The sequence below is a fragment of the Streptomyces sp. NPDC056296 genome (assembly GCF_042268605.1).
Taxonomy (GTDB): Bacteria; Actinomycetota; Actinomycetes; order Streptomycetales; family Streptomycetaceae; genus Streptomyces.
The window spans coordinates 53,690-104,501 of sequence record NZ_JBHJRX010000025.1 but is presented as its reverse complement, the minus strand read 5'-3'; the positions used below and the strand labels follow the sequence as shown (position 1 = coordinate 104,501).

43 protein-coding genes, 2 pseudogenes and 1 riboswitch (1 of these 46 only partly in view) are annotated in these 50,812 nt (G+C 73.3%); of the genes and pseudogenes, 26 read left to right on the top strand and 19 right to left on the bottom strand.

Features of this window, described 5'->3' with window-relative positions; genetic code table 11:
- Positions 1–178 precede the first annotated feature (178 nt).
- Positions 179–320, top strand: a riboswitch (cobalamin riboswitch).
- 158 nt (positions 321–478) lie between these two features.
- Genes ACFCZF_RS20005 through cobI form a run of 7 tightly spaced genes read left to right on the top strand, consistent with a single transcriptional unit; the run spans position 479 to position 11,353 of the window.
- On the top strand, positions 479–1,462 hold the full coding sequence (locus tag ACFCZF_RS20005) for a cobalamin biosynthesis protein (RefSeq protein ID WP_376672775.1): 984 nt from the start codon (positions 479–481) through the stop codon (positions 1,460–1,462).
- Complete coding sequence (locus ACFCZF_RS20000) at positions 1,459–2,967, top strand: cobyric acid synthase (protein ID WP_376672774.1); 1,509 nt, start codon at positions 1,459–1,461, stop codon at positions 2,965–2,967. The genes ACFCZF_RS20005 and ACFCZF_RS20000 overlap by 4 nt, the downstream gene beginning before the upstream one ends.
- Positions 2,964–6,620 carry a cobaltochelatase subunit CobN gene (gene cobN / locus ACFCZF_RS19995; protein ID WP_376672773.1) on the top strand — a complete coding sequence of 1,219 codons (3,657 nt, stop codon included), beginning with the start codon at positions 2,964–2,966 and terminating at the stop codon, positions 6,618–6,620. The genes ACFCZF_RS20000 and cobN overlap by 4 nt, the downstream gene beginning before the upstream one ends.
- Complete coding sequence (locus ACFCZF_RS19990; RefSeq protein ID WP_376672772.1) at positions 6,617–8,638, top strand: putative cobaltochelatase; 2,022 nt, start codon at positions 6,617–6,619, stop codon at positions 8,636–8,638. Before cobN ends, ACFCZF_RS19990 begins: the two co-directional genes overlap by 4 nt.
- On the top strand, positions 8,638–9,237 hold the full coding sequence (cobO, locus tag ACFCZF_RS19985; protein ID WP_375920343.1) for a cob(I)yrinic acid a,c-diamide adenosyltransferase: 600 nt from the start codon (positions 8,638–8,640) through the stop codon (positions 9,235–9,237). Before ACFCZF_RS19990 ends, cobO begins: the two co-directional genes overlap by 1 nt.
- Positions 9,234–10,625 (top strand): cobyrinate a,c-diamide synthase, encoded by a 1,392-nt coding sequence (locus ACFCZF_RS19980; protein ID WP_376672771.1) that lies wholly within the window; start codon positions 9,234–9,236, stop codon positions 10,623–10,625. The genes cobO and ACFCZF_RS19980 overlap by 4 nt, the downstream gene beginning before the upstream one ends.
- A complete protein-coding gene (gene cobI / locus ACFCZF_RS19975; protein WP_375920349.1) occupies positions 10,622–11,353 on the top strand; it encodes a precorrin-2 C(20)-methyltransferase in 732 nt (243 codons plus the stop codon). Before ACFCZF_RS19980 ends, cobI begins: the two co-directional genes overlap by 4 nt.
- Before the next feature lie 11 nt (positions 11,354–11,364).
- On the opposite strand, the gene ACFCZF_RS19970 is transcribed toward cobI, so the two are convergent.
- On the bottom strand, positions 11,365–12,093 hold the full coding sequence (locus tag ACFCZF_RS19970; protein WP_375920352.1) for a ZIP family metal transporter: 729 nt from the start codon (positions 12,091–12,093) through the stop codon (positions 11,365–11,367).
- A gap of 95 nt (positions 12,094–12,188) precedes the next feature.
- Here ACFCZF_RS19970 and cobM point away from each other — a divergent pair, with 95 nt between their 5' ends.
- From cobM to cobC, 6 genes are read left to right on the top strand one after another with little or no spacing between them, the layout of a single operon-like run.
- On the top strand, positions 12,189–13,049 hold the full coding sequence (cobM, locus tag ACFCZF_RS19965; RefSeq protein WP_361737835.1) for a precorrin-4 C(11)-methyltransferase: 861 nt from the start codon (positions 12,189–12,191) through the stop codon (positions 13,047–13,049).
- The gene (gene cbiE, locus ACFCZF_RS19960) at positions 13,046–14,281 is read left to right on the top strand and encodes a precorrin-6y C5,15-methyltransferase (decarboxylating) subunit CbiE (protein WP_376672770.1); all 1,236 of its coding nucleotides are present in this window, start codon (positions 13,046–13,048) and stop codon (positions 14,279–14,281) included. Before cobM ends, cbiE begins: the two co-directional genes overlap by 4 nt.
- Positions 14,278–15,975, top strand: a complete 1,698-nt coding sequence (gene cobJ, locus ACFCZF_RS19955; RefSeq protein WP_376672769.1) for a precorrin-3B C(17)-methyltransferase — start codon at positions 14,278–14,280, stop codon at positions 15,973–15,975. Before cbiE ends, cobJ begins: the two co-directional genes overlap by 4 nt.
- Positions 15,972–16,568, top strand: a complete 597-nt coding sequence (locus ACFCZF_RS19950; protein WP_376672768.1) for a precorrin-8X methylmutase — start codon at positions 15,972–15,974, stop codon at positions 16,566–16,568. Before cobJ ends, ACFCZF_RS19950 begins: the two co-directional genes overlap by 4 nt.
- Positions 16,565–17,482 (top strand): sirohydrochlorin chelatase, encoded by a 918-nt coding sequence (locus ACFCZF_RS19945; protein ID WP_376672767.1) that lies wholly within the window; start codon positions 16,565–16,567, stop codon positions 17,480–17,482. The genes ACFCZF_RS19950 and ACFCZF_RS19945 overlap by 4 nt, the downstream gene beginning before the upstream one ends.
- Positions 17,454–18,536, top strand: a complete 1,083-nt coding sequence (cobC, locus tag ACFCZF_RS19940; protein WP_376672766.1) for an Rv2231c family pyridoxal phosphate-dependent protein CobC — start codon at positions 17,454–17,456, stop codon at positions 18,534–18,536. The genes ACFCZF_RS19945 and cobC overlap by 29 nt, the downstream gene beginning before the upstream one ends.
- Positions 18,537–19,268: 732 nt before the next feature.
- Here cobC and ACFCZF_RS19935 read toward each other — a convergent pair.
- The 3 genes from ACFCZF_RS19935 to ACFCZF_RS19925 all read right to left on the bottom strand — a co-directional run bounded on the left by ACFCZF_RS19935 (position 19,269) and on the right by ACFCZF_RS19925 (position 22,054).
- Positions 19,269–20,225: an SCO1860 family LAETG-anchored protein gene (locus ACFCZF_RS19935; protein WP_376672765.1), complete on the bottom strand. Its 957-nt coding sequence runs from the start codon at positions 20,223–20,225 to the stop codon at positions 19,269–19,271.
- 186 nt (positions 20,226–20,411) lie between these two features.
- Entirely contained in the window at positions 20,412–21,509 is a 1,098-nt protein-coding gene (locus ACFCZF_RS19930) for an amidohydrolase family protein (RefSeq protein ID WP_376672764.1), read from the bottom strand.
- 44 nt (positions 21,510–21,553) lie between these two features.
- Entirely contained in the window at positions 21,554–22,054 is a 501-nt protein-coding gene (locus ACFCZF_RS19925) for a hypothetical protein (protein ID WP_376672763.1), read from the bottom strand.
- A 169-nt stretch (positions 22,055–22,223) separates the two neighbouring features.
- Here ACFCZF_RS19925 and ACFCZF_RS19920 point away from each other — a divergent pair, with 169 nt between their 5' ends.
- The 5 genes from ACFCZF_RS19920 to thpD all read left to right on the top strand — a co-directional run bounded on the left by ACFCZF_RS19920 (position 22,224) and on the right by thpD (position 26,999).
- Positions 22,224–23,354 carry a pyridoxal-phosphate-dependent aminotransferase family protein gene (locus ACFCZF_RS19920; protein WP_376672762.1) on the top strand — a complete coding sequence of 377 codons (1,131 nt, stop codon included), beginning with the start codon at positions 22,224–22,226 and terminating at the stop codon, positions 23,352–23,354.
- A gap of 329 nt (positions 23,355–23,683) precedes the next feature.
- On the top strand, positions 23,684–24,199 hold the full coding sequence (gene ectA / locus ACFCZF_RS19915; protein WP_375920381.1) for a diaminobutyrate acetyltransferase: 516 nt from the start codon (positions 23,684–23,686) through the stop codon (positions 24,197–24,199).
- A gap of 133 nt (positions 24,200–24,332) precedes the next feature.
- Positions 24,333–25,604 (top strand): diaminobutyrate--2-oxoglutarate transaminase, encoded by a 1,272-nt coding sequence (ectB, locus tag ACFCZF_RS19910; RefSeq protein WP_375920384.1) that lies wholly within the window; start codon positions 24,333–24,335, stop codon positions 25,602–25,604.
- A gap of 90 nt (positions 25,605–25,694) precedes the next feature.
- The gene (locus tag ACFCZF_RS19905) at positions 25,695–26,093 is read left to right on the top strand and encodes an ectoine synthase (protein ID WP_375920387.1); all 399 of its coding nucleotides are present in this window, start codon (positions 25,695–25,697) and stop codon (positions 26,091–26,093) included.
- A 6-nt stretch (positions 26,094–26,099) separates the two neighbouring features.
- Complete coding sequence (thpD, locus tag ACFCZF_RS19900) at positions 26,100–26,999, top strand: ectoine hydroxylase (RefSeq protein WP_376672761.1); 900 nt, start codon at positions 26,100–26,102, stop codon at positions 26,997–26,999.
- Between the two features lie 74 nt (positions 27,000–27,073).
- Here thpD and ACFCZF_RS19895 read toward each other — a convergent pair whose 3' ends face one another.
- The 5 genes and pseudogenes from ACFCZF_RS19895 to ACFCZF_RS19875 form a co-directional block, all read right to left on the bottom strand.
- On the bottom strand, positions 27,074–28,168 hold the full coding sequence (locus ACFCZF_RS19895; protein ID WP_376672760.1) for an aminotransferase class V-fold PLP-dependent enzyme: 1,095 nt from the start codon (positions 28,166–28,168) through the stop codon (positions 27,074–27,076).
- 59 nt (positions 28,169–28,227) lie between these two features.
- On the bottom strand, positions 28,228–28,941 hold the full coding sequence (locus tag ACFCZF_RS19890; RefSeq protein ID WP_376672792.1) for a DsbA family oxidoreductase: 714 nt from the start codon (positions 28,939–28,941) through the stop codon (positions 28,228–28,230).
- 76 nt (positions 28,942–29,017) lie between these two features.
- The gene (locus tag ACFCZF_RS19885; RefSeq protein WP_376672759.1) at positions 29,018–29,521 is read right to left on the bottom strand and encodes a GNAT family N-acetyltransferase; all 504 of its coding nucleotides are present in this window, start codon (positions 29,519–29,521) and stop codon (positions 29,018–29,020) included.
- A 458-nt stretch (positions 29,522–29,979) separates the two neighbouring features.
- Positions 29,980–30,091: pseudogene (locus ACFCZF_RS19880) on the bottom strand (DUF1349 domain-containing protein); the annotation flags it as partial.
- 27 nt (positions 30,092–30,118) lie between these two features.
- The gene (locus tag ACFCZF_RS19875) at positions 30,119–31,648 is read right to left on the bottom strand and encodes an aldehyde dehydrogenase (NADP(+)) (RefSeq protein WP_376672758.1); all 1,530 of its coding nucleotides are present in this window, start codon (positions 31,646–31,648) and stop codon (positions 30,119–30,121) included.
- A 122-nt stretch (positions 31,649–31,770) separates the two neighbouring features.
- Here ACFCZF_RS19875 and ACFCZF_RS19870 point away from each other — a divergent pair, with 122 nt between their 5' ends.
- From ACFCZF_RS19870 to ACFCZF_RS19835, 8 genes are all read left to right on the top strand, one after another.
- A complete protein-coding gene (locus tag ACFCZF_RS19870) occupies positions 31,771–32,544 on the top strand; it encodes an IclR family transcriptional regulator (RefSeq protein WP_375920407.1) in 774 nt (257 codons plus the stop codon).
- A gap of 3 nt (positions 32,545–32,547) precedes the next feature.
- The gene (locus ACFCZF_RS19865) at positions 32,548–33,018 is read left to right on the top strand and encodes a GNAT family N-acetyltransferase (RefSeq protein ID WP_376672757.1); all 471 of its coding nucleotides are present in this window, start codon (positions 32,548–32,550) and stop codon (positions 33,016–33,018) included.
- A 77-nt stretch (positions 33,019–33,095) separates the two neighbouring features.
- The gene (locus ACFCZF_RS19860) at positions 33,096–34,103 is read left to right on the top strand and encodes a hypothetical protein (protein WP_376672756.1); all 1,008 of its coding nucleotides are present in this window, start codon (positions 33,096–33,098) and stop codon (positions 34,101–34,103) included.
- Positions 34,100–35,365, top strand: coding sequence for a sensor histidine kinase (locus ACFCZF_RS19855; protein WP_376672755.1), 1,266 nt, complete (start codon positions 34,100–34,102; stop codon positions 35,363–35,365). The genes ACFCZF_RS19860 and ACFCZF_RS19855 overlap by 4 nt, the downstream gene beginning before the upstream one ends.
- Before the next feature lie 113 nt (positions 35,366–35,478).
- Positions 35,479–36,138: a response regulator gene (locus tag ACFCZF_RS19850; protein WP_376672754.1), complete on the top strand. Its 660-nt coding sequence runs from the start codon at positions 35,479–35,481 to the stop codon at positions 36,136–36,138.
- Positions 36,139–36,191: 53 nt separating this feature from the next.
- The gene (locus ACFCZF_RS19845; RefSeq protein WP_376672753.1) at positions 36,192–37,646 is read left to right on the top strand and encodes a peptidoglycan D,D-transpeptidase FtsI family protein; all 1,455 of its coding nucleotides are present in this window, start codon (positions 36,192–36,194) and stop codon (positions 37,644–37,646) included.
- Positions 37,647–37,784: 138 nt separating this feature from the next.
- Entirely contained in the window at positions 37,785–38,354 is a 570-nt protein-coding gene (locus ACFCZF_RS19840) for a SigE family RNA polymerase sigma factor (RefSeq protein ID WP_376672752.1), read from the top strand.
- Positions 38,351–39,190 carry a hypothetical protein gene (locus ACFCZF_RS19835; RefSeq protein ID WP_376672751.1) on the top strand — a complete coding sequence of 280 codons (840 nt, stop codon included), beginning with the start codon at positions 38,351–38,353 and terminating at the stop codon, positions 39,188–39,190. The genes ACFCZF_RS19840 and ACFCZF_RS19835 overlap by 4 nt, the downstream gene beginning before the upstream one ends.
- Before the next feature lie 40 nt (positions 39,191–39,230).
- On the opposite strand, the gene ACFCZF_RS19830 is transcribed toward ACFCZF_RS19835, so the two are convergent.
- The 10 genes and pseudogenes from ACFCZF_RS19830 to ACFCZF_RS19785 all read right to left on the bottom strand — a co-directional run.
- Positions 39,231–40,331, bottom strand: a complete 1,101-nt coding sequence (locus ACFCZF_RS19830; protein ID WP_376672750.1) for a dienelactone hydrolase family protein — start codon at positions 40,329–40,331, stop codon at positions 39,231–39,233.
- Entirely contained in the window at positions 40,315–41,442 is a 1,128-nt protein-coding gene (locus ACFCZF_RS19825) for a pectinesterase family protein (RefSeq protein WP_376672749.1), read from the bottom strand. The genes ACFCZF_RS19830 and ACFCZF_RS19825 overlap by 17 nt, the downstream gene beginning before the upstream one ends.
- 84 nt (positions 41,443–41,526) lie before the next feature.
- A complete protein-coding gene (locus ACFCZF_RS19820; RefSeq protein ID WP_376672748.1) occupies positions 41,527–42,861 on the bottom strand; it encodes a polysaccharide lyase family 1 protein in 1,335 nt (444 codons plus the stop codon).
- Positions 42,862–42,922: 61 nt separating this feature from the next.
- Positions 42,923–43,723, bottom strand: coding sequence for a rhamnogalacturonan acetylesterase (locus ACFCZF_RS19815; RefSeq protein ID WP_376672747.1), 801 nt, complete (start codon positions 43,721–43,723; stop codon positions 42,923–42,925).
- A 150-nt stretch (positions 43,724–43,873) separates the two neighbouring features.
- On the bottom strand, positions 43,874–45,238 hold the full coding sequence (locus ACFCZF_RS19810; protein ID WP_376672746.1) for an ABC transporter substrate-binding protein: 1,365 nt from the start codon (positions 45,236–45,238) through the stop codon (positions 43,874–43,876).
- A gap of 90 nt (positions 45,239–45,328) precedes the next feature.
- Positions 45,329–46,372, bottom strand: a pseudogene (locus tag ACFCZF_RS19805) (polysaccharide lyase family 1 protein); the annotation flags it as partial.
- A gap of 33 nt (positions 46,373–46,405) precedes the next feature.
- Entirely contained in the window at positions 46,406–47,992 is a 1,587-nt protein-coding gene (locus ACFCZF_RS19800) for a family 43 glycosylhydrolase (RefSeq protein ID WP_376672791.1), read from the bottom strand.
- Positions 47,993–48,009: 17 nt separating this feature from the next.
- Positions 48,010–48,870 (bottom strand): PmoA family protein, encoded by an 861-nt coding sequence (locus ACFCZF_RS19795; RefSeq protein ID WP_376672745.1) that lies wholly within the window; start codon positions 48,868–48,870, stop codon positions 48,010–48,012.
- Positions 48,867–50,024 (bottom strand): Gfo/Idh/MocA family protein, encoded by a 1,158-nt coding sequence (locus ACFCZF_RS19790; RefSeq protein WP_376672744.1) that lies wholly within the window; start codon positions 50,022–50,024, stop codon positions 48,867–48,869. The genes ACFCZF_RS19795 and ACFCZF_RS19790 overlap by 4 nt, the downstream gene beginning before the upstream one ends.
- Positions 50,021–50,812 carry the 3' portion of a carbohydrate ABC transporter permease gene (locus ACFCZF_RS19785; RefSeq protein ID WP_376672743.1) on the bottom strand. The gene runs 108 nt beyond the window's last position, so the window shows 792 of its 900 coding nt (coding positions 109–900); its start codon lies beyond the right edge, outside the window; its stop codon occupies positions 50,021–50,023. Before ACFCZF_RS19785 ends, ACFCZF_RS19790 begins: the two co-directional genes overlap by 4 nt.

Genomic DNA, 50,812 nt, shown 5'->3' with positions numbered 1-50,812 from the left:
CCTGCCAATTCGCAAGCGCGCGCGCGGTGTCGATGTCGTACGCGAGCCGGTTGGCCATCTCCGGACGTACCTCCTCCCCTTCACCGTCCCGCGCCCCGCCGCTTTTTCGTGCCGGCGCACACCGCCCGTGTGTGGGGCTTCGCACACTCCCCCGCCGCAGGTCAACGCCAGGTTGACGGGTGTTCGCGGGCCGTGGTGGACTGCCGGAGCCAATACGGCGGCAGGAGAGGAAGCCCGGTGCGAATCCGGCGCGGTCCCGCCACTGTGACCGGGGTACAGCCCCCGGGAGCCAGGAACTCTCACCGCCGGTCTCTTCCAGCCAGGGCGCGGACACCCTGAGTGAGGACATAACGCCATGCGCGGCTGCCGTTCCAGGTACAGCGGTTCCGGACACACCGCTTCTGGACACTCTGCTTCCGGACACACCGGTTCCGGGTACACCAGCGACACGCTCTCCCGCCCCGCGGCCGGTTGAGCCGTGCGCGCCGAACGCGTCTTCGCGTACGGCGCCGCCGCCGGCCTTCTCGGTGACCTCCTCCTCGGCGACCCGCGCCGCGGACACCCGGTCGCCGCGTTCGGCCGTGCCGCCGGCGCCGTGGAACGGGTGCTGTGGCGGGACCACCGGGGCTGGGGCACGGTGCACACCCTGGTGTGCGCCGGTGGCGCCGCCGCCCTCGGCACCGCCGCCGCGCACGCCGTACGCCGCTCCCCCGCCGCCTCCGTCGCGCTGACCGGCGCGGCCACCTGGGCCGTCGTGGGCGGCACCTCGCTCGCCCGCGAGGCCGGCGCCATCGGCCGTGCCCTGGAGGCCGGCGACGTCGAGGCGGCTCGCGCCCGGCTGCCGCACCTGTGCGGACGGGACCCGCAGGCGCTGGACGCCGACGGGATCGCCCGGGCCGTCGTGGAGTCCGTCGCCGAGAACACCTCGGACGCGGTGGTGGGCGCCCTGGTGTGGGGCGCCGTGGGCGGGGTGCCCGGACTGCTCGGCTTCCGGGCCGTGAACACCCTGGACGCCATGGTCGGCCACAAGTCCGCCAGGTACCGGCGGTACGGCTGGGCCTCGGCCCGCCTCGACGACCTCGCGGGCTGGCCGGGCGCCCGTCTGACCGCCGTACTGACCACCGTGGCCGGCGGCGATCCGCGCGGCGCCGTACGGGCCTGGCGCGCCGACGCCGCTCGGCACCCGAGCCCCAACGCCGGGCCCGTGGAGGCCTCGTTCGCGGGCGCCCTGGGCGTGCGGCTGGGCGGAACGCTCTCCTACGGCGGGCGGGTGGAGCACCGGCCCGTCCTCAACGGGGCCACCGGGCGCGCCGTCCGGGCCGGCTCCGGCGACATCGACCGGGCCGTCCGGCTCTCCCGGCGCGTGGGCTGGCTGGCGCTCGGCGTGTGCGCGGGCGCGCGGCTGCTCGCGCGCGGGGTCACCAGGACCCGCGGGGTCACCAGGAAGGGACGTACGTCATGAACGGTGGCCTGCTCGTCGCCGGCACCACCTCCGACGCCGGCAAGAGCGTCGTCACCGCCGGGATCTGTCGCTGGCTGGTGCGGCAGGGCGTCAAGGTCGCGCCCTTCAAGGCGCAGAACATGTCCCTCAATTCGTTCGTGACGCGCGAGGGCGCCGAGATCGGGCGGGCGCAGGCCATGCAGGCCCAGGCGTGCCGCGTGGAGCCGACCGCACTGATGAACCCGGTGCTGCTCAAGCCGGGCGGCGAGCGCAGCAGCCAGGTCGTACTGCTCGGCAAGCCGGTCGGCGAGATGAGCGCCCGCGGCTACCACGGCGGGCGGCAGCAGCAGTTGCTCGGCACGGTACTCGACTGTCTGGCCGAGCTGCGGGGCACGTATGACGCGGTGATCTGTGAGGGGGCGGGCAGTCCGGCCGAGATCAACCTGCGCCGGACGGACATCGTGAACATGGGGATCGCCCGGGGCGCCGGGCTGCCCGTGGTGGTGGTGGGCGACATCGACCGGGGCGGCGTCTTCGCCTCGTTCTTCGGGACGGTGGCGCTGCTCGCGCCCGAGGACCAGGCGCTGGTCGCCGGGTTCCTCGTCAACAAGTTCCGGGGTGACGTGTCGCTGCTGGAACCGGGTCTTGAGATGCTGCACGGCCTCACCGGACGGCACACGTACGGCGTGCTGCCCTTCCGGCACGGGCTCGGCATCGACGAGGAGGACGGGCTGCGCGTCTCCCTGCGCGGGACGGTGCGCGAGTCGGTCGTCGCGCCGCCGGTCGGCGAGGACGTGCTGCGGGTCGCCGTCTGCGCGATTCCGCTGATGTCCAACTTCACGGACGTGGACGCGCTCGCCGCCGAACCCGGTGTCGTGGTGCGGTTCGTGGACCGTCCGGAGGAGCTGGCCGACGCCGACCTCGTCATCGTGCCGGGGACGCGGGGGACGGTCCGGGCGCTTCAGTGGCTGCGGGAGCGGGGGCTCGCGGACGCCATCGCGCGCAGAGTGGCCGAACAGCGGCCCGTGCTGGGCATCTGCGGCGGTTTCCAGCTGCTCGGCGAGCACATCGAGGACCAGGTCGAGTCCCGCGCCGGGCACGTGGACGGGCTCGGACTGCTGCCCGTGCGGGTGCGGTTCGCCCACGAGAAGACCCTCACCCGGCCGGTCGGCGAGGCCCTCGGGGAGCACGTCGAGGGGTACGAGATCCACCACGGGGTCGCCGAAGTCGTAGGAGGCACCCCCTTCCTGGACGGCTGCCGGGTCGGACAGACCTGGGGCACGCACTGGCACGGCTCGCTGGAGTCGGACGGCTTCCGGCGGGCGTTCCTGCGCGAGGTGGCCGCCGCAGCGGGCCGCCGCTTCGTGCCGGCCCCCGACACCTCGTTCGCCGCGCTGCGCGAGGAGCAGCTCGACCGGCTCGGCGACCTGATCGAACAGCACGCGGACACGGACGCGCTGTGGCGGCTCATCGAGTCCGGCGCGCCACGAGGTCTGCCCTTCATTCCACCGGGAGCGCCCGCATGAGCACAGTGTTGTTGTTGTCGACCGCCGACACGGACCTCCTGGCGGCCCGAGCGTCGGAGGCCGCCTACCGGATCGGCAACCCGACCCGGGTCGACGTGACGGAGGAGCTGCCGGGGCTCGTCGAGGGCGCGGACATCGCCGTCGTACGCCTGCTGGGCGGCAAGCGCGCCTGGGAGGACGGGCTCGCCGCGCTGAAGGCCGCCGGTGTCCCGACCGTCCTGCTGGGCGGCGAGAGCGTGCCGGACGCCGAACTGATGGCCGAGTCCTCGGTGCCGGCCGGGGTGGTGGCGGAGGCGCTGCGCTACCTCGTCGAGGGCGGGCCCGCCAACCTCACCCAGCTCGCCCGGTTCCTCTCCGACACCGTGCTGCTGACCGGCGAGGGCTTCGACGAGCCGGAGAAGATGCCGGAGTTCGGCGTCCACGGCTCCCGGGCCACCGCGCAGGGCCGCCCGACGGTCGGCGTGCTCTTCTACCGCGCCCACCAGCTGAGCGGCAACACCGCCTTCGTCGACACGCTGTGCGACGCGATCGAGGCGCACGGCGCCAACGCCCTGCCCGTGTACTGCGGTTCGCTGCGCGGCGCGGACCCCGGGCTGTTCGAGCTGCTGGGCCGGGCCGACGCCCTGGTCGCCACGGTCCTCGCGGCCGGCGGCACGTACGCCTCGCAGGCCTCGGCCGGCGGCGACGAGGAGGCCTGGGACATCGGCGCGCTGGCCGACCTGAACGTCCCGGTGCTGCAAGGCCTCTGCCTCACCTCCTCTCGCGCCGCCTGGGAGGCGTCCGACGCCGCCCTCTCCCCCATGGACGCGGCGATGCAGGTTGCGATCCCGGAGTTCGACGGGCGCCTGGTCACGGTGCCGTTCTCCTTCAAGGAGCAGGGGCCGGACGACGTACCGGTGTACGTCGCCGACCCCGAGCGGGCCGGGCGGGTCGCCGGGATCGCCGTACGGCACGCGGTGCTGAAGCACAAGGCGAACGCCGACAAGAAGCTGGCGCTGGTCTTCACCGCGTACCCGACCAAGCACTCCCGCGTCGGCAACGCGGTGGGGCTGGACACCCCGGCCTCGGCGGTGCGGGTGCTGGACGCGCTGCGGGACGCCGGGTACTCGCTGACCGAGTACCCGTCCGGCGGCGACGAGTTGATCCACCGGCTCATCGAGGCCGGCGGTCACGACGTCGAGTGGCTGACGGAGGACCAGTTGGCGGCGGCGCCCGCGCGGGTGCCGCTGGCCGACTACCGGGCGTGGTTCGAGAAGCTGGACCCGGAGCTGCGGGAGGCCATGCGGGAGGCGTGGGGGGAGCCGCCGGGTTCGCTGTACGTCGACGGGGACGACATCGTGCTCGCGTCGCTCCAGTTCGGAAACGTCGTCGTGATGATCCAGCCGCCGCGCGGCTTCGGCGAGAACCCGATCGCGATCTACCACGACCCGGACATGCCGCCGTCGCACCACTACATGGCGGCGTACCGCTGGCTGGACAACAGTTTCGGCGCCGACGCGATCGTGCACATGGGCAAGCACGGCACGATGGAGTGGCTGCCGGGCAAGGGCCTCGGGCTGAGCGGGGGCTGCGCGCCGGACGCGGTGCTGGGCGACCTGCCGCTGATCTACCCGTTCATCGTCAACGACCCCGGCGAGGGCACGCAGGCCAAGCGGCGCGGGCACGCGACGGTGGTCGACCACCTCGTCCCGCCGATGGCGCGCGCCGACACGTACGGCGACCTGGCCAAGCTGGAGCAGCTGCTCGACGAGTACGCGCTCGTCTCCGACCTGGACCCGGTGAAGGCGCCGGCGGTCCGCGCGCAGATCTGGACCCTGGTCAAGGCGGCCGAGCTCCATCACGACCTGCACGTGGACGATCAGCCGGACGACGACGCGTTCGACGAGTTCGTCATGCACATCGACGGCTATCTGTGCGAGATCAAGGACGTGCAGATCCGCGACGGCCTGCACATCCTGGGCGGCGGCCCGGTCGGCGAGCCGCGCGTGAACCTCGTGCTGGCGGTGCTGCGCGCCTCGCAGGTGTGGGGCGGGCAGGCGAACGCGCTGCCGGGTCTGCGGGCCGCGCTGGCCGGGCATTTCGGGCTGGTGGAGAAGGAGCTGCTGGCCGAGCCGGGCGCACCGGTGAAGGTGCCGGTGGAGCTGACGGACCTGGTGGAGGGGCCTTCCCGCAGCGCCGCCGACGCGGTCGACCTGCTGGAGCAGCTGTGCCGGCGGTTCGCGGAGGGGATGGAGTCCCGGGCGTGGGACACCGCGGCCGTACCGGCCCTGGTGCGCGAGGTGCTGGGCGGCGCCGAACTCCCCGACGCGGTGGCCGTGCTGGAGTTCGCCTGCACCGAGGTCGTGCCGCGGCTGGCCCGGACGACGGACGAGATCGGGCACATCCTGCGGGCCCTGGACGGCGGTTACGTCCCGGCGGGCCCGTCGGGCTCCCCGACCCGCGGGCTGGTCAACGTGCTGCCGACCGGCCGGAACTTCTACTCCGTCGACCCGAAGGCGATCCCGTCCCGGCTGAGCTGGGAGGTCGGCCAGTCCCTCGCGGACTCGCTGATCCAGCGCTATCTGAGCGACACCGGCGAGTACCCGAAGTCCGTCGGCCTCACGGTGTGGGGCACGTCCGCGATGCGCACCCAGGGCGACGACATCGCCGAGATCCTGGCGCTGCTGGGCTGCCGTCCGGTGTGGGACGACGCGTCGAGGCGGGTGACGGGCTTCGAGGTGGTGCCGGTGGCGGAACTGGGCCGACCGCGCGTCGACGTCACGGTGCGCATCTCGGGCTTCTTCCGCGACGCGTTCCCGCACGTCGTGGGGCTGATCGACGACGCGGTGCGGGCGGTGGCGGAGCTGGACGAGCCCGCCGACCAGAACTACGTGCGCGCCCACGCCGACGCGGACACCGCCGAGCACGGCGACCGGCGCCGGGCGACCGCACGCATCTTCGGCTCCAAGCCGGGCGCGTACGGCGCCGGTCTGCTGCCGTTGATCGACGCCCGCAACTGGCGCTCCGACGCGGACCTCGCCGAGGTGTACGCGGTGTGGGGCGGCTACGCCTACGGGCGCGGGCTCGACGGGCGGGCGGCGCGCGGGGACATGGAGACGGCGTTCCGGCGGATCGCGGTGGCGGCGAAGAACGTCGACACCCGCGAGCACGACCTCGTCGACGCGGACGACTACTTCCAGTACCACGGCGGCATGGTCGCCATGGTGCGGCACCTGACGGGGACCTCCCCGGAGGCGTACGTCGGTGACTCGGCCACCCCCGACCAGGTGAGGACCCGGACGCTGGGCGAGGAGACGCACCGGGTCTTCCGCGCCCGCGTGGTCAACCCGCGCTGGATGGCGGCGATGCGGCGGCACGGCTACAAGGGCGCCTTCGAGATGGCGGCCACCGTGGACTACCTCTTCGGGTACGACGCCACGGCCGGGGTCGTGGACGACTGGATGTACGAGAAGCTCAGCGCCGAGTACGTCTTCGACCCGGAGAACCGGGACTTCATGAAGAAGTCCAACCCGTGGGCGCTGCGCGGCATCACCGAGCGGCTGCTGGAGGCCGCCGACCGCGGCCTGTGGGCCGAACCGGACGCGGAGACGCTGGAGCGGCTGCGCGCCACCTACCTGGAGCTCGAGGGCGACTTGGAGGGCGACGAGAAGTGAGTACCCCGTTCCCGTTCACGGCCGTGGTCGGCCAGGACGACCTGCGGCTCGCGCTGCTGCTGAACGCCGTCTCCCCGGCCGTCGGCGGCGTGCTGGTGCGCGGCGAGAAGGGCACCGCCAAGTCCACGGCCGTGCGCGCGCTGTCGGCGCTGATGCCGGAGGTGGACGTCGTCTCCGGGTGCCGGTTCTCCTGCGACCCGGACGCGCCCGACCCCGGCTGCCCGGACGGCCCGCACGAGCCGGGGGCGTTCGCGTCCCGCCCGGCGCGCATGGTGGAGCTCCCCGTCGGCGCCTCCGAGGACCGGCTGGTCGGCGCACTCGACATCGAGCGGGCGCTCGCGGAGGGCGTGAAGGCCTTCGAGCCGGGCCTGCTGGCCGACGCGCACCGCGGGATCCTGTACGTCGACGAGGTCAACCTGCTCCACGACCACCTGGTCGACCTGCTGCTGGACGCTGCCGCGATGGGCGCCTCGTACGTCGAGCGCGAGGGCGTGTCGGTGCGGCACGCCTCGAAGTTCCTGCTGGTGGGGACCATGAACCCCGAGGAGGGCGAGCTGCGGCCGCAGCTGCTCGACCGGTTCGGGCTGACCGTCGAGGTCGCGGCCTCGCGCGAGCCCGACCAGCGGGTGGAGGTCGTGCGGCGCCGGCTCGCCCACGACGACGACCCGGCCGGCTTCGCCGTGCGCTGGGCCGACGAGGAGGCCGCCGTACGGGCGCGGATCGTGGCGGCGCGGGAGTTGCTGCCGTCGGTGCGGCTCGGCGACGGGGCGCTGCGTCAGATCGCGGCGACCTGTGCCGCCTTCGAGGTGGACGGCATGCGGGCCGACATCGTGATGGCCCGGACGGCGACCGCGCTGGCGGCCTGGGCCGGGCGGACCGACGTACTGGCGGAGGACGTGCGGCAGGCCGCTCTGCTGGCCCTCCCCCACCGGCGGCGGCGCAATCCGTTCGACGCGCCGGGTCTTGACGAGGACAAGCTCGACGAGACGCTGGAGGAGTTCGGCGGGCAGGACGGTGGCGGGGGCGACGGGGGCGGTGACGGGGACGACGACCCCGATCCGGGGCCTGGCGGTCCCGGTGGGCAGCCGGAGCCCGAGGACGCCCCGCAGGGTGACGGTGACGCCGCCGCGCGCCCCGAGGCCGGGGAGGGCGGGGAGCCGCAGCCTTCCGGTGGTGCCGGTGAGCAGTCGCCCGCACGGGCCGCCGAGCCGTTCCGTACGAAGGTGCTGAGCGTGCCAGGACTCGGCGAGGGGGCCGCCGGGCGGCGTTCACGGGCGCGGACCGAGCACGGGCGGACCACCGGGGCCCGCCGGCCCGAGGGGGCGCTGACCAAGCTGCACCTGGCGGCGACGGTGCGGGCGGCGGCGCCGCACCAGCGGGCGCGGGGCCGTTCGGGGCGCGGCCTGGTGGTACGCCGGGACGACCTGCGGCAGGCGACGCGCGAGGGGCGTGAGGGCAACCTCGTGCTGTTCGTCGTGGACGCCTCCGGGTCGATGGCGGCCCGGCAGCGGATGAGCGCCGTGAAGGGCGCCGTGCTGTCGCTGCTGCTCGACGCCTACCAGCGACGGGACAAGGTCGGGCTGGTGACCTTCCGGGGCTCGGCCGCCGATGTCGCGCTGCCGCCGACCTCGTCGGTGGACGCGGCGGCGGTCCGGCTGGAGTCGCTGCCGACGGGCGGGCGTACGCCGCTGGCCGCCGGGCTGCTGCGCGCCCACGAGGTGCTGCGGGTGGAACGGCTGCGGGACCCCGCGCGGCGCGCGCTGGTCGTGGTGGTGACGGACGGACGGGCCACCGGTGGGCCGGAGCCGGTGGCGTTGGGAGCGCGTGCGGCGCGGCTGTTCGCGGCCGACGGGGTCGCCTCCGTGGTCGTGGACTGCGAGTCGGGGCCGGTGCGGCTCGGGCTGGCCGGGCAGCTCGCCGGTGAGCTGGGCGGCACGGCGGTGACGCTGGACGAGCTGCGGGCCGACTCGATCGCCGGTCTGGTGAAGGACGTTCAGGGCAACAGGAGGGCCGCGTAGTGCCGCAGGGGAAGCCGTCGGTAGTACCCGACGACGGGCTGACGACTCGCCAGCGAAGGAACCGTCCGCTGGTCGTCGTGCACACGGGCGTGGGGAAGGGCAAGTCGACCGCCGCCTTCGGGCTGGCGCTGCGGGCCTGGAACCAGGGGTGGCCGATCGGGGTGTTCCAGTTCGTCAAGTCGGCGAAGTGGAAGGTCGGCGAGGAGAACGCGCTGCGGGTGCTGGGCGCCAGCGGTGAGGGCGGGTCCGTCGACTGGCACAAGATGGGCGAGGGCTGGTCCTGGGTCCAGCGCGACGCGCAGATGGACAACGAGGAGAAGGCCCGCGAGGGCTGGGAGCAGGTCAAGCGGGACCTCGCCGCCGAGACGTACAAGCTGTATGTCCTGGACGAGTTCGCCTACCCGATGCACTGGGGATGGGTCGACACCGACGAGGTCGTGTCCGTGCTGCGGGAGCGGCCCGGTACCCAGCATGTCGTGATCACCGGGCGGAACGCGCCCGAGAAGCTGGTGGAGTGCGCCGACCTCGTCACCGACATGTCCAAGGTCAAGCACCCGATGGACGCGGGGCAGAAGGGGCAGAGGGGCATCGAGTGGTGACCTCGCTCCCGGCCGGCTCCGTGCCCCGGCTGGTCGTTGCCGCGCCCTCTTCGGGCAGCGGCAAGACCACCGTCGCCACGGGGCTGATGGCCGCGCTCGCCGCGCGCGGGCTCGCCGTGTCGCCGCACAAGGTCGGGCCCGACTACATCGACCCCGGGTACCACGCGCTCGCCACCGGGCGGGTGGGGCGGAACCTGGACGCGTACCTGTGCGGGGCGGAGCTGGTGGCTCCGCTGTTCCTGCACGGGGCGCGCGGCTGCGATCTCGCGGTCGTCGAGGGTGTGATGGGGCTGTACGACGGTGCCGCCGGGGAGGGTGAGCTGGCGTCCACCGCGCACGTCGCCAAGTTGCTGCGGGCGCCCGTCGTGCTGGTCGTGGACGCGTCCTCGCAGTCGCGGTCGGTGGCGGCGCTGGTGCACGGGTTCGTGTCCTGGGACCCCCAGGTGCGGGTCGGGGGCGTGATCCTCAACAAGGTCGGGTCGGATCGGCACGAGGCGCTGCTGCGGGAGGCGTTGGACTCCGTCGGGGTGCCGGTGCTCGGGGTGTTGCGGCGGGCCGCGCGGGTGGAGACGCCGTCGCGGCATCTGGGGCTGGTGCCGGTTGCCGAGCGGGGCGCGCAGGCGGTGGAGGCGGTTGCGGCGATGGCCGCGCAGGTCTCCGACGGGTGTGATCTGGAGGCGTTGGTCGGGTTGGCGCGGGCTGCCGGGCCGTTGCCAGGGGGCTCCGCCCCCTGGACCCCCGGGCCTTTGCCCACCCACCGCCCGACTCGGTCGGACAGGAAGTCGCCGCCGCGCGTCGCCGTCGCCGGTGGGGCCGCGTTCACGTTCTCCTACGCCGAGCACTCCGAGCTGCTCGCCGCCGCCGGGGCGGAGGTCGTCACCTTCGATCCCCTGCGGGACGAGGGACTCCCCGACGGAACCGCCGGCTTGGTCGTGGGGGGCGGGTTCCCCGAGGTGTACGCCTCCGAGTTGTCCGCCAACGAGCCGCTGCGCAAGGCCGTCGCCGAGCTGGCGCTGAGCGGTGCTCCCGTCGCCGCCGAGTGTGCGGGGCTGCTCTACCTCTGCCGGGAGCTGGACGGGATGCCGATGTGCGGGGTGCTGGACGCGTCCGCGCGGATGTCGGAGCGGCTGACGCTGGGTTACCGGGACGCCGTGGCCGTCGCCGACAGTGCGCTGGCCGTCGCGGGGACGCGGATGCGGGGGCACGAGTTCCACCGGACCGTGGTGGAGCCGGGGGCCGGGGCCGCGCCGGCGTGGGGGATGCGGGCGCCCGAGCGGCGCGTCGAGGGATTTGTGGAGCGCGGTGTGCACGCGAGCTATCTGCACACGCACTGGGCGTCCGAGCCCGGTGTCGCCCGTCGGTTCGTGGAGAGGTGCCGGACGTCATGAGCAGCAGGCTGGTCGGGGTCGGAGTCGGGCCCGGGGACCCGGAGCTGGTGACCGTCAAGGGGGTCAACGCGCTGCGGGCCGCCGAGGTCGTCGTCGTGCCCGTGATGGACACTGGGGAGCGGGGACGGGCGGAAGCCACCGTGCTGCACTACGTGGGCGCCGAGAAGGTCGTACGGGTCGTGTTCGCGCTGAACGAGCGCACCGACCGGGCTCGGCGCGAGGCCGCCTGGGACGCGGCCGGGGAGCGGGTCGCCGCGCTGCTCAGGGAGCACGGCAGCGTCGCCTTCGCCACCATCGGCGACCCCAACGTGTACTCGACCTTCACCTATCTCGCGCAGACCGTCGGCGAGCTGGTGCCGGGCACCGTCGTGGAGACCGTGCCGGGGATCACCGCCATGCAGGACCTCGCGGCCCGGTCGGGTGCCGTGCTGACGGAGGGCACCGAGCCGTTGACGCTGGTGCCGGTGACCGCGGGCGCGGGCGTGCTCAAGGACGCGTTGAACGGGCCCGGCACGGTCGTCGCCTACAAGTTCGGTCGGCAGGCCGCCGAGGTCGCCGAGGCGCTGCGGGAGACCGGGCGGCTGGACGACGCCGTGTGGGGGTCGGCGCTGGGGCTGCCTGAGGAGTCCGTACGGGCGGCTGCCGAGCTGGACGGCGCCCCGCTGCCCTATCTCTCGACGCTCATCGCGCCCGCGCGGCGCGAAGGCGGGCGGGGCGGCAAATTGTGAACCGGGGTTCGTCACTCCGCCACACCCACCACCAGCCAGATGAACGCCGCGCCGGCCACCGTGCACAGCAGGGTCGAGCGGGCGGGGTGCTCATGATGGGCCTCGGGGAGGATCTCGGCGGCGGCGAGGTAGAGCAGTACGCCGCCGAACAGGCCGAGATACGCGCCGAGTACGCCCTCCGGGATCGAGAAGAGGAGGGTGGAGGCGGCACCGGCCACGGGCGCCACGGCGTCGGCGAACAGCATCGCGATCGCGCGGCGGCGGGCGTTCCCGTACAGGCTGGTGAGCGTGTAGGTGTTGAAGCCGTCCGCGAAGTCGTGGGCGATCACGGCCATCGCGACCGCCGCGCCCATGCCGCCGCCGACCTGGAAGGCCGCGCCGATCGCCACGCCGTCCATCGCGCTGTGCCCGACCATGGCGGCGGCGGCCGTCAGGCCCACCTGGGGCGAACGCTGTCCGTGCTCGTCGGCGCCGTGCGCGGCGCGGCGGGCGGCCAGCAGGCGTTCCACCAGGTGCGCGAGCAGGAATCCGGCGACGAAGAGCAGCAGTGCCTCGGGCACGCCGAACACCTCGTCGCCCGCCGCCTGAAGCGCCTCCGGCAGCAGGTCGAGGCCGACCACGCCCAGCATCAGGCCGCCGGCCAGGCCCAGGACCAGGTGGCGCCGGTCGGTCACGCGCTGTGCCGTCCAGCCGCCGGCCAGCGTCATCAGGAACGCGCCGAGCGCGACGAAGACCGCCATGGGCCCTTGCTATCCGATCAGAGCGCGTATCCGTGCGCACGACAGCGACAACCGCAGTAAATATGCGAAATATGCGCAGGAAAGGACTCCATCCCATGGCTTCCGTTGCTCCCGAGGCTTCCGTCGCCGATGTTTCCGTGGCCGACGTATCCCCCGGCAAGGTGACCTTCGTCGGTGCCGGTCCCGGCGCCGCCGACCTGCTGACGTTCCGCGCCGCGCGTGCCATCGCCGAGGCCGATGTCGTGATCTGGGCGGCGAGCCTGGTCCAGGCGGAGGTCCTCCAGCACGCGCGCGAGGACGCGGAGGTCCTGGACTCGGCGACGATGTCGCTGGAGGACGTCGTCGCCGTCTACCGGCGGGCACGGGAGGAGGGGCTGCGGGTGGCCCGCATCCACTCCGGCGACCCGGCCCTGTGGGGCGGTACGCAGGAGCAGGTCGACCGGTGCGCGGAGATCGGCATCGCGACGGAGATCGTGCCCGGTGTCTCCGCCTTCTCCGCGGTCGCCGCGCTCGCGCGGCGGGAGCTGACCATCCCGGAGGTCGCGCAGTCCGTCGTCCTCACCCGACTCGGCGGCGGCAAGACGCCGATGCCGCCCGGGGAGGAGGTCCGCGAGTTCGCCAAGCACGGCACCACCATGGCGATCTTCCTGTCCGCGGCCCGCAGCGGCCAGCTGGTGCGGGAGCTGCTGGAGGGCGGCTACCCGACCGAGACCCCGGTGGTCGTCGCCTACCAGGCCACCTGGCCGGAGGAGCTGGTCGTGCGGTGCACGATCGGCACGCTGGAGGAGACGGTCAAGGAGCACAAGCTCTGGAAGCACACCCTCTTCCTGGTCGGCCCGGCCCTCGACGCGCACGGCACCCGCTCGCACCTGTACCACCCGGGGCACTTCCACGGTTACCGGAAGGCGGACCCCGAGGCTCGCAGGGAGCTGCGCACGCGGGGTGCGAGCACGTGATCACGGTGGTGGGCATGGGGGCCGGGACGCCGCCTCCCGAGGACGTCGCCGCCGACGCCGAGCTGGTCGTCGGCGGACGGCGCCACCTGGACGCCGTACGGCTGCCGGAGGGGGCCGAGCGGGTCGTCCTCGGGGCGTTGGCACCCGCTCTCGACACGGTCGCGGAGTACGTCGCGAAGGGGCGGCGGGTGGTCGTGCTGGCCTCCGGGGACCCGGGGTTCTTCGGGATCGTGCGGGCGCTGGCCGAGCGGTTCGGGCCGGAGCGGCTCGACGTCCGGCCCGGTGTCTCCTCCGTCGCCGCCGCCTTCGCGCGGGTCGGGCTGCCGTGGGACGACGCCGTGGTGGCCAGTGCGCACGGGCGGGAACTGCGGACTGCGGTGAACGTGTGCCGGGCGCACCCCAAGGTCGCCGTGCTGACCGGCCCCGGGGCCGGCCCGGCGGAGCTGGGTGCCGCGCTGCGGGCCGACCCTCGGGTCCTCGTCGTCGCCTCCGCGCTGGGTTCCGCCGAGGAGCGCGTGGAGCGGGTGATGCCCGCCGAGGCCGCCGCCCGTGACTGGGGGGCGGCGGTGAGCGTCGTGCTGTGCCTGGACGAGACGCGGGCGCTGGGGCCGGTGCGCTCCGTGGCCGGGCCGCGGTGGCCGGGGTCCGGCGGATGGGCCCTGGACGAGACGGAGTTCGCCCACCGCGACTCGATGATCACCAAGTTCGAGGTGCGGGCGCTGGCGCTGGCCCGGCTCGGGCCCCGGCCCGGGGACCTGGTCTGGGACGTCGGCGCGGGCTCCGGGTCCGTGGCCGTGGAGTGCGCGCGGCTGGGCGCCGCCGTCACCGCCGTCGAGAAGACGCCGGACGGGGTGGAGCGGGTGCGCGCCAACGCCGCCGCGCACGGCGTGGACGTACGCGTGGTGCACGGGGCGGCGCCCACGGTGCTGTCCGATCTGGACGATCCGGACGCCGTGTTCGTCGGGGGCGGCGGGCGCGAGCTGCCGTCGATCGTCGCGGCGTGCGCGCGGCGGGCGCGGCGGGCCGTGGTCGTCGCCATGGCCGCGCTGGACCGGGTGCCGGCGGCCCGCCGGGCGATGCTCGACGCCGGGCTGGAGTGCGACGGGGTGCTGCTGCAGTCGTCCCGGCTCGCGCCGCTGCCGGGGGACGTGACCCGGCTCGCGGCCACCAATCCCGTCTTCCTGCTGTGGGGCGCGAGGCCGCACAGCCGTACCGAAGGAGTTGCCCCTTGATCGGCCTCATTTCCGCCACCGCGGCGGGAGCGGCCGCGCGCGACCGGCTGGCCGCGGCGTGGCCGGACCGCACGCGCGTGTACGAGGGTCCCGTCGCGGACGCCGTACGGGCCGCGTTCGCCGAGTGCGAGCAGCTCGTGTGCTTCCTGGCCACGGGGGCCGTGGTCCGGCTCGTGGCGCCGTTGCTGGACGACAAGCGGACCGACCCCGGTGTGGTGTGCGTCGACGAGGGCGGGCGGTTCGCCGTGTCCCTGGTCGGCGGCCACGGGGGCGGCGCCAACGAACTCGCCCGCGCGGTCGGCGAGGTGCTGGATGCCGAGCCGGTGGTGACGACCGCGACGGACGCCGTCGGGCTGGCCGGCCTGGACACGCTCGGGCTGCCCGTGGAGGGCGATGTCGCCGGGGTCTCGCGGGCTCTTCTGGACGGCGAGCGGGTGGCGCTGCGGGCGGAGGTGGCCTGGCCGCTGCCGCCGCTGCCGGTCGCCGAGGACGGGGCGTACACGGTCCGGCTGACGGACCGTCTGGTGGAGCCGGCCGAGCGCGAGGTCGTGCTGCGCCCGCCGTCCCTGGTCGTCGGCGTCGGCGCCTCCAAGGGGGCGCCGGTCGAGGAGGTGCTCGGGCTGGTCGAGGTGGCGCTGCGGGACGCCGGACTGTCCGCCGCGTCGGTCGCCGAACTGGCCACCGTGGATGCCAAGGCGCAGGAGCCCGGGATCGTCGGGGCGGCCGAGCGGCTCGGTGTGCCCCTGGTGACGTACTCCGCCGGGCAGCTGGCGGGCGTCGAGGTGCCCAACCCCTCCGACGCCCCGCTCGCGGCCGTGGGCACGCCGTCCGTCGCGGAGGCGGCGGCGCTCGTGCGCGGCGGCGAACTCCTCGTGCCCAAGCGCAAGTCGGCGGCGCGTCCGGCGATGGCGACCTGTGCGGTCGTACGGCGGCCGGGGCGCGGGCGGCTCGCGGTGGTCGGGCTCGGGCCGGGCGCCCGGGACCTGGTGACACCGCGCGCGCAGGCGGAGCTGCGGCGGGCCTCGGTGCTGGTCGGGCTCGACCAGTACGTCGACCAGATCCGCGACCTGCTGCGGCCCGGCACCCGGGTCCTGGAGTCGGGGCTCGGCGCCGAGGAGGAGCGGGCCCGGACCGCGGTCGAACAGGCCCGGCGCGGGCACGCCGTCGCGCTGATCGGCAGCGGGGACGCCGGGGTGTACGCCATGGCCTCGCCCGCGCTGGCGGAGGCGTCCGACGACATCGACGTGGTCGGGGTGCCGGGCGTGACGGCGGCACTGGCGGCCGGTGCGATCCTGGGCGCGCCGCTCGGCCACGACCACGTGTCGATCAGCCTGTCCGACCTGCACACGCCGTGGGAGGTCATCGAACGGCGGGTGCGGGCTGCGGCCGAGGCGGACATCGTCGTGACGTTCTACAACCCACGCAGCCGGGGCCGGGACTGGCAGCTGCCCAAGGCGCTGGCGATCCTCGCGGAGCACCGGGAGCCGGCGACTCCGGTCGGGGTCGTGCGCAACGCGTCGCGCGCCGACGAGTCCAGCCGCCTGACCACGCTCGCCGCCCTCGACCCGGCGACGGTCGACATGATGACCGTCGTGACGGTGGGCAACACCGCGACCCGTCGGATCGCCGGGCGCATGGTGACGCCGCGCGGCTACCGCTGGCAGGGGACGTCGTCCCAGGAGGAGCCGAAGTGAGCCGTGTCGTGCACCCCATCGAGCAGGAGTCCTTCCGGCGGCTGCGCGCCCGGCTGGACACCTCGCACTTCCCGCCGCTGACCCGGGCGGTCGTGGAGCGGGTCATCCACTCCGCCGCCGACCTGGAGTACGCGTCCGACCTCGTCATGGACGAGGGCGAGCTGGCGAAGGCGCATGCCGCGCTGCACGCCGGGGCGCCGGTCGTCGTGGACGTGGAGATGGTCGCGGCGGGGATCACCCGGCGGGAGACCGTGTGCCGGCTGAGGGACGCCGTCGCGGGTCCCGGGCTGACGCGTTCCGCGCACGCGATGCGGCTGGCGTACGAGCGGGTCGGGCCCGGTGCGCTCTGGGTGATCGGCTGTGCGCCGACCGCGCTGGAGGAGCTGCTCACCCTCGACGCCTCGCCCGCGCTCGTCGTCGGGCTGCCCGTCGGCTTCGTCGGGGCGGCCGAGTCCAAGGCCGCGCTGCGGGAGAGCGGACTGCCCGCCGTGAGCAACGTGTCCGAGAAGGGCGGGTCTGCGGTCGCCGCGGCCGCGCTGAACGCCCTGCTGTACCACCCCCTTTCGTCCGAGGAACCCGAGGAGAAACTGTGACGACCCCGCCCGCCCTGCTCATCGCCGGACACGGCACCCGGGACGAGGCCGGAGCCGAGGCGTTCCGCGACTTCGTGCGCGAGCTGGGCCGCCGCCACCCCGAACTGCCCGTCGCGGGCGGCTTCATCGAGCTGTCCCCCCCACCGCTGGGCGAGGCGGTCGCCGAGCTGGTCGAGCGCGGTGTGCGCCGCTTCGCCGCGGTGCCGCTGATGCTGGTGTCCGCCGGGCACGCCAAGGGCGACATCCCGGCGGCGCTGTCCCGCGAGAAGGAGCGGCACCCCGGCATCTCGTACACGTACGGGCGTCCGCTGGGCCCGCACCCGGCGCTGCTGCGGGTGCTGGAGCGGCGGCTCGCGGAGGCGGTCGACCCGTCCTGGGACCCCGCCGAGGTGACCGTGCTGCTGGTCGGGCGCGGCTCGACGGACCCGGACGCCAACGCCGAGGTGTTCAAGGCGGCGCGGCTGCTGTGGGAGGGGCGCGGGTACGCGGCCGTGGAGACGGCGTTCGTGTCGCTGGCGAAGCCGGACGTGCCGGGCGGCCTGGACCGGTGTGTGCGGCTGGGGGCGCGGCGGGTCGTGGTCCTGCCGTACTTCCTGTTCACCGGCATCCTCCCGGACCGGGTCCGGCACCAGACCGAGGAGTGGGCCGGGGCGCACCCGGAGACGGAGGTCCGGTCGGCCGACGTGATCGGGCCGGAGCCGGAGCTGCTCGACCTGGTGTGGGAGCGCTACGAGGAGGCGGTGCAGGGCGATCTGCGGATGAACTGCGACTCGTGCGTGTACCGGATCGCGCTGCCGGGGTTCGAGGACAAGGTGGGACTGCCGCAGCAGCCGCACTTCCACCCCGACGACGACGGCCATCACCACCACGGGCACCATCACGGGCATGGACACGCACACTCCCATGCGCACTGAGGCCGCCGGTCCTGATCTGCGGCACCACGGGGACGCCGAGGTCCGCGACGACGGCTCGGCCCTGGTGGACCTCGCGGTGAACGTCCGCGCGGACACGCCCCCGGCCTGGCTGCGCGAGCATGTCGCCGCCTCGCTCGGCTCCCTCGCGGCCTACCCGGACGGGCGGGCCGCGCGGGCGGCGGTGGCGGCGCGGCACGGGCTGCCGGTGGCGCGGGTGCTGCTGACGGCGGGCGCGGCGGAGGCGTTCGTGCTGCTGGCGCGGGCGCTGAAGGTGCGCCGGCCGGTCGTGGTGCACCCCCAGTTCACGGAGCCGGAGGCGGCGCTGCGGGACGCGGGGCACACGGTCGACCGGGTGCTGCTGCGGGAGGCGGACGGCTTCCGGCTGGACCCGGCGGCCGTCCCCGAGGACGCCGACCTGGTGGTGATCGGCAACCCGACGAACCCGACGTCGGTACTGCACCCGGCGGCCGCGATCACGGAACTGGCCCGTCCCGGGCGGACGCTGGTCGTGGACGAGGCCTTCATGGACGCGGTGCCGGGTGAGCGGGAGGCGCTGGCCGGGCGTACGGACGTGCCCGGGCTGGTGGTCCTGCGCAGCCTCACCAAGACGTGGGGGCTGGCCGGGCTGCGCATCGGCTACGTCCTGGCGGCCCCGGAGACGATCACCGACCTGGAGCGCGCCCAGCCGCTGTGGCCCGTGTCCACGCCCGCGCTGGCGGCGGCCGAGGCGTGCGTGGCCCCTCGGGCTCTGGCGGAGGCCGCCCACGCCGCCCACCGCGTCGCCGCGGACCGGGGCCATCTCGTCGCCGGGCTGGCGGAGTTCACCGACGCCGGGGTACGGATCGTCGCCCCCGCCGAGGGCCCCTTCGTCCTCGTCCGCCTCCCGAGCGCCGCCGCGGTGCGCCACCGGCTGCGCGATCTCGGGTACGCGGTACGGCGCGGGGACACGTTCCCGGGTCTGGGCGGAGAGTGGCTGCGCCTGGCGGTACGCGACCGGACGACGACGGACGGCTTCCTACGGGCGCTGCGGCGGGCGGTGACGGCCCCGGCCTGAGGCGACCTGCCCTGCCCCGGGGTACCGCTCGGCGGGCCGCCACGTCCGACGCGGGACCGGCGGGGCGGGGACGGCCGGCTGCCGAGGACGGAGACGGCCGAGACCCTCGGGGACGGGGACGGGGACGGGGACGGGGACGGCCGGACCGTTGGGGGGGGGACGGTGACGGGATCCACACAGGTCCGGTTCGGCTCGGCGCGTCCGCGCGGCCCCGGGCCCGCCCGACCCCCGTACGTCCCGGGCAGGACCCCTGCCCCCGCTCGCCCGTGCAGTGGGCAGCCGCGCCCCGAGGGGGACGGGAGCCGCGTGACCAGGGCACTCCCGAACCACCGGGCACCCCCGACAGCCCCGGCACGCCCCGCGGGCCCTTGCCCGCTCGGCTCCGGCCCCGCTCGGCTCCGGCCCCGCTCGGCTCCGGCTCCGCTCGACTCAGCCCCGCTCGGCTCGGATGCCACTCGGCTCCGGCCCCGCTCGACTCAGCCCCGCTCGGCTCGGATGCCACTCGGCTCCGGCCCCGCTCGCGCGAGCCCTCCCCCGCCCAACCCACGCCGGCCCGCCCGCTGTCCTCAGCCGCGCCTACAGCGAGCCGGAAGGCACCGGACCGGGCCGCTCCCGCAGCCCCCGGCGCCCCCGGCCCCCCGGCCGCGCCCCTGCCCCGTCCGGCCCCCGCCGCCGCCCACGCGAGCCCCCGGCCGCGTCCGCGCCCCCCCCGGCGGTCAGCCGCGCCTGCCGTCAGCCGCGCCTGCGGCGGGCCAGGGCCAGGGAGCCGCCGCCCGCCAGGACCAGGGCGGCGGCGCCTGCGGCGATGTACGGGGTCGCCGAGCTGCCGCCCGTTTCGGCCAGGTCCGCTTCGGCGCGGGAGCCCTGGGCCTTCACGTCGGCCGCCGGTTCGGCGTCCTGCTCGGTGTCCTGTTGCGCGGGGGGCTCCTCGGCCTTGGCCGGCGGCTCCTCGGCCTCGGCCGCCGGGGCCGCCGGGGACTCGCAGGTCGCCTTCGCCAGGGTCAGGGTGCCGTCGACCTCGGCGACGTTCAGGTCGAGGGGGTTGATGGACACCTTGAGTTCGAGCGCGGTGGCGGCGGCCGTACGGGACGTGGTCTGCGTCCTGGAGAGGTCGAGCCGTACCTCGCCGACGCCGGGCACCTTCACCTCCGTCGTCCCGCCGGTGGTCAGCGTGACCTTCTTGCCGAGGACCGTCACCGCGCCCAGCAGGTTCGCGTCGGCGACCGGCTTCTTCCCGGCCTCGCAGGTCGCCACGGAGGTGACCTGCTCGACCTCGACCACCGACAGCAGCGGCAGACCGGGGACGTGGAGCCTGGCACGGGCCAGGTTGGTGTATCCCTCGCTCTTCGCCGCGGTCGCCGTCGCCTTGGCCTCGGCCACGTCGGCGCGCAGGACGCTGAAGGGCTTGCCGCCGTCGACGCCGTCCAGCCGTGCGGTCAGCGCGGTCTTCTGGGCGGTCTCGGGCGCGTGCACCTCGTTGAGGGTGACCGCGAGCGGGACGTTCACGGTCTTGTTGAGCAGGGACACGTCGAGCCCGGTGCGCAGGACGGTGGCGCTCGCGCGGCCGTGGTCGCCGGTCGTGTGGGCGGTGCCCGCGCCGGCCAGCACGGCGGGACCGGCGGCCAGGGCCGTGGCCGCCGCGACGGTGACGAGGCGGCGTGCGGGCATGCGGAAGGTGTTGCCGTTCAAGGTGGTGGGACCCCCAGTGAGACATGCGTGCGGGACACGCATGAGCGACATGCTTGGGACCCGGAAAGAATGTCCCCGCGCACGCCGAACCGTCAGCGATCCCGGGGCACTTCACCCCTTCGTGGGGTTTCCGCGTGCCTATTCGATTCCCCGGGCACGGGTGTTCCCCGACCTCACCCGCGTCGGCTAACCGACGACCCGCCCGTTCAGCACCACTCGGCGCGGAGCGGTGAGCACGCGCACGTCCGCGCGCGGGTCCTCGTCGAACACCACCAGGTCCGCCGGCGCGCCCTCGTCAAGGCCGGGACGCCCGAGCCAGCTCCGGGCGGCCCAGGTCGTCGCGGCGAGGGCCTCGACGGGCGGGATGCCGGCGGTGACCAGTTCCGCGACCTCCGCCGCCGCCAGGCCGTGGGCCAGGGAGCCGCCCGCGTCGGTGCCGACGAAGACCGGGATGCCGGCGTCGTAGGCGTTGCGCACGGTGTCGTAGCGGCGTTCATGGAGCCGGCGCATATGGGCCGACCAGCGCGGGAACCTGGACTCGCCGCCGTCGGCGAGCGCGGGGAAGGTGGCGATGTTGACGAGGGTCGGCACGATGGCGACGCCCCGCTCGGCGAAGAGCGGAATGGTGTCGTCGGTGAGGCCCGTGGCGTGCTCGACGCAGTCGATGCCGGCCTCGACCAGGTCGCGCAGGGAGTCCTCGGCGAAGCAGTGCGCGGTGACGCGGGCGCCGAGCCGGTGGGCCTGAGCGATAGCGGCCTCGACGGCGCCGCGCGGCCAGCACGCGGACAGGTCGCCGAGGTCGCGGTCGATCCAGTCGCCGACCAGCTTCACCCAGCCGTCGCCGCGCCGGGCCTCCTGGGCGACGTAGGCGACGAGGTCCTCGGGCTCGACCTCCCAGGCGTAGTTGCGGATGTAGCGGCGGGTGCGCGCGATGTGCCGGCCGGCGCGGATGATCTTCGGGAGGTCCTCGCGGTCGTCGATCCAGCGGGTGTCGGAGGGGGAGCCCGCGTCGCGGATGAGGAGGGTGCCCGCCTCGCGGTCGGTCAGCGCCTGCTTCTCGGCGACGTCCTCGGGAACGGCCCCGTGCTGGTCGAGGCCGACGTGGCAGTGCGCGTCGACCAGGCCGGGCAGCGCCCAGCCCTCGACGGTGCGGACGTCGGCGGCCCCGGCGGGGCGGTCGTACGAGACCCGGCCGTCGATCACCCACAGCTCGTCGCGGACGTCCTCGTCCCGCGGTCCGACGAGTACCCGACCCTTCACGTGCAGCACCGTGCGATCGCTCATGCCCGCACCTTAGACCGGGCTCCGGCGGTGTTCGAAGGCCCGGTCTACCGGCCGTCGTCCCGTGCTGTCGCGCGGGCGCGGAACTCGGTCGTGTACCCGGCCGCGACGGCGCCCGCCACGGCCGTCAGGGCCAGGACGGCGACGCCGGGGTTGACGTAGCCGGGGACGTTGTCGGAGTCGTAGCCGTCGCCGTCGGCGGTCTCGCAGCGGAAGCGGAGGGGCAGGTAGGAAGTCGAGTAGTCGACGATCCGGGCGGACAGCTCCGGGTGCTCGCTCGTACGGCAGGGCCGCAACGGCGCCGATCCCGTGCCGCCGTCCTCCGCCTCCATGACCGCGAACGCCACACACAGCGCGCCCCAGACGTACAGCAGGGCGGCCGCCGTCCCCGCGCACCCCGCCAGTACGCGGAACCCCCCGCCGGGGCGGGCGGGCGCTGAAGCGGCAGCGGCCGCCCCGGGGGCAGGGCTCACGTACGCGCCGGGGCGGCGGGCGAGGACGACGGCGGTCACGACCGCCACGAGGACGAGCAGCAGGAGAGCGGACACGGGCCCGAGTCCACCAGGCGGACGATCATCACCGCTGTGGCGGAAGCCACAATTCCGGGCGTGGGGGTGTCGCAACGGATGCCCTCCGGCGCGAGTGGCGCCAGGGGCCGTGGTTACTCTCGACTCCGTACGTGTCGTACACCTGCCCGTGAGCGAAGAGAGCAGCACAGTGACCCACCCCTTCCTGGACCTCGCCCCGCTGAGCGCCGGCCGTTTCGCCGCGATCGAGGACCGGGTCGCGCGCCTGCTCGGCACCGGCCAGGACGTCGTGATCATGCAGGGCGAGGCGCTGCTGCCGCTGGAGGGCGCGATCCGCGCCGCCGCCGGGCCGGGCACCGTGGCGCTGAACGTCGTCACGGGGCCGTACGGGCAGACCTTCGGGAACTGGCTGCGGGACTGCGGCGCGACCGTGCACGACCTCTCCGTGCCGTTCCACACGGCCGTGTCCGCCGAGCAGGTCCGCCAGGCCTTCACCGAGCACCCGGAGATCGACTTCGTGTCCCTGGTGCACGCCGAGGCGGCGACCGGGAACACCAACCCGGTCGCGGAGATCGGCGAGGTGGTCCGGGCCCACGGCGCGCTGTTCTACCTGGACGCCGTGGCCTCCGTGGGCGCCGAGCCGGTGCTGCCGCAGGAGTGGGGCGTGGACCTGTGCGTGATCGGCGCGCAGAAGGCGATGGGCGGTCCGGCCGGCGTGTCGGCGGTGTCGGTGAGCGAGCGGGCGTGGGCGCGGATGGCCGCGAACCCCGGGGCGCCGCGCCGGTCGTACCTGTCGCTGCTGGACTGGAAGGAGCGCTGGATCGACGGTGGGCGCAAGGCGCTGCTGCACGCGCCGGCGCAGCTGGAGATGCTCGCGCTGGAGGCGTGCGTGGAGCGCATCGAGGCGGAGGGCCTCGGGACGGTGATGGCGCGGCACGCCTCGGCTGCGGCGGCCACGCGGGCCGGCGCGCTCGCACTGGGCGGCGGCCTGGAGCCGTACGTGTACAAGGCCGGGAACGCGGCGCCGGTCGCGACGACGCTGCGGGCGCCGTCGGACGTCGACGCGTCCGAGCTGGTGGCCCGGGCCCTGGAGTCCGACCCGGCGCTGCCGCTGGCCGCGGGCGGGGGCGCGCTGGCCGCGGAGATGATCCGCGTCAACCACTACGGTCCGGACGCGACGCGCGGGGCCGTGCAGGGCTGTCTGGCGGCACTGGGTGCCGCGCTGGCCGAGAGGGGACTGAAGGCCGATCCGGAGGCGGCTCGGCGGGCCGTCGAGGACGCCTGGGACCGGCCGGGCGGACCCGACCTTTCGGAAGCATGAATTCAGCGGAATTCCCGAAGCTCACACAAACAGAATTAAGTAATTACGCTCAGCACAGCTTCCCGTATTCTTCTGCCCGCTTTCCCGGGACCTAAACACAAAGATTTCACGAACCTCGATCCTCGCATTTCGGGCACGCCTCGCACGGGTTACGCGATTGTGACCCGATACACATGCCGCCCGTTTTGCGGCCTATGATCAGGTCAAACTCCGACATACCGCCGCCAACTCGCGCGGAAGCACGCGCCCGCGTGATAACACATGGCGCGCCCATACGTAACCCCATCCGGCGATGCAATTTTGAATTTCGCTGGGTAAATTCAATTTGCATGACTGCCGCGCAAGCAGACCTGCAAATCGACCGTCCGAGAGTGGCCGACGGGGCCGCTCTGTGGCGGATAGCGAGGGATTCCGAGGTCCTGGACCTGAACTCGTCCTACAGCTATCTGCTCTGGTGCCGGGACTTCGCCGCCACGTCGGCCGTCGCCCGCGACGGGCACGGTGTGCCGGTCGGCTTCGTCACCGGCTACACACGGCCGGACCGGCCGGACACCCTGCTCGTGTGGCAGGTGGCGGTGGACCATGCGTACCGTGGACGGAGGCTCGCGGCTCTCCTGCTCGACGGGCTGGCCGCCCGGACCGTCGCGGAACGCGGGATCACCACCGTGGAGACCACCATCTCACCCGACAACACCGCGTCCCAGCGACTGTTCACCTCGTTCGCCGAGCGGCACGGCGCCCGACTGGAGCGCGAGGTGCTGTTCGACACGGAGCTGTTCCCCGACGGCCCGCACGAGCCCGAGGTCCTGTACCGCATCGGCCCCCTGACCGCAGCCGGCCGCTGACGCCCGGCTCCCAGGCGGTCCGGCCACCCCGGACCGTCCGGCTCCCCGAGACTTCCCGGCCGGGACCGCACCGGTTCCGCCGGATCCGTACGACCTTCCTCTCCCACCCTCACCCAACGAGGAGCGATTCGTCGTGACCATCACCCAGCCCGACCTCAGCGTCTTCGAGACCGTCGAGTCCGAGGTGCGCAGCTACTGCCGCGGCTGGCCCACCGTCTTCGACCGCGCGCTCGGCAGCCGCATGTACGACGAGGACGGCCACGAGTACCTCGACTTCTTCGCCGGAGCGGGTTCGCTCAACTACGGGCACAACAACGCCGTGCTGAAACGCGCGCTGATCGACTACCTGGAGCGGGACGGCGTCACGCACGGTCTCGACATGTCGACCACCGCCAAGCGCCGCTTCCTGGAGACGTTCCAGAACCTGGTGCTCCGGCCGCGTGACCTGCCGTACAAGGTCATGTTCCCGGGCCCGACGGGCACCAACGCCGTGGAGTCCGCGCTGAAGCTGGCGCGGAAGGTGAAGGGGCGCGAGTCGATCGTGTCGTTCACCAACGCCTTCCACGGCATGTCGCTCGGCTCGCTCGCCGTGACCGGCAACGCCTTCAAGCGGGCCGGCGCCGGCATCCCGCTGGTGCACGGCACGCCCATGCCGTTCGACAACTACTTCGACGGCACCGTCGAGGACTTCATCTGGTTCGAGCGGCTGCTCGAGGACCAGGGCTCCGGCCTCAACAAGCCGGCCGCCGTGATCGTCGAGACCGTGCAGGGCGAGGGCGGCATCAACGTCGCCCGGGCCGAGTGGCTGCGTGCCCTGGCCGACCTGTGCGAGCGCCAGGACATGCTGCTCATCGTCGACGACATCCAGATGGGCTGCGGCCGTACCGGCGCCTTCTTCTCCTTCGAGGAGGCGGGCATCACGCCGGACATCGTCACCGTCTCCAAGTCGATCAGCGGCTACGGCATGCCCATGGCGCTGACCCTCTTCAAGCCGGAGCTGGACGTCTGGGAGCCGGGCGAGCACAACGGCACCTTCCGCGGCAACAACCCCGCCTTCGTCACGGCGACCGCCACGCTGGAGGCGTACTGGGCCGACGGCTCGGCGATGGAGAAGCAGACCCGCGCCCGCGGCGAGCAGGTCGAGCAGCACATGATCGCCATCACCGAGGAGAACCTCGCCGACGTCAAGGAGTACCGCGGCCGCGGCCTGGTCTGGGGCCTGGAGTTCCACGACAAGGGCCGTGCGGGCCGGATCGCCAAGCGCGCCTTCGAGCTCGGGCTGCTCATCGAGACGTCCGGACCCGAGAGCGAGGTCGTCAAGCTGCTCCCGGCGCTCACCATCACGCCCGACGAGCTGGACGAGGGCATGAAGACCCTCGCGCGGGCCGTGCGCGAGACCGCCTGACACCACCACTGCTTCCGGCGCCTTCGGCCCGTGCGGCCGAAGGCGCCGGGGACCATTGCACACCCTTCACCTAGGAGGCATCGCAACACCGTGATCGTCCGTTCGTTCAAGGAGATCGAAGGCACCGACCGGCACGTGAAGTCGGCGTCCGGCACCTGGGAGAGCAAGCGCATCGTCCTCGCGAAGGAGAAGGTCGGCTTCTCCGTCCACGAGACGATTCTGTACGCGGGTACGGAGACGTCCATGTGGTACGCGAACCACATCGAGGCCGTCGTCTGCACCAAGGGCGAAGCCGAGTTGACCGACCGCGAGACGGGGAAGACGTACACCATCACGCCGGGCACGATGTACCTCCTCGACGGCCACGAGCGGCACACGCTCAAGGTCAAGGAGGACTTCCACTGCCTCTGCGTCTTCAACCCGCCCGTGACCGGACGGGAGGATCACGACGAGAACGGCGTCTACCCGCTGCTCACCGAGGAGGTGTGAGTCACCGTGACCATCACGACCACGAACGTCACCGATCTCTATCCCACCCGCGGCGCCACCGAGGTGGCGACTCCCCGGCAGGACCCGGTCGTCTGGGGCTCCCCGGACACGCCCGGTCCCGTCTCGGCCGGTGACCTGCAGTCCCTGGACCGCGACGGCTTCCTCGCCATCGACCAGCTCATCGGACCGGACGAGGTCGAGGTCTACGCGCGTGAGCTGGAGCGGCTCACCACCGACCCGGCCATCCGCGCGGACGAGCGCTCGATCGTGGAGCCGCAGTCCAAGGAGATCCGCTCGGTCTTCGAGGTGCACAAGATCAGCGAGGTGTTCGCGAAGCTGGTTCGCGACGAGCGGGTGGTCGGCCGGGCCCGGCAGATCCTCGGCTCGGACGTCTACGTCCACCAGTCGCGGATCAACGTCAAGCCGGGATTCGGGGCCAGCGGCTTCTACTGGCACTCGGACTTCGAGACCTGGCACGCCGAGGACGGCCTGCCGAACATGCGGACGATCTCGGTCTCGATCGCGCTCACCGAGAACTTCGACACCAACGGCGGTCTGATGATCATGCCGGGGTCGCACAAGACGTTCCTCGGGTGCGCGGGGGCCACGCCGAAGGACAACTACAAGAAGTCCCTGATGATGCAGGACGCGGGGACGCCGTCCGACGAGGGCCTGACGAAGATGGCCTCGGAGTACGGCATCAAGCTGTTCACCGGCAAGGCCGGCTCGGCGACCTGGTTCGACTGCAACTGCATGCACGGGTCGGGCGACAACATCACGCCGTTCCCGCGCAGCAACGTGTTCATCGTGTTCAACAGCGTGGAGAACACGGCGGTCGAGCCGTTCGCGGCACCGATCCGGCGGCCGGAGTTCATCGGCGCGCGGGACTTCACTCCGGTGAAGTGACCCGCATCTGATCCCGGGCAGGGGCCTTTTCGTGTGGGACGGGAGGCCCCTGCCCGATGCCGTCCCGGGCCGTCTCAGCCCGCCAGCACGTCCAGCAACCGGTCGACGTCCGCCGCGGTGTTGTAGACGTGGAACGCGGCCCGCAGATTGCCCGCCCGGTCGGAGACCTGCACGCCGGCCCGGCCCAGCTCGCCCTGCCGGTGGCCCAGTCCGGGCACCGCCACGATCGCGGAACCCGGCGCGGGCACCGGCTCGTGGCCGAGCGAGCGCACCCCCTGCCGGAACCGGTCGGCGAGGGCGGTGTCGTGGGCGTGCACGGCGTCCACGCCCAGCTCCTCGATCAGGGCCAGGGAGTGCCGGGCCCCGGTGTAGGAGAAGAGGGCCGGGCTCTCGTCGAAGCGCCGTGCGGAGTGCGCGAGTTCCTCGACGGGCCCGTAGCAGCTGTCCCAGGGACGCTCGCCCGACGCCCACCCGGCGAACAGCGGCGTGAGTCCGGCCGCCTCCCCCAGGTCCTCCGGTACGACGAGGAAGGCGACGCCCCGGGGGCACAGCACCCACTTGTAGGCCACGGCGGCCACGTAGTCGAAGTCGTCGGCGGCCAGCGGCAGCCACCCGTTGGACTGGGAGGCGTCGACCAGCGTCCGCGCGCCGTGCGCCCGGGCGGCGTCCCGCAGCGCCGCGAGGTCGGCGATCCGCCCGTCGGCGGACTGGACGGCGCTGACCGCGACGAGCGCGGTGTCCGGGCCCACCGACTCGGCGATCCGCTCCAGCGGCACGCTGCGCACCTTCAGGTCACCGCGCGTGTGCAGCGGGTTCACCAGGGAGCTGAAGTCGGCCTCAGCGGTGAGGACTTCGGCACCCGCGGGCAGCGAGGCGGCGACGAGCCCGCTGAACGTGGCGACCGAGGCGCCGGCCGCGACCCGGGTGGCGGGCACCCCCACGAGCCGGGCGAAGGCGGACCTGCACGCCTCGACGTCCGCGAACATGTCGAGCGGCTGTCCCTCCGCCGCGGACGCCGCCGCGTCACGCATCGCGACGAGGGTCCGGGCGGGAAGCAGGCCGGTGCCGGCGGTGTTCAGGTACGTGGTCTTCGGGGCGAACTCGGTACGGACGAGGTTCTCGAAGCTCTCCATGGCACCATCGTGCGGCCCGGCGACCTCCCCGTCCATTACGTATTTCTACGCGGTTCCTCCAAGCATCGCTTATGCGAGCCTTCCCGCCTGCGGTTTCAGTTCCGGGGCACCGCGCACCCGTCCGGGCCGCACGCCTCGGCACCCCCGTCGTCGACCAGCTTCAGCGGCGTGCGCTCGCCCCACGCCCGGGTCAGCGCCTGGGCGAAGACCTCGGCGGGCTGGGCGCCGGAGACGCCGTACGCCCGGTCGAGCACGAAGAACGGCACGCCCGTGGCCCCGAGCCGCGCGGCCTCGTCCTCGTCGGCACGCACCTCGTCGCCGTAGGCGGTGGGATCGGCGAGCACCTCGCGGGCGGTGTCCGCGTCCAGGCCGGCGGCGACGGCCAGCTCCACGAGCCGCTCGTCGTCGTTGAAGACGGAGCGCTCGTCGGCGAAGTTGGCCCGGTAGAGCGCGTCCAGCAGCGCCTCCTGCCGGTCCCGCTCCTTGGCGAGGTGCAGCAGCCGGTGCATGTCGAAGGTGCTGCCGTGGTCGCGGCCCCGGGTGCGGTAGTCCAGTCCCTCGGCGGCGGCCTGCGTGCCGAGATTGTCCTCACCGGCGTGCGCCTGCGCCTCGCTCATGCCGTACTTGGCGGTGAGCATCGTCAGCACGGGCTGGACGTCGTCCTTGGCCCGCCCGGGGTCCAGCTCGAACGACCGGTGGACCACCTCGACGCCGTCACGGTGCGGGAAGGCCGCCAGCGCCTTCTCGAAGCGGGCCTTTCCCACGTAGCACCACGGGCAGGCGATGTCGCTCCAGATCTCGACGCGCATGTCTCGGCTCTTCTCCAGGTCGTACGGGTTGCGGAGGCCTTCCCCGCCCCGTACGTGAACCTTCAACCAGTCGGTCTCATTCCCCGGGCACGCCGAAGCGCAGGAACAGGTGGTGGTCGCCCTCCGCCGGCGGGTTCTCCGGGTCGGGGACCCAGCCCCGGCGGTCGTAGAAGGCCTGGGCGCGCTTGTTGTCGACGTGCACGTCCAGGACGGCCGTCCGCCTGCCGTCGGCCCGCCACTGTTCGACGCAGGCCGTGTGCAGGGCGGTGCCGATGCCGGAACGCCAGTGGGCGGGATCGACGTGGAACTGGAACAGCTTGACCTGGTCCGCCGGGCCGCCCTCCGGGACCCGGAAGGAGGCGATGCCGACGAGGCTTCCCCGCTGCACGGCGCACAGCACGTGCCCGTCGGCCCGCCCGGCGGCCCCGCGCCAAGCGGCGACCCAGTCGAAACCGTCATCGGGGAGCCCGTCCGGGTAGTACGTCGCCCGGGCCCGGGCGTGCAGGGCGGCCACGGTCTCCGCCTCGGCGGGCAGGACGGTACGGATCACCCGGCTTCCGGTCACACGTTCGTCGATCATGCAACGCAGGACGCGGGAGCCGGGCCTTCCGGTTGCGTCAGACGCCGTCGCGCAGGCCAGGCCGGCCGGAACTGCAGGTGGTCGTACGTCACCACGCACCGTTCCTGTGGACTGAGCGGGAGTGAGCCCGTTCAGCCGCACGCCCCGAACGGTCTTGGGCGCACTGGTCCCCGGCGTACTCAACCCCAGGGCGGCGACACGGATCCTGTCCGTGGTCCGGTCCCGGGAGGCCAGTTCCCTCACGACCTGGCCAACTGGGCAACGGCCAGAGGCGGCGGGGAGGCCCCGAACCATCACTCCGGTGGAGCGGGGGCCCCGCACACTGGCGCCGTACCCGGCGTCCCAGATCGCACGCTCACCGTAGCCCGCACGGCCCGGACCACCACAAGCCCGGAAGCCGACGATCACACGATCGAGTTAAAGCACCCTCACGTACGCTCCCCGGCGAACAGCGGCGAACCCTCCCTCGTCGGCGCCTGATCCAGGAAGCCGAGCAGGGCCGCCGGCCTCCTTCCCATCCCCCAGGGTGAACAGCCGGACGAAGGTCCAGCGCTCGCCGCCGAGGGAAGCAGAGGTCAGTGTTCGAGATCCATGTCCCTACCGCTCCAGAACCCCGTTGAACCGACGGGGCAGCCCCAGCGGATTCCCGTCCCGCAGCTCCGCGGGAAGCAACGCCTCCGGTGTGTTCTGGTACGCGACCGGCCGCAGCCACCGTTCGATCGCGGTACCGCCCACCGACGTGGACGTCGAGGTCGTGGCCGGGTACGGCCCCCCGTGCTGCTGAGCCGCGGCAACCGCGACCCCCGTCGGCCAGCCGTTCACCAGCACCCGCCCCGCGAGCGGCGTCAGCTCCGCGAGAATCTCCGCCCCGCGCCCCTGACCCGCCGCCTCCTCGGCGGACAGCTGAACCGTCGCCGTGAGGTTTCCCGGCAGCCGCGACAGCACCCCCCGCACCTCGGCCTCGTCCTCGTAGCGGGCCACCACGGTGACCGGCCCGAAGCACTCCTCCAGGAGCAGGTCGTGCTCGCCCTCCGCCGCCAGCCGCCCGGCCGGCACCGTGAGGAACCCGGCGGCGACGGTGTGCTCGCCGCCCGCGCCCGGCGTCACCGGGGAGTCCACGTCGGGCAGCGCGGCGCGCTCGGTGACGCCGGCGACGAAGTTGTCCCGCATGCGGTGGTCGAGCAGCACGCCGGCGTCGGTGTCGCTGACCGCGTCCGTGAGGGACTTGACCAGGCCGTCGCCGGCGGCGCCCGACGGCACCAGGACCAGGCCGGGCTTCACGCAGAACTGGCCGACGCCCAGGGTCATCGAACCGGCCAGCCCCGCGCCGATCGCCTCCGCCCGCTCGGTGGCCGCCGCTTCCGTGACGACGACCGGGTTCAGCGAGCCCAGTTCGCCGTGGAAGGGGATCGGGACGGGACGCGCCGCCGCCGCGTCGAACAGCGCGCGGCCACCGCGCACGGACCCGGTGAAGCCGGCCGCCGCGACCAGCGGGTGCCCGATCAGTTCGACGCCGGCCTCGAAGCCGTGCACCAGGCCGACGACGCCGTCCGGGACGTCGTGCCGGGCTGCGGCCCGGCGCAGCACCTTGGCGACCAGCTCGGACAGGGCCGGGTGGTCGGGGTGGGCCTTGACGACGACGGGGCAGCCGGCCGCGAGGGCGCTCGCCGTGTCGCCGCCGGGGACGGAGAAGGCGAAGGGGAAGTTGGAGGCCGAGTAGACGGCGACGACGCCGAGGGGCACCTTGTAGCGGCGCAGGTCCGGGATGGGCGGGGTCGCGGTGTCGTCGGGGTGGTTGACGACGACACCGAGGAACTCGCCCTCGTCGACGATGTCGGCGAAGGCCCGCAGCTGGTAGCAGGTCCGGGCGAGTTCGCCGGTGAGCCGGACCGGGCCGAGCGCGGTCTCCGCGTCGGCCGCCTCGACGAGGGTGCTCTCGGCCGCCTTCAGCTCGTCGGCGGCGGTACGCAGGAAAGCCGCGCGGACACTCCGGTCGGCGAGGGCGTCCCGGGCGGCGTGCGCGGCGCGGACGGCGGCGTCCACCTCCTGGGCGGTGGCTTCCACCGCGACCTGTTCACGCTGCTTCCCGGTACGGGGGTCGACACTCCAGACTGGTGCTGCTGCCACCGCGGGTCCCTTCACGTGCTGTACGTGGAACTCGTTCGATATACTGAACGCTGTCTCTACTGATGAATATGCTGTCGGAGACTATATCTTCAGCTTCTCGTCGAACGAAGGGGTCAAGGGCGATGTCGGCAGTCGAGACGGGGGGCGGAGCGCAGGTCAAGTCCGCGGTGCGGACGGTTGAACTGCTCGAGTACTTCGCCGGACGCCCCGGTATGCATTCCCTCGCGTCGGTCCAGGAGGCCGTCGGCTATCCCAAGTCCAGTCTCTACATGCTGCTGCGCACCCTGGTGGAGCTGGGCTGGGTGGAGACGGACGCGACCGGCACGCGGTACGGCATCGGCGTACGGGCGCTGCTGGTCGGCACGTCGTACATCGACGGCGACGAGGTGGTCGCGGCGGCGCGGCCGACGCTGGACCGGCTGTCCGACGACACGACCGAGACCATCCACCTCGCGCGGCTGGACGGCACGAACGTCGTCTACCTCGCCACCCGCCAGTCGCAGCACTACCTGCGGCCGTTCACCCGGGTCGGCCGCCGGCTGCCCGCGCACTCGACGTCGCTGGGCAAGGCGCTGCTGAGCACGTACACCGACGAGCAGGTCCGCAAGCTGCTCCCGGACACGCTGCCCGCGCTGACCGAGCACACGATCACCGACCGGGAGAAGCTCATCGAGGAGCTGCACCAGGTGCGGGAGCAGGGCTTCGCCGTGGACCGCGAGGAGAACACGCTGGGGCTGCGCTGCTTCGGCGTGGCGGTCCCCTACCGCACCCCCGCGCGGGACGCGATCAGCTGCTCGGTGCCGGTGGCGCGGCTGACGCCCGCGCACGAGCAGATGGTGAAGGACGCGCTGTTCGACGCACGGGACCGACTGACACTGGCCACGCGTAGGCTCTGATCCATGCATATCGCTCTGCGCGAGGTTCACGACAGTGATCTGCCTGTCTTCTTCCGGCAGATGAACGACCCGGAGGCCCTGCGCATGGCGGCCTTCACCCCCAAGGATCCGGCGGACTGGGATGCCTTCGAGGCCCACTGGAGAAAGATCCGGGCCTCGGTCGACGTCGTCCGGACGATCCTCGGCGACGGTGACGTCATCGGCAGCGCGGCGGTGTACGGGGAGCCGGGCGAACGCGAGGTGACGTACTGGGTGGACCGGGCCTACTGGGGCCGGGGCGTGGCCACGGCGGCGCTGCGCGTGTTGCTGGCAGAAGTGCCGGACCGTCCGCTGTACGCGCGGGCGGCGGCGGACAACACCGGTTCGCTGCGTGTCCTGGAGAAGTGCGGCTTCGAAGAGAGCGCCCACGCCCGGGGGTTCGCCCCCGCCCGGGGCGAGGAGATCGACGAGGTCGTCCTCCACCTCGCGGGCTGACCGGCTCCGCCGCGCGGCGGAGGCGGATCGTCGGTGCGCAGGAGGTGCCCGGGGTGTCCGCGCGGGAGCGTGGTGGCATGACGCAGACGCTCGCATCCACACCCTCCCCGGCCGCCGCCACTTTCCCCGGACTCGCCCGGACCCGCCGGCTGCTGCGGGCGGTCGCGGTCCTCGCCTGTCTGCCGTATCTCGCGCTCAAGGTCGCCTGGATCGCGGGGAGTCGGGTCGGCATCCCCGAAGGCAGCGTCCTGCTGGACCACCGGGTCACCATGGTCCTGGCCAACGGGCTCACCCTGCTGCTGGACAGCTGTCTGATCGTGCTGGCGCTGATGCTGACCCGGCCGTGGGGCCTGCGGGTGCCCGCGTGGCCGCTGGCGTTCCCGGTGTGGGTCGCCGGGGGGCTGCTCGCGCCGATCATGGCGGGGTTCCCGCTGCAGCTCCTCACCCGGGCGTTCGGCGGCGACACCGCGACGGCGTCCGGCACGGGACGCGATGCCTTCCTCCACCCGTGGGTGTTCGTGGTCGTGTACACCGGGTTCATCGTGCAGGGGCTCGCCCTCGGGGCGCTGTTCGTGCTCTACGCACGTGACCGCTGGGGGCATCTGTGGCGCGGGCGGGTGTGGGAGCTGCCGACCGGCGTCGTCCGGGCGCCGTACCAGGCCGTCGCTCTCGCCGCGGCGGTCCTCGCGTCGTTCCCGCTCGCCGTCCGGCTGTACTGGGCGTGCGGCGGCACGGCGGGGCTCGGGGCCGGGGACCGCACCGGTGACTTCCGCGCGCTGGAGGGCATGCACGTCGCCTTCCTTCTCGCGGCCGTCGTCGGCACCCTGCTGCTCGCCTTCCGCCGCGCCCGCGTCCTGCCGGTCACGGTGCCCCTCGCTTCGGCCTGGGTCTGTTCCGGCGCCGCGGCCTGCTGGGGCGGCTGGCTGCTGCTCGCCGCGCTGATGCCGGCCGACGATCCCACCGACCGCCCGGCACCGCTGATGATGCTCGCCTACGCTGGCCAGATGACCGTCGGCCTTCTCCTCGCCTCAGTCGGCGCCCACTTCCTCGCCCGGCGGTCGGCCACGGCCCGCAGGCTGCCGTGACCGCTCTCGCCCGGTTCCTGTTCGGCCGGCGGGCGCGCCTGCGGTGGATCCACCTGATCCTCGGCGGCGCGCTCGCCATGCCGTACGTCCTCGTCGGCTCGGTCGTCGTCGGCCCCGTCGCCGGGGACGCGGACGTCTTCCGCTCCCTGTCCCTGCAACTGGCCTCGTTCGCCTTCGGGTTGCCGCTCGCCGCCGTGACCTCGCTGTTCCCGCTGACCCGTACCCTGGAGTCCGGCGTCGTGCGGTGGCTGTGCGGCGTGGAGGCCGACCGGCTCGCCTACGGGCCCGCCCGGACCAAGGGCGAGAAGGGGCGGACGGCGGCCTGGTTCACGCTGCACCTGGGGACCGGCGGGATCATCGCGGGGATGTCGCTCGCGGTGCCGCCGTTCGCGGCCGCGCTGATCGCGCTGCCCTTCGTACCGGCGCTGCGCGACGAGCGGGCGGGGCTGCCCGGCGTCCTCCACCACACCTGGGCGCTCGCGCTCGCGCCGGTCGCGGGCGTCGCGATGCTGGTCGCGCTCGCCGGATGCGCCGCGGGGTGCGGCGCGCTGCTGGCCCGCTGGGCGCCCGCGCTGCTCGGCCCCTCCCCCGCGGACCGGGTCGCGGCGGCCGAGGCACGCGCCGCCGACCTCGCCGTCCGCAACCGGCTCGCGCGCGAGCTGCACGACTCCGTCGGCCACGCCCTGAGCGCGGTCACCCTCCAGGCGAGCGCGGCCCGCCGGCTCCTGGACACCGACCCGGAGTTCGCCCGCGAGGCGCTCGCCGCGATCGAGGACACCACCCGCCGCACGGTCGGCGAACTCGACGCCGTGCTGGGCGTGCTGCGGGACGGCGACGCGCCCGGCACCGCGCCGGCGCCGACGCTCGCCGCCGACCTCGACGGCCTGCTGCGCCGCACCCGCGCGGGCGGACTGCGGGTGGCGGCCACCGTCGCCACCGACCCGGAGGCGCTTCCGCCGCTGGTCTCCCGCGAGGCGTACCGCATCGTGCAGGAGGGGCTGAGCAACGCGCTCCGGCACGCGGGCGGACAGGTCGCCGTGGCGCTGCGCGTCGACGTGCTGGACGATCACCTGCGGATCACCGTCGAGAACCCCCTCGGCGAGGCCGGCGAGGCAGGTGGCACATCGCGCCGGCCCGGTGGCGGCCACGGACTGCGCGGCATCGCCGACCGGGCCCGTCTGCTGGGCGGCGCGGCCGAGGCGGGCAGCGTCGAGGGGGCGTGGCGGCTCCATGTACGACTGCCGCTGAAGGGAACCGTATGACCCCGCCCGAAGGAGACCGTGAGACTTACTCGGAAGACACCGCGTGACCCGCCCGAAAGACACCGCGTGAACCCGCATGAAAGACACCGCGTGACCCGCCCGAAGGAGACCGTGTGACCCGCCCGCCGATCCGGATCGTCCTGGCCGACGACGAGCGCATGGTCCGCACCGCCCTGCGCGCCATCCTCTCCGCGGAACCCGACCTGGAGGTCGCCGGCGAGGCGGCCACCGGCGCCGAGGCCGTCTCCGTCGTCCGGGAGACCCGGCCGGACGTGGTCCTCATGGACGTCCGCATGCCCGAGGTCGACGGCATCCGCGCCACCGAGCAGATCCTCGCCACCCTCGACGTACCGCCCCGCATCGTGGTCGTGACCACCTTCGAGAACGACTCCTACGTCTACGACGCGCTGCGCGCCGGGGCCGCCGGCTTCCTGCTCAAGCGCGCCGACGCCGACACGCTCGTCCGGGCCGTACGGCTGGTGGCGCACAGCGACACGCTGCTGTTCCCGGCGGCGGTACGGACGCTGGCGGCCGAGCACGCGCGCGCGAACCCCGCCCGGCCGGCCTGGGTGGCGCGGCTCACCGAACGCGAGGGCGAGGTGCTGCGCCTGATGGCGACCGGGCTGACCAACGCGGAGACAGCGCAGCGCATGGGGGTCGGGCCGGCCACGGTGAAGACCCATGTGGCGTCGGTGCTGGCGAAGACCGGCGCCCGGGACCGCACCCAGGCGGTCATCCGGGCCTACGAGGCGGGCTTCATGAACGGAAGATGAGAAATCGGGGCGGACGGAACGATTCGCTCCCGCCCGTTCGTCTTTCCAGCGGGATGAACAAGACGATCAGGCGCGCATCGGTCTTCACGCTGCTCCTGGTGTTCGCTCTGCTGATCAGAGCGACCTGGGTGCAGTTCTACGAGGGCCGGGCACTCGCGGACGACAAGGAAAACCGGCGGAACGCGATCGAGACGTACGCGGAGCCGCTCGGGAACATCATCGTGGCCGGCCGGTCGATCACCGGCTCGGCGCCCACGAAGGGGGGTGACCTCGCCTACAAGCGGACGTACGAGAAGGGCAAGCTGTACGCGGCGGTGACGGGCTACGCCTCGCAGGCGTACGCGCCGACGCAGCTGGAGGGCATCTACCAGGACGTGCTCAACGGCACCGACCCGCGGCTGAAGACGGTGATGGACACGATCACCGACACGCGGGCCGAGCCGGGCAACGTGGTCACGACGATCGACCCGGAGGTGCAGAAGGCCGGGTTCGAGGCGCTGGGCGAGACCAAGGGCGCCGCCGTCGCGATCGACCCGAAGACGGGCAGGATCCTGTCGGTTGTGTCGACCCCGTCGTACGACCCGACGTCGCTGACCGACGCCAACACCGCCGGTGAGGCCTGGGAGAGGCTCACCAACGACCCCGACAAGCCGCTGACCAACCGCGCGCTGCGCCAGCCGCTGCCGCCGGGCTCGACGTTCAAGCTGGTGGTGGCGGCCGCCGCGCTGGAGGACGGGCTGTACGGGTCGGTGGACGAGAAGACCGACAGCCCGGACCCGTACACGCTGCCGGGCACCGTGACGGACCTGACCAACGAGAACCCCAACGCCCCCTGCGAGAACGCCACGATCCGCACCGCGCTGCAGTACTCGTGCAACAACGTCTTCGCGAAGATGGCCGTCGACCTCGGGCAGGACAAGCTGCGGGCGACGGCCGAGAAGTTCGGCTTCAACGACGAGTCGCAGGACGTGCCGGTGCGGGCATACACGAGCGTGTACCCGAAGGACATGAACAGGTCGTCGACGGCCCTGACGGGCATCGGCCAGTTCGACGTGACGGCGACCCCGCTGCAGATGGCGATGGTCTCGGCGGCCCTCGCCAACGGCGGCGAGCTGGTCTCCCCGCACATGGTGTCGCAGATCACCGACAGCGGCGGTGACGTCCTGGAGGACCACACCGACCCGGACTCGAAGCGGATCGTCTCCGCCTCCACCGCCGAACAGCTCCAGTCGGCCATGGAGACCGTCGTCGACAAGGGCACGGGGTCGAACGCGCAGATCTCCGGCGCGACCGTGGGCGGCAAGACGGGCACGGCCCAGCACGGCGAGAACAACAGCAAGACCCCGTACGCCTGGTTCACCTCGTACGCCAAGTCCGACACGTCGGACAAGGAGGTCGCCGTGGCGGTCATCATCGAGCAGTCCGACGCGGCCCGTTCCGAGGTCAGCGGCAACGGCCTGGCGGCCCCGGTGGCCAAGGCGATGATGGAGGCGGCACTCAAGGGCTGACTCCCCCGGGCCGGTTCGGTCTGCCACACGGCGTTCGACGCACCGCACGGCGGCGCGTCGGACGCTGCTACAGTGCCGGACTCCGGCCCGGCGCACGGCTGTTCGACGCCGGGGAAGCCGCTGCGAGGAGAGTCCGCCGTGGGGACAGTCGTCGACGACGCCGCCGCCGCCGCGGAGTTCCACGCCTTCTTCGAGCGCCACTACGCCGAACTCTCCCGCCTCGCCCACCTGCTGACCGGCGAGCCGGACGCCGCCGACGACCTGGCGTCGGACGCCCTGCTGGCCCTGTGGCACCGCTGGGACCGGGTCCGCGCGGCCGACCATCCGGCGGCGTACGCACGCGGTGTCGTCGCCAACCTCGCCCGCACCCGGGTCCGCGCCACCGTGCGGGAGCGCAGAAGGGTCGCCCTGTTCTGGTCGCAGCGCGAGGAGAGGACGGAGGACCCGGACGTCGCGGGTGTGGTGGACGTCCAGGGGGCGCTGCGCCGGCTGCCTTTCCGCAAGCGGGCGTGCGTGGTGCTGCGGCACGCGTTCGACCTCTCCGAGAGGGACACGGCGCTCGCCCTGGGCGTCTCGGTGGGTACGGTGAAGAGCCAGACGTCGAAGGGGATGGCCGAACTGCAGCGGTTGCTCGGCACGCGGGCGGCTCCGAAGCAGGTGCACGCGGTGATCGCGGGCAGCGGTGGGGCCGCGGGAAGGAACCGATGACCGGGCGGCGGGACGTGGACGAGGAGCTGCGCACCCGGCTGCACGAGGCGGCCGGGGCGCACGAACCCGACCGGGCGCGCATCCTGGCCCGGGTCGAGCGCGGCATGGCGGGCCAGGACCGCTCCGGGCACCACCGGGCGGCCCGTCCACCGCTGCTGGGCTGGGCCCGGGTGGCCGGTGCAACGGCCGCGGTGGCGGGCGTCCTGGCGGTCGGCGGCTACGCGGTCGCGTCCGCGGTCAAGGACGACGCTCCCCGGCAGCGTGCGGTCGCCACCTCGCCGACACCCACACCGTCTCCGGAGGCCGCCACCAGCCGGGCGCCCGCCCCGCCGGCCGACCCGACGCCGAGTGCCCCGCCCGGGACGGAGACCCCGGACACCCCCGCGTCCTCCCGGCCACCGGCCGCGACCGGGGGCGCGACCGCCCGGGCGCCCGTCTCCGCCGTCGCGGACGGCCCGCTGTGGTCGGACGGTTCGGTGGACCCGCACAGCAACGACTTCTGGGCACAGAGCAACATCACCCTGAAGACCGGTGAACCGCTGACCGCGCTCACCGTCGAGCTCCGGGTGGCGCAGACCGGCGGGGTCACGTCCACCGGCGCCTGGCGGTCGCTGCCGGAGGAGGACTTCACGTTCACGGTCGAGGAGCGGGACGGCTTCCTCGCCTACCGGTGGACGCTCAAGCAGGGCCGCACGGTCCCGGCGGGCGAGTGGATGTTCGCCGGCCAGTACGACCACGACCGCGGCGGCCGGGACGCGGGTGGCGACAGCTACTCCGCGACGGCCACCGCCGGGCCCGGACGGCTGTCGGTGCGGGGGGACTTCGCTCTTTCGTGACGGACCTCCGAGGACGCGGCAACCCTCTCTCCGCGGGCGGTCAGGCCGGTACGGCGATGACCGACTCCAGCCATCCGAAGGCCGCGTCCTGCATACGCGCCGGGAAGGCGTGGCCGACGTCCGGCCAGGTCTCGGTGCGGAGCCGGTCGGCGGCGCCGCGGGAGTGCCAGACGGCGCGCAGCCTGGCGTAGGCGGTGCGGACGCCCTCGGCGGTGAACAGGCGGTCCTGCCCACCGCCGAGGAACAGCATCGGCCTGGGCGCGGCGATGCTCGCCACGTCGGGGATGTCGAGGTACCGGGCGAGTCCGGGGTGCAGCATGTGGAACGCCGACTGCCCGCGCAGGGTGTTGTTGCCGGGCACCATCATCTCCTTCAGGCCGGTCATCCAGCACACGCTCACCGCGGCGGCGACGGAGTCGCTGAGGGCGGCGGTCTGCCAGGCGCGGTAGCCGCCCATGGAGAAGCCGACGGCCGCGACCCGCCGGGCGTCGACGCGGTCGAGGGAGGCCAGGAAGCCGGCGGCGCGCTCGTCCTCGCGGGCCAGGAGCCCGGCGAGGGAACCGCCGAGGTGGAAGAGGTTGCCGGCCAGGGCCTGTTGCCGGGTGTAGGTGAGCGGTTCGCGGTCGCCCCAGCCCAGGGCGTCCGCACAGAGCACGACGTATCCGCGCCTGGCCAGTTCGTCGCCGAGGAAGCGCCCGTCGAAGTGCCGGTCCGTCCAGTCCTCGGCGGCGGCGAGCCGGGTGTCGTCGTACCAGGGCCGGACCAGTTTCTCCTTGCCTATGTCGAAGCGGGAGCCGTGGTCGTGCAGGAGCAGGACGGCCGGGAAGGGCCCGGCGCCGTGCGGGGTGAGCAGGGCGCCGCGGACCCGCCCGTAGCGGGTGAGGGAGAGGGTGACCAGTTGCCGCGTGTATCCGTCGCCGCCCGAGCGGGCGGTGAACTCCGGGGCGTACGGCGTGTCGTCCTGCCGGCCGACGAGGAGATGTTCCTCGACCGTCGCGCGGGCCGCCCGCCGCCACGCCTCGAAGTCCCGTTCCGGCGAGGTGCCCCAGGCCAGCGGGAAGGTCAGTTCGTCCTTGAGCGCCGGATGGAAGCCGGGCAGCACACCGGCCGGGTCGTCGGGCAGGTCACCGGTGACGGGCATACGGCCGCCAGTCGCCGAGGTACGCCTCCCGGGTGTGCGACGCCGCCTCGGCGCGGGTGAGCCGGGGCCGGTTCTCCGGGACGGTGACCTCGGCGCCGGGGCCGGTGTTGCGGTACTCGCGGAAGCGCTGCTCCTGCCAGGGGTGCGCGTCCCGCATGTTGGCGTAGGGCGCCACCGCGTCGATGCCCGCGCCGAGGTGGGTCTCGCGCACGGTGAGCATCGGGCGGGCGGTGGTGTCGGAGCTGGGCACCCAGGGGCGGGCCAGCTTGTAGTAGCCGTCGGGGGCCTCGCTGCTGACGCGGCCGTGGGTCACCAGGTAGCCGCGCGGGTTGGCGCCCGCCGTGGACGGGGCGAACACGAAGCCGTGGGGGGCGCCGGACAGGTCGGTGCGGACCAGGGTGCGGAAGTGGCAGCCCTCGTACACGGCCGTCGCCCGGCCGAAGACGAAGTCGACGTCGCCCTCGGCGTAGCAGTGGGCGTAGTACTGGCGGGCGAAGTGGCCGAGGTCGCGGGTGTCGGCGTAGAGGGTGTCCTGGTGGCCGAGGAAGCGGCAGTGGTGGAACGCCGAGCGGTCGCCCTGGACCTTGATGGCGACGGCCTGGGTGCCGGTGAAGTCGGGGTGGTCGGCGCGCAGCCAGTCGTTGGCGAAGGTGATCCGACGGGCCGTGAAGCCGTCGGCCCGCACGGTGGTGGTGGCGGAGCCGCTGGTGCCGTAGGTGCCGGAGCCGTCCGGTTTGGGGGTGCCGGCCGCGTTGTCGAAGACGATGACGACGTCGCGCGGGTCCCCACCGGCGCCGAGCCATGTCGTTTCGGTGCGGTCGGCGTCGACGGAGACCGTCTCGCGGTAGGTGCCGGGGGCGAGGACCAGCGTCCAGCCGGGGCCCTCGGCGGCGGTGACGGCGGCCTGTACGGAGGTGAAGTCGCCGCGGCCGTGCGGGTCGACGTACAGGGTCTTCGGGGTGCGGCGGGCGGCCGGGGAGCCGTACCTGCCGAAGGGACGCGGGCGCGGGCGGGTGCCTGCGACGGCGGGGCCGGCCGCGAGGCCGAGGGCGGCGCCCGCGCCGGCGGTGGTCAGGAGGAAGCCTCTGCGGGACAGGGCGGGTCGGGGCATGCCGGTGCTCCTTCGGGTGCGCTTGCGTTGCGGGTGTGGGAGGGCCGGGGCGGTGCGGGCGCCCCGGCCCTCGGTATCGGGGCGTCAGCGCAGGCGGCCGGCGCCCGCGCCGTGGTCGACGACGAAGGGGACCGCCCAGGCCGGGAGGACCTTGGTGCGCAGGGTCGGCGTCCAGCCCGCGCCGGACCGGAGGACCGCGTCCGGGTTCTCCGCGTTGTGCGCGGCGATCAGGTCGGCGCTCCGGCCGTTGACTCGGTTGTGCGCGGCGGTGAGCGGCGAGTCGTTCCACCTCTTCAGCACCTTCGCGGGGCTGACGCCGTCCGGCAGGGTGAAGGCGTTGTGCTCGGCGACGAGTTGGGACTCCTTGCCGACGCCGAAGCTGTAGGCGTAGTCGTCGCCCGCCACGAAGTGGTTGTTGTAGACGTCGACCTGCCCGAAGCGGACCCGGGGCGCGCGCTCGACGAGGTCCTTGAAGAGGTTGTGGTGGAAGGTCGTCCTCAGGTGCCCGCGGTCGCCGGCGGCGGTGGACTCGCTGTCGCTGTTGCCGATGAGGATCGTCTTGTCGTGCTCGGTGAAGACGTTCCAGGAGGCGGTGACGTAGTCGGCGCCGCGCACGATGTCGAGCTGGCCGTCGTGCTGCTGGTACAGCATGCCGAAGTGCGTGGGCGCCGCGCTGTCGGGGTGCTCGCCGTCGGTGAAGGTGTTGTGGTCCAGCCAGACGTGGGTGGAGCCGTAGACGACGGCGCTGTCGTACTCGGAGTTCCAGTTGCCCTTGTCGCCGTCGGTGGGGTCCCACTGCGGGAAGCAGTCGACGGGGCTCTCGAAGGTCAGGTTGCGGACGATGACGTTGTCGACGCCCTTGATCTGGAGACTGGCGCCCTTGAGGCCGGCGTCCCGCCCGACGCCGATGATCGTGGTGTTCGCGGGGACGTTCGCCTTGATGGCCTGGTTCTGCCGAGCGGCGGAGGCGCGGCGCAGTCCCTCGGGGCTGTCGTCGGGCTCGTCGCTCAGGTCGGTCTCCAGCCCCCAGCTCTGCGGGGAGTACTTCTCCAGGTAGGCGCCGAAGTCGTAGCCGGGCGCGGCGAAGGCGTCGCAGCCCTCGGAGACGGCGTCGATCGTGCCCTTCACCTTGACGATCCTGGGCGCGCTGCCGCCGGCGGCGAGGGCGGCCTTGAACTCGGCCCAGGTGGAGACGGTGTACACACGCTCCGCGTCGGCGGCGGCCCCGCCGGTGGTGCCGGTGCCGTGGGAGGCCCAGCCGTCGTTGGCCGGCAGGGTCTGCCGGGCGGTGTCGCGGGGGTGGTGGTGGCCGGGGCGGGCCTGGGCGGTGGCGGCGGTCAGGGTCAGTACGAGGGCGGTGCAGCCGGCGAGCGCGGCGGCTCTGTTCATGGCATGCCCATGCCATCCCTGTGTGCTCATGGTGCGGCTCTCCCTTTTCCGTTGGTCGGGGGTGCTACGCGCTTTCCGTGGGTCGGGGGTGCTACGCGGTCGCCGAGGCCGGCCAGTTGATCCAGGACTCGGGGATCTCCTCGTCCAGCCGGCGCACGTCCCGGTGCGCCAGCACCCGCGTGCGCGACAGCTCCCGCGCGACGAGCCGGGCGACCGCGATCGCGCCGGGCGGGTTGAAGTGGGTGTTGTCCTGTTCGGTGGCGGTCCAGTTGAAGTACGCCTTGGTGCCCTCGGCACCGAGCCGCTGCCACAGCGCGAGCGACAGCGCCTGTACGTCGAGCAGCGCCACGCCCTCCTGTCGCGCGAGCGCCCGCATCGCCGCCGGGTACTCCCCGTGGCTCGGCCGCGCGTCGCCCGCCGCGTCGAACCGGCGCCGCTCGACGGGCGTGGCCAGCACCGGCCGCGCCCCGCGGGCCCGGGCGCCGTCGACGTACAGCAGGAGGTAGTCCTGGTACGTCGTCCAGGGCTCGGTGTAGCGGGTGGGGTCCTGGTCCTTCTCGTCGTTGTGCGCGAACTGGACGAGCAGGAGGTCGCCGGGTCGGATCGCGTCGAGGACGACGTCCAGCCGCCCTTCGTCGACGAAGCTCTTGGAACTCCGTCCGTTCACTGCGTGGTTGGCGACGCCGAGTCCCTCGCGGAGGAAGAAGGGCAGCGCCATCCCCCACCCGGTCTCGGGCGCCGCGTCGGCGTACTTCTGCGCGGCGGTGGAGTCGCCGGCGATGTGGAGGGTGCGGGAGCGGCGTCCGCCGGCTTGGGCGGTCCCGGTGGCGGCGAATGCCAGGGGGACGGCGGAGACGGCAGCCGCAGCGACCTGTCTTCGGCTGAGTGACACGCGGGTACCTTTCGGGAGAGGAGATGGACAGCTCCCCCAGGGGCGCGGGGCTGTATCCATATGCGGCTCCGCCGCGTGAGCGCGATCAACCACAGGCGGCCCGCAGCCCGCAACGAACCACGGACCACCCACGGCGAAACCCGGATTCAACTAACCCATCTGCTCCGTCCACTCGGCCTGCGCCTCATTCAGCTTCTCGGCCAGCCCGTCGAGGAACGACTCCGCGCTCATCTCACCGAGCAGCACCTTCTGGAAGCCCGGCTCACTCTCCGACTTGGACATCGTGTTCCAGTCCGGCAGGTAGTACGGCAGCTGGACGATGGTCGTGGAGCCGTCGTTCAGCGCCTCGGCCGCCAGCTTCGTCGGCTCCGCCTTCTGGATCCACGCGTCCTTCGCGGCCTCCGTGTGCGACGGCACCTGCCCCGCCGACTCGTTGAACTTCGAGTTCTGCTCGGGCGAGGTGGCGAACTCGATGAACTTCCAGGCGGCCTCCTTGTTCTTGGAGCTCTTGAACACGCCGAGCCCGTCGACCGGGTTGGACACCTGGACCCGCTTGCCGGAAGCGCCGACCGGCTGCGGAATGCCGCGGAACTTCTCGACGCCGAGCGCCTTCACGTGATCCTGGTAGGAGCCCAGGTTGTGGTTGAGCATGCCGATCGTGCCGGAGTCCCACTGGGCGACCATCTTGGCGAAGTCGTTGTTGACGTCGGCGGCCGGCGTGACCTTCTTGTAGAGGGCCGCGTACTTCTCGAGCGCCTCGACGTTCTTCGGGTCGTTGACGGTGGTCTTCTTCTTGCCGGCGTCCCAGAACGAGGTGATGCCGGACTGCCCGTACATCGCGTCGAGCGCCTGAGCGATGGAACCGGAGCCGCCGCGGATGGTGTAACCGAACTCGTTCTTGTCCTCGTCGGTCAGCTTCTCGGCGGCGTCGTAGAACTTGTCCCACGTCGTCGGCGCGTCCAGACCGGCCTTGTCGAACAGGTCGGTGCGGTAGTAGAGAACGCCGTTGTTCGCGGAGGTCGGCACCGAGTACAGGGTGCCGTCGCCGCCGCCGGCCGCCTTCAGGGACTCGACCATGTCCTTGTTGAGCTTGCCGCCGAGGGAGGACTTGGCGAGCCGGTCGTCCAGTGGCTCCAGGGCGTTCTGGGCCGAGAACCCGGCGAGCATCGCCGCGCCGACACCGCCGACGTCCGGCAGTCCGCCACCCTGGATGGCGGTGTCGACCTTGGACTGGTACTCGGTGGCGGCGATCCCGACGTACTCCACGTCGATGTCCGGGTTCGCCTTCTCGAAGTCGGCGATGATCTCCTTCCAGACGGCCGTACGGATACCGCCGTTGTTGTCCCAGAAGACGATCTTTCCCTTGCCGCTGCCCTCGGCGCCCTTGTCGCCGCCCGCCCCGCTGCCGTCGTCACCGCAGGCGGTGGCGGTCAGCGCGAGCACGGTCCCCAGGGCGACGGCGGCGGAGGTCCGGCGCCCGCCTGTGCTTCTGCTGCTGCGCATGCTGATCTTCATTGGTCGGCTCTCTTCTTCTGGTCCAACGGAGGGTTGAAACGGAGGGTTGAACGGAGCGGTGAACGGGCTGAACACGTGGGGGAGTCAGTGGGTGCCGAGCTGCTTCTGCGGCCCCGAGAAGCGCTTAACCAGGGCCGGAACGGCGGCCGCCGGGTCGAGCCGGTAGTCGTAGAAGTCGCGCGGTTCGAAGGCGTCGCCCCATGCGTCGTGCCGGCCGGTCGTGTCCTTCAGGATCGATCCGCGCTGCACCAGTTCCGCGGTGGCGTCCGCCTGGTAGGGGTGCTGGACCCCGTCGTAGTAGCTGTTCTCGATGACCATCCGCGTCGCGCCGCGCGCCCAGTTCCCGTACGTCCACAGCGGGTCGCCGTCGGCCACCTGCGCGGAGAGGTAGTTGTTGTACAGGTGCGCGTAGGCGCAGTTGTCGGCGGACGGGTTGCGCTGTTTCGTGCCGGTGAACCAGTTGTGGTCGATGGTGATCTGGGTGCGGACGTTGTCCGTCCAGCCGATGCCGAGCGCCTTGTTGTGGTTCTCGAACCGGTTGTAGGAGACGGTGATGTACTCGCTGTCCTTGCGGATGTCGAGCAGTCCGTCGCCCATGTGCGTGAGGCGGTTGTGGTCGATCCAGACGTGGTGGACGGAGTCCATCTGGATCGCGTCGAAGTCGGTGGTCTTGCCGTCCCAGTCGCCCTCGACGTAGCTGTCGCGGATCGTGAGGTTGCGGACGATCACGTTGTGCGTGCCGGGGTTCAGGTGCAGCTCGCCGTGGACGATCTCGCCGGTGTCGCCGACGCCGACGATCGTCTTGTCGGAGCCGACCACGATGTCCGAGCCGAAGGGCGCGACGGCGATCGAGCCCGCCACCCGGATGACGTACGGCTCCTCGGCCGCGGCGTACTTCGCCAGCGCGGCCTGGTCGGTGACGGTGACGACCTTGCCGCCCGCGCCACCGGTGGTGCCGCCGGCGAGGGAGGCGAAGCCGTGCGCCCGGTCGGCGGGGCGAGGTGCCCCCGCCTCACGGGCCGGGGCGGCCTGTGTCTCCCCGACCGTCCCGAGGGCCAGGGCGGCGACCAGGCCGAGGACGGCGGCCAGGGTCCTGCCGGTTCCCGGCAAGCGCTTGCTACGGAGGTGCGTCATTGCGGCTCCCAACAGGCGTACGGGTGGGGCTGGTCAACGGGGTCCGATCCGGAACTGCGTGAAGGTGGCCGTGCCGGCGTCTCCCTGGCCGACGGGCGCGAGCGCGAACAGGCCGAGCAGGGCGCCGACCCAGCGCCACGGGGTGGCGGCGAAGACCTGGCCGGTGGGGCGCGGCCCGTCGCCGAGGTCGTAGGAGAAGCGGCAGCGTGCCCCGGGGCCGGCCTCGATCCGCAGCCGTGCCCGACCCTCGGGCGCGGGGCGGGGGTGGTCGGCGTCCCGCTCGGCGTCGGCCACCGACTCGGCGAACCGGTGCACCATGTGCACGGTCCCGTCCGCGCCCCGCTGGAGCCCGATCCAGCGGTAGGCGTCGCCGAGCACCGCGAGCCCGGCCCGCGCGCCCGGCTCCTCGCTGTCCAGGCGCAGTTCCACCTCGATGGCCGCGGGGTCGCCGGGCAGCCGCTGCGTGAGCACGTTCGGCAGTCCGCGCAGGTCGTGCGCGTCGGCCGAGCGGACGCAGGCGAGCCGCAGCCCGTCCCCGGAGTGCCGGGTGGCCCAGCCGTCGCGGGGATTGGCCGTCCACGACCACTGGCGGCCGAACCGTCCGCCGGGGAAGTCGTCGTCGGTCGCGGGCGCGGCGGGCGGCTGCGGCGGCAGCGCGGGGCGCGGGTGCTCGGTGACCGGGGCGCCGTCGTCGCCCAGCACCGGCCAGCCTCCCCCACTCTCGGCTTCGCTCGAGCGGGAGGTGCCCCCAGTGCCCCACCTCATCGGCTGGAGGTGGACGACCCGCCCGTACGCGCCCCGCTGCTGGAAGTGCAGGAACCAGTCCTCGCCGGTCCCGGTGCGTACCCAGCCGCCCTGGTGGGGGCCGTTGACGTCGGTGTCCTTCTGCTCCAGGACGACCTTCTCCTCGTACGGCCCGAAGAAGCCGCGTGAGCGGAAGGCGCCCTGCCAGCCGGTCTCCACTCCCCCGGCGGGTGCCAGGATCCAGAACCAGCCGTCGTGCCGGTAGAGCTTGGGGCCCTCCAGGGTGAACCAGCCGGGGAGGCGGTCGGCGTCGACGATCACCTTGCCCTCGTCGAGGAGTCCGGTGCCGTCGGGGCGCATACGGTGGCCGGTGAGGCGGTTCTTGATCCCGGAGCGGGACCTGGCCCAGGCGTGCACGAGGTAGGCCTCGCCGGTCTCGTCGTCCCACAGGGGGCAGGCGTCGATCAGGCCCTTGCCGGCCTTGACCAGGTGGGGCGCGGTCCACGGGCCCCGGATGTCGGGCGCGTTGACCTGGAAGATCCCGTGGTCGGGGTCGCCCCAGAAGATCCAGAAGCGGCCCGCGTGGTGCCGCAGGGACGGGGCCCAGACGCCGCAGTCGTGGCGGGGCGTCGCGAACGCCTCCGCCGGCTCCAGGCGGGTCAGGGCATGCCCGACCAGGGTCCAGCCGACCAGGTCGCGGGAGTGCAGGAGCGGCAGACCGGGGACGCGGCCGAAGCTGGACGCGGTCAGGTAGAAGTCGTCGCCGACGCGCACGACGTCCGGGTCGGACCAGTCGGCGTTCAGGACGGGGTTGGTGTACGTCACCGCGGTCTCGGATGCGGTCTCGGGGGTCTCGGAGGTGCTCTCGGAGGTCACGGGGGTGGTCTCGCGGGTCACGGGCTCACCGCCTTTCGTACGAGGGTGGCGGCGCCGTCGGCGTCGAGTCGGCCGTCGGCGACGACGGTGACGATCCGGCGGACGACGGTGTCGCCGGGGGCGACCGTCAGCCGTTCGTCGTACGCGAGGGAGGAGCCGACGCCCGGGTACTCCTCGGTGCGCACGAACCACGGGTCGCGCCGGGTCTGCTGCGTGGCCCCGGCGAACACCAGCGACCAGGTGTCGCCGGTCAGGGCGAGCCAGTCGGCGCGGGTTCCGTGGATCTCCCGCTCGCCCTCGCGGTCGGCGGTGAGGACCCGCGGGGCCGCGCTCTCCTTGCGGGCGCGCCAGAAGAAGCCACCGTAGGCGGCGCCGGGGCGCCCGTTGGTGGCGGGGCTGCCGAGGGTGAGCGGGTCCGGGGTGACGTTGGTGAGGGAGAAGGTGAAGTCCAGCACCCAGGCGGTCGCGGCGGGGCCGGTGGCGGTGAGTTCGGTGGCCGCGACGGTGCGGCGCTCGCGCAGCAGCTCGGTGCCGGCGGCGACCCAGCGCAGCTCCTCGACGAGGCCGTCGGGGTCGCGGAGCCGGAAGGCGATGTGCCGCTGGGCGCCGTGGTTGTCCAGCTCGGTCGGGCCACGGTCGCGGACATAGGTACGCCCGCCCCAGAAGTTGTGCCCCTCGACGTCGGGAACGGCGACACCGACGCCGAGGTGATGGGGGTGGTCGGCGGGGCTGAACTCGGTGACGGCGGTGCCGGCCAGGGTGGTGACGGGGTGCAGGTAGGGGCGCGGGGAGAGCCTGGGCGGCAGTTCGGGCCGGGTGACGTACCGGGCGACGGGGCGGCCCGCCGCGCGCAGCACCGGGGAGTCGTGGCCGGTCATCGGGTGCTCACCTCGTATCGCGGGTGCTCCGTGCGCGGCGCCCAGGGCGCGCCCAGTTCGGAGTAGAGGGAGAGGGTGTCGGCGGCGGCGGCCACGAAGGAGTCGATGCCGGGGACCACGCGGCGGCTCTCGCCGGGGACGCGGCGCCAGGCGGCGTCGGGCAGCGGCTCCGGGTCGGGGGCCCGGCGGATCGCCTCCACGACCCGCATGAAGGCGCCCGTCCCGTCCGGCGGGACCAGCAGGGCGGCACCGGTGGTGAGGTGCGCGACCAGGTTCTCCAGCAGGTCGGTGCGGCCGTGGTGGTACTCCTCGGGGCCGTGGCCGCCGCGCTGGAGCAGGACGCGGTCCTGCTTGTACCAGAAGGTGATGCGGCCGCTGCCGCCGTGCACCAGGACGTACGGCTCGTCGGGCCGCTCCGCGCACAGGGTCGCGGCGACGGTGACGCGATGACCCTGCGCGGTGGTGACGCGTACGCAGGAGGTGTCGTCGGCCTCGATGTCGTTGGCGTGCGCCAACTCGGTCTCGATGCCGGTGACGTCCTCGGCGCGGGTGCTGCCGCCGAGCGCGAGGGCGGTGGCGACGGCGTGCGCGAGGGGGTTGGTCAGCGCGCCGTCGATCACGTCGGCGCCGTCCAGCCGCCGCCGGCCCGCCCAGGGCGCCCGGCGGAAGTAGGCCTCGTCGCGCCCCCACGCCCCGGCCCCGCCGATGCCGACGATGTCACCGATCGCGCCCTCGGCGACGAGTGCCCGGATCGCCGGCACGGCGTGCGACCCCAGTGACTGGAACCCGACCTGGCAGGCGACGCCGGCCTCGGCGACCCCGTCGGCCATGCGGCGGAACTCCGCGTACGACGGAGCCGGGGGCTTCTCCAGCAGCAGGTGGACGCCCCGGCGGGCGGCGGTCAGCGCGAGGTCGGTGTGGGTGGGGATCGGCGTGCAGATCACGGCGATCCGGGCGCCGGTGGAGTCGAGCAGGGCGCGGAAGTCGGCGGACTGCTCGGGGAGTTCCCCGCCGGCCTCCTTCTCGCTCAGCGGGGTCAGCTCGCAGATGCCGACCAGCCGGACCAGTCCGGCCCGCTCCAGGCGGCGGATGTTGGCGATGTGCCAGCGGCCGTGGCCGCGGGCGCCGGCGAGGACGACGGGGACCGGGCTCATCCCTTTACCGCCCCCGCGCTGAAGCCGGTGATCAGCCACTTCTGGATGAAGGCGAACACGAGCACCACGGGCACGGCCGCGATGATGCCGCCGGCGGCGAGCGCGCCGAGGTCGACGCTGTCCGCGCTCATCAGGGTGTTGAGGCCGACCGGGATGGTCTGCTTGTCCTGGTTGTTGAGGAACATCAGGGCGAACAGGAAGTGGTTCCAGGAGTGCACGAAGGCGAAGGAGCCGACGGCGATCAGGCCCGGCCGCAGCAGCGGCAGGACGACGACCAGGAAGGCCCGCATCCGGCCGCAGCCGTCGACCCAGGCGGCCTCCTCCAGGGAGTACGGCACGTTCTTGATGAAGTTGCTGATCAGGATCATCGACAGCGGGAGTTGGAAGACCGTCTCGGCGATGATGACGCTGCCGAGCGAGTTGATCATCTGCAGTTCGGCGAAGATCTCGAAGAGCGGGACCAGCAGCAGCGCGCCGGGCACGAACTGGGAGCAGAGCAGGGCGAGCATGAAGGCCCGCTTGACCTTGAAGTCGAACCGGGCGAGGGCGTAGCCGCCGGCCAGGGCGACGAGTGTGGTCATCACCAGGGTCGCGAGCCCGACGTACACGCTGTTCTCGAAGAAGGTGCCGAAGCTCCGGTCGGTCCACACCTTCTCGAAGTGCTCGAAGGTCATCGGCCAGGGCACGAGCGAGGTCGAGCCCGCCGGGCGCAGCGCGAAGAGCAGGATCCAGTAGAACGGGATCAGGGTGAAGACCAGGTAGACGCCGAGCGGGAGATAGATCTGCCA

Coding starts and splice junctions, on each gene's coding strand:
- ACFCZF_RS19810 (WP_376672746.1), bottom strand. CDS start 45,238: ATGAAGATCAGCATGCGCAGCAGCAGAAGCACAGGCGGGCGCCGGACC.
- ACFCZF_RS19870 (WP_375920407.1), top strand. CDS start 31,771: ATGTCGGCAGTCGAGACGGGGGGCGGAGCGCAGGTCAAGTCCGCGGTG.
- ACFCZF_RS19865 (WP_376672757.1), top strand. CDS start 32,548: ATGCATATCGCTCTGCGCGAGGTTCACGACAGTGATCTGCCTGTCTTC.
- ACFCZF_RS19795 (WP_376672745.1), bottom strand. CDS start 48,870: ATGACCGGCCACGACTCCCCGGTGCTGCGCGCGGCGGGCCGCCCCGTC.
- cobM (WP_361737835.1), top strand. CDS start 12,189: ATGGCTTCCGTTGCTCCCGAGGCTTCCGTCGCCGATGTTTCCGTGGCC.
- ACFCZF_RS20000 (WP_376672774.1), top strand. CDS start 1,459: ATGAACGGTGGCCTGCTCGTCGCCGGCACCACCTCCGACGCCGGCAAG.
- ACFCZF_RS19830 (WP_376672750.1), bottom strand. CDS start 40,331: ATGCCCGTCACCGGTGACCTGCCCGACGACCCGGCCGGTGTGCTGCCC.
- ACFCZF_RS19970 (WP_375920352.1), bottom strand. CDS start 12,093: ATGGCGGTCTTCGTCGCGCTCGGCGCGTTCCTGATGACGCTGGCCGGC.
- cobN (WP_376672773.1), top strand. CDS start 2,964: ATGAGCACAGTGTTGTTGTTGTCGACCGCCGACACGGACCTCCTGGCG.
- ACFCZF_RS19835 (WP_376672751.1), top strand. CDS start 38,351: ATGACCGGGCGGCGGGACGTGGACGAGGAGCTGCGCACCCGGCTGCAC.
- cobC (WP_376672766.1), top strand. CDS start 17,454: ATGGACACGCACACTCCCATGCGCACTGAGGCCGCCGGTCCTGATCTG.
- ACFCZF_RS19885 (WP_376672759.1), bottom strand. CDS start 29,521: ATGATCGACGAACGTGTGACCGGAAGCCGGGTGATCCGTACCGTCCTG.
- ACFCZF_RS19895 (WP_376672760.1), bottom strand. CDS start 28,168: ATGGACGGGGAGGTCGCCGGGCCGCACGATGGTGCCATGGAGAGCTTC.
- ACFCZF_RS19930 (WP_376672764.1), bottom strand. CDS start 21,509: ATGAGCGATCGCACGGTGCTGCACGTGAAGGGTCGGGTACTCGTCGGA.
- ACFCZF_RS19860 (WP_376672756.1), top strand. CDS start 33,096: ATGACGCAGACGCTCGCATCCACACCCTCCCCGGCCGCCGCCACTTTC.
- ACFCZF_RS19820 (WP_376672748.1), bottom strand. CDS start 42,861: ATGAGCACACAGGGATGGCATGGGCATGCCATGAACAGAGCCGCCGCG.
- ACFCZF_RS19890 (WP_376672792.1), bottom strand. CDS start 28,941: ATGCGCGTCGAGATCTGGAGCGACATCGCCTGCCCGTGGTGCTACGTG.
- ACFCZF_RS19845 (WP_376672753.1), top strand. CDS start 36,192: ATGAACAAGACGATCAGGCGCGCATCGGTCTTCACGCTGCTCCTGGTG.
- ACFCZF_RS19825 (WP_376672749.1), bottom strand. CDS start 41,442: ATGCCCCGACCCGCCCTGTCCCGCAGAGGCTTCCTCCTGACCACCGCC.
- cobI (WP_375920349.1), top strand. CDS start 10,622: ATGAGCAGCAGGCTGGTCGGGGTCGGAGTCGGGCCCGGGGACCCGGAG.
- ectA (WP_375920381.1), top strand. CDS start 23,684: ATGACTGCCGCGCAAGCAGACCTGCAAATCGACCGTCCGAGAGTGGCC.
- ACFCZF_RS19790 (WP_376672744.1), bottom strand. CDS start 50,024: ATGAGCCCGGTCCCCGTCGTCCTCGCCGGCGCCCGCGGCCACGGCCGC.